Below are 57,671 nucleotides of genomic sequence, written 5' to 3'. Positions count from 1 at the left end.
CGATGGTCTCGAGCGACGCGTTCACGGCCTTCTCACGGCGGCGGCCGGAGGGTCCGTCAGGTTGTTGCATATTCGACATAATACGTTCGACTGTAGCCGCCGCCTGTTGCATGCCGTTCGCACTGCGCATACTTGCGGCGGATGCATCGGCCGCCCACGCCGTGCATCCGCCGCATGCGCGCGGCCTATTCGACCGACTTGAGCGAGCTGACCGGATCGATGCGGTCGAGGACGGGGTCGACGAACAGCTGCACGAGCAGCGTGAAGGCGATCGTCGCCACGACGGTGATGACGTAACTCCACCAGAAGATGTGCACCTCGAAATACAGCCCCGGCATGTTGAGCACGCTCGTGAGCAGGCCGGCGACCCATCGTCCGAGCGGCAATCCGATGATGACGCCGATGATTGTCAGCACCATCATCTCGCGGTTCACATAACGATGCACTTCCTTGTCGTAGAAGCCGAGCACCTTGAGCGTCGCCATCTCGCGCATGCGCTCCGACACGTTCGTATGCGCGAGCGTGAACAGCACGACGAGCGCGAGGCTGCCGGCGAGCGCGACGATCAGCGCGACGACGGCCCCCATCAGGTCGAACTTGAAATGCTCGGCCTGATAGGCGGTGGAGCTGGCGCTCAGCACGATCGCGTCGCCCTCGAGCCGCTGCACGTACTTGATCTGCGCGCCGTCGTCGCCCTTGAGCTTGGCGTAGACGGCGTTCCAGGTGATCGCCGGCTGCTCGTCCGCACCGTCCCCGGTCGTAGACGCCGGGAACATCCGGTGGTACAGGTCTTCCGAGATGAAGGTCTCGGCGCCGATGAGACTGCGCGTGACCGCACTCACCTTGACCCGGTGCGGCTGCGTGCCGTCCGCGCGCAGCATGATCTCGTCGCCGGCCTTCACGCCGAGCGACTGCGCGGCCGACTGCGCGACGATGACGCCGTCGTCGTTCAACGTGACCGGCCCGCCACGGCCGCCCCCGTGCAGCCATCCGAGGATCGATTCGCTGCGCGCCGGCTCGAGCCGGAACATCGTGTTGAGTTCGCCGATCTGGCGTTGCGGCACGATCGTCAGCTGCACCGCCGTGCTGCTGCCGCCGTCGTTCGTGATCTCGCCGTTTTCGACGCGCGTCTGCATGATGGCCGTCGTCTCGCCGTCCTGCACGAGCTTGTCGTGCAATGCCTGCCCCTCGCCGTCGTTGGCCATCGCGAACATGTCGTACTGGTCGACGCCGCGGTACTGGTTGGGGCCGAGCGCGGCGACCGTATCGTTGATGGCCAGCGCGCATACGATCAGCGCGGCGCATCCGGCCACGCCGCCGACCGTCATGATGAGCCGCGACTTGAAGCGGAAGATGTTGCGCGCCGTCACCTTGTTGAGGAAGCTCATGCGCCGCCACAACGGGCGGATATGCTCGAGCAGGATGCGAGACCCCGCCTTCGGCGCCTTCGGCCGCATCAATGTGGCCGGCATCTGGCGCATGTCGCGGATCGACGCGAACAACGCGGCGCCGAGCACGCCGACGACGAAAAGCAGGATGCCCATCGACCCGTACAGCCAGTCGTATTCGAGCCGCAGGTCGGGGATCGCATACAGGCCGTGAATGACGACGAGCAGGAAGGCCGGGATGCCGAGGAAGCCGACGAGCAGCCCCAATCCGCCGCCGAGCAGGCACGCCAGCAGCGCGAACAGCGCATAGCGGGCCGTGATCGTCACGCGGCCGTAGCCGAGCCCGAGGTAAGCGCCGATGAGCCCACGGTCCTCCTCGACGAGACGGCTCATCGTCGTCAGGCTCATCATGACGGCCACGACGAGGAACACGATCGGGAACGCGTTGCCGAGCGACCTGATCGAGCTGATGTCCGATTTGAGCGAACTGAAGCCGCTCAACGCGGTCCGCGACTGCACATACCAGCGCGGCGCGATGTCGTCGACCTGTTGCTGCTCGGCGGCGAAACGGTCGCCGGCGCCGTTGCGCTGCGTGTTGATCCGCTGCTGCGCCTCCTTGAGCTGTGCGTCGCCTTGCGCCCACCGCCGCTGCGCCTCGGCGAGCCGTGCCGGCATCGGCATGCCCACCGGCACCTGCGCGGCCTGCGCGTCAAGCAGCTTGAGCTGCCCGTCGAGCTGTGCGCGCTGCGCATCGAGCTGCGCCTGCGCATCGTTGATCTGCGCGTACGCCTGCTCCTTCGCCTTGTCGAGTTCGTTCTGGGCGTTTTGCTGCAGCGCCTTGCGCCGCGCCTCCTCGCGCTCGGACTGCACGGTGCGCTCTATCCGGGACATCGCCGAGGATACGAGCGCGTCGTAGTCGTCGGTGAACGCGTCCTTGTTCTCGGCGTCGGTCAGCCGCATGACGACGGCGCCATACACGTCGCCATCCGCCCCGAAGGTCTTCGCCAGCGCGCCCGGCGCCACATAGAAGGTGTAGTCGTTGGCGACCGCCGTGCGGAACGCGGACCCCGAATACCCGTCCGGGTTCGACAGATCCGACGGATCGGTGACGACGCCGACGATCCTCAGCTTATGCACGGCGTCGCCGCCGTCATCGGCGGCGGTCACCTCGATGACGTCGCCGAGCTTGCGGTGCGTGTCATGCGTGAACTGCCCGGTGACGGCCACCTCGTCGGCGGCCTTCGGCAATCGCCCCTCGCGCACATAGGGCGCATCGACCGTCGACCCGCCGACAGATGGCTCGCGCAGCGTCGCGTTGAGCCGGCGCCCGGCGTCGCCGTCGACGGTCACTCGTTCCATCCGCACGCCGGCGGCGCCGTCGACCCCGTCGACGCGCCGCAACGCGTCCACATCCTCGTCGGTCAGCCCCATCGTCGAGACGACCTGGACGTCATGCAGCCCCTGTTGCTCGTAGAAGCGGTTCGCCGCGATGAGCGTGTCGCGGCAACCTGCGTAGATGCCGGTGAGCACGGCCACGCCGAGCATCGAGATGATCAGGATCGAAAGGAACGGCTTCCATGCATGCAGCCACGAGCGCCATGCATCCAACAGGAAGGCCGAACCGAGCGGTTTCGCCCCGCCGCGGTCGCGTTTGCCACGTCCAGCCATCATCGTCACCTCACCATTCGATCTCGCTGATCGGCGTCGGATGGTCGTTGGTCTCCTGGCTGACGACCTTGCCGGAACGGAAGCGGATGACTTTGTGCGCCATCGGCGCAAGCGCCGAGTTGTGCGTGACGATGAGCACGGTCATGCGCTCATCACGGCAGATGTCCTGCAGCAGCTGCAGCACCTCCTTGCCGGTCTCGTAGTCGAGCGCGCCGGTCGGTTCGTCGCACAGCAGCAGCTTCGGTTTCTTCGCGACGGCGCGCGCGATCGAGACGCGCTGCTGCTCGCCCCCGGACAGCTGCGCCGGGAAGTTGTCGAGCCGGTCGCCCAGACCGACCTTTTCCAGCGTCCGCGCCGGGTCGAAATGGTCGGCGCAGATCTGCGAGGCCAATTCCACGTTCTCAAGCGCCGTGAGGTTGGGGATGAGGTTGTAGAACTGGAAGACGAAGCCGATGTCGTTGCGTCGGTAGGTGATCAGGTCGTGGTGGTTGAGGTCGGTGATGTCGCGGCCGCCGACGACGACCTTGCCCGACGAGGCCGTGTCCATGCCGCCGAGGATGTTGAGCGCCGTCGTCTTGCCGGCGCCGGACTGCCCGAGGATGACGCTCAGCTCGCCTTCATCGGCCGTGAAATTCGCATCGTCGAGCGCACGAATCGTGGAGTCGCCGGCCGGATACTCCTTGACCACGTCGTTGAATTCGATGTACGCCATCGCCTGCTCCTTCCGCCGCGGTGCCACCTTCGGCCTCATCTACCATCCCAACTTAGTATCGCCGACTTCGGGGGACGAAACGCCGTCCCCCCTCCCCCCCACACACACAGCACGCAATCGCGCGTCGCGCCGTCCCTAGTACAATCGTCGCAATCGTTGGAATTCCGCCATTGGACAGCGGTGTCCCGTGTCCGATCCGTGGTCATCTCCCGAGTTCTCGGGCTGCGTCCGGCGATTATGTGCGTGTTGCCGCAGACGCGGTGCCATGCTGATGCTCGAACGCACTCCACGACCGACGAAAGGAAAGGCACGATGAACCAGAAGCATATCGGGGCGTTCCTCAGGGAGCTTCGGCTCGGGCACGACTGGACGCAGCAGCAGCTCGCGGACCGGATCGGCGTCTCCAACCGGAGCGTGTCCCGCTGGGAGACCGGATCGACGATGCCCGACCTTTCGTTGCTCGTGATGCTTTCGGAACTCTATGACATCAGCGTCGACGAGATCCTCGACGGCGAAAGGAAAGGTGACGACATGATCGACAACACGACGATGGGCAAGGTGGCGGACTACAACGCGCAGATCAACGAGAGGAAGGACCGGCGCATGACGGTGCTGTTCTCGATCGCGTTCGTGATGTTCGTGGGATACTGCATCATCGAGGCGAACGGACTGGCGGACACGGCGCCGTGGTCGAATGTGGCGGAGGTGTGCCTCGGCTTCGTCGCGGGCATCCTCGCATGCGGCGTGCTGTACGCGTCGGGCTGCATGCAGCAGATCGCGAAGGCGAAGCTGCGCCTGCGCGGCTATCTGCTCGGCAAGAAGAACGACGACGAGCCGACGCGCTGACCGCGCTGACTTTTGCCGCTCACGCGCGCACAGCCGTAACGGCAGAGCCGTCCGCCGCATATCTCGAGATCGACGAGGAATTATCGAGATATGCGGCGGACGGCTCGACTGCTGCGTTCTTCGGTGTTCCCACCGATGATTCAATTGAGCGATTCCGATTGATTCCGGGCGAATACGTGCACATGGTCGGCCACGATGTGCACATCCGCGCGTTTCTTCGGGCATATCGCCCATCCCACCACCGCGCGCGGCGCACCACTCGGCAAAACTGCCGAAAACGCGAGTTATGCGGCACGAGACCGGACAATCACCGCCCCCTCCGGCTGCAACGCCGCCGGAGGGGGCGACTGTACGGCGAACACGGCCGCACACCGTCAGCGCTCCTTCGCCTCCCGACGCTTCCCGCCGGCCTTCGACGTGAGCGCGTAGGCGGCGAACAACACGGCGAGCCAGATCACGCCGGCGACCAACGCGATGCGATAGCTCGGCGAGAAGCACATCAGCACCGCCACCATCGCCAGGAACGCGATGATCAGATACGGCGTCCACTTCCATCCCGGCAGCTTGAATTGGATCCTGTCGAGCGCCTCGTCGCCATGCAGGCCCCGCAACTCCCCCGGACCATCGCCGGCGGCCACATGGCGGCGGAACAGCATCTCGGTGATCATGATCATCGTCCAGTTGATGATCGCGGCGATCGTCGCGATCGACATCAGATAGTTGAACGCGAACTGAGGCCACAGGAACACGACGACGACGGCGACGATGGTGACGGCGGCGCTTGTGAGCACGGCCGCCACCGGCACGCCGCGCCTGTTCACATGGCCGAGATACGCCGGCGCATTGCCTTGGCGCGCGAGCGAATACAGCATGCGCGAGTTCGAGTACAGCGCGGAGTTGTAGACGCTCATGACGGCCGTCAGGCACACGAAGTTGAGGATGCCGGCAGCCACCGGCACGCCGACGGAGTCGAAGATCTGCACGAAGGGGCTCATGCTGCCGTCGATGCGATCCCACGGCACAACGGCCATGATGACGCCGAGCGCGGCCACATAGAAGACGAGGATGCGCCAGATGATGCCGTTCGTCGCCCTCGGGATCGTCCTGCGCGGATCGGCGACCTCACCGGCCGTGACGCCGATGAGCTCGGTGCCGCCGAAGCTGAACATGACGACGACGAGCGCCATCAGCAGACCCGTCCAACGGCCGTCCGCGGCACGCGACATCACGCCGTTCGGAAGGAAGCCGCCATCGATCGTGAACCAGTTCGCGAACGACGCGCGCACACCGGAGTCGGTCGGCAGATTCATGACGATGACGGCGACGCCACCGATGATCATCGCGATGACGGCGACGATCTTGATCAGCGCGAACCAGAACTCGAACTCGCCGAATTCACTGACGCCGAACAGATTGAGGACCGTGATGAGCACGAGGAAGAACGCGGCCGACGCCCACTGCGGAATGTTCGGAAACCAGTAGTTGACGAAGGAGCCGACGACGGCGAGCTCGACCATCGAGACGAGCACGTAGTTGAACCAGTAGTTCCATCCGGAGATGAATCCGGCCCGCTTCGACCAGTACCGCGACGCATAGTAGCTGAACGCGCCCGCCTTCGGGTCCTCGACGCTCATCTCGCTCAGCGCGCGCACGATCATGAAGATCGCGGCGCCGCCGATGATGTAGGCGAGCAGGATGGATGGGCCTGCGAGCGAGATCGATTCGCTCGAGCCGTAGAACAGGCCGGTGCCGATCGCGCCGCCGAGCGCGATGAGCTGGATATGCCTGTTCTTCAACGATTTGCGCAGCTGCTGCGGCTGCTCACTCACTTCGGGTGTGGAGGCCATGGTCGTCCTTTGCATCGCGATGCCGCGGACGGCCGTCCGCGGCATGGGAAAAGGCCGCGCCACGCTCGTATGCGTGGACGGTTGACGTCCATTCTACGGACGCGTTGTTACGGCGAGGCACGCGAACATGGCAAAAAAGGTCGAGCATCGCCGCCGCGCATCGACTTACATGGGAACCGTCGAAAGGAGACGAACGACGATGGACGAACGAACGGCCGCGGTCCAGCGGATGCAGGACTACATCGCGCAGCATCTGCACGAACGCGTCACAATGGCCGATCTGGCCGGCGTGGCGCTGTTCTCGCCATGGTACGCCTACCGCCTGTTCCGCGAGATGACCGGACTCACGCCGGCCGCCTATATGCGGCGGCTGCGTCTGAGCCGTTCGGCGATGGCGCTCAAACGAGACGCCCGCTCGGTCACCGAGACGGCCTTCGCGTACGGCTTCGGCAGCGTCGACGGCTACGTACGCGCGTTCTGCCGCGAATTCGGGCGCACGCCGGGCGACTTCTCCCGTTCGCCGAGCCCGATCACGTTGTTCCACCCTTACGGCGTCCAGTACCGACAACCACGAAAGGACACGATCGATATGGATACGATGCAGTACCTGTATGTCACCCCGATCCACAAGCCGCGCCGCAAGGCGATCATCAAGCGCGGGACGTCCGCGGACGATTATTGGACCTATTGCGAGGAGGTGGGTTGCGACGTCTGGGGCAAGCTGCTGAGCATGGATTCGCTGTGCGGCGAGCCGGTCTGTCTGTGGCTGCCGGCCGCATACCGCGAACCCGGCACCTCGACCTATGTGCAGGGCGTCGAAGTGGGTGTCTACTACGACGGCCCGGTCCCCGACGGATTCGACGTCATCGAGCTGCCCGAAGCGGACTATCTGATGTTTCAGGGCCAGCCCTTCGCCGAAGCGGACTACGGCGAGGCGATCCAGTTCGTCGAACATGCGGCGGACCGCTACGATCCGTCCGTGCTCGGCTACCGTTGGAGCACGCGATCCCCGCGCATCCAGCTCGAGCCGAAGGGCGAACGCGGCTACATCGAGTTCCGTCCGGTGCAAGCGAAGTGAACGCCTGATCCCGCGCACTTGAGATAGCAGAAAAGCGCCACACAAGGCGGCGCTTTTCTGCTATGCACCCGGGGTCATGCGGCCCTTCAGTCGAGGCCCTCCTCGACGCCCTTCTTCGTCGCCGGGGCGATCGAGAGCGCCGGATCGCACAGCGGGATCATCATCGCCTGCGTCGCGTGGTACAGGTCGGACTTGCCCGGCCAGACCGTGTCGATGACCTCGTTCCTGCGGTTGAGCTGGTGGAACCACGAGCCGTGCCTGTGGTCCATCAGATAGGTGTCGATGTACTCGAGGAAGGTCGCGTACCAGTCGGCGTACTCCTGCTTGCCGGTGACGTGGTAGAGCGTCGCGGCCGTGTTGACGCCTTCGGCGAGCGTCCAGTGCATGCGGTCGTGCACGACCGGCTTGCCTTCCCAGTCGGTCGTGTAGACGATGCCCGGCGCGCCGTCGGCGTCCCAGGCGTCCTCGACGGCGCGGTTGAACAGATGCTCGGCCGCGTCGAGGTACTTGCGGCCGTCGCCGTTCAGCACGCCGTCCTTGCCATAGACGGACAGCGCGTACTGCGTGATCAGGCGCGCCCATTCGATGCCGTGGCCCGGCGTCGCACCGTAGGGCTTGAACTGATCGTCCGGCTTGTCCGCGTTGAACTCGAGCTGCGCCATCCAGTCGGAGGTGAAGTGCTCCGGGATGCGCCAGTCGTTCTCCTCGGCCCATGTGAGCACATGGCCGATGATGCGGCAGGCGCGTTCACGCCAGCTTTCGTCGCCGGTGACGTCGGCGACGGCGAGGCATGCCTCGACCGAGTGCATGTTCGCATTGAGACCGCGGTAGGTGTCGAGTTCGGTGAACTCGGTGTTCCAGGTGTCGACGCTCAGGCCGATCTCGTCGTCCCAGAACTTCGTCAGATAGACGTGTTCGGCCTGCTCGAGCAGTTCCTTCGCGCCCGGGCGGCCGGCGAGCAGCGCCGACGACGCCGCGAGCAGCACGAAGGCGTGCGCATAGGCCTGCTTCGTCGGCATATGACAGATGTCCGGCGTGATCTCGGCGTACCAACCGTCGTTCTCCTCGTCGTGCAGCACGCCGCGCAGGCCACGGATGCCGTCGTCGACGAGTTCGGCGGCGCCGTCGACGCCGAGCAGCGTCGCGAGCGAGTAGACATGCGTCATGCGGCATGTGATCCAGGTGGCGCGGTTGCGGTCCTTCCACGGCGTGCCGTCGTCGCCGAGCCAGTACGAGCTGCCGTCGACCGCCGGGAAATGGCGGCCGAACGCGATGAGGTTGTCGCGGGAGATGTCGAGGAACTTCTTGTTCTCCGGCGTGTCGATCTGATACTTCGCATTGGTGGTGGTCATCGTCTTCCTTCCGATTGTCGTCCGTCGTCTTCGTTGACCTGCCCGACCCTGATGGCCGGCGCTATCTTGCGCGTACGATGTCGAGCGTATCACTGAAGCGCTTAAGTGGCAAGTTTCACCGCACTTCCCGAATGTCGAGCACGATCGCCTGCATCGGCCACAGCGGCGGGATCTGCAGGCCGACGTTCTTCAGCAGCGCGCCGCTCACGGCGAAGCCGTCCTCACCGCGGGCGTCGCGCATCCATTCAGGCGTGTTCCAGCCCCACCGAGACTCGCCGATCTCCCCACGCATATGCACGCGATAGACGCGATCGTCGCGCACCCCGTCCAGACGCAGCCGTTCGGTGACGACGTCGCGCAGATTCGTGACGGTCGCGACGACCCAGATCGCGCGTGAACCATCGTCGCTGACGACGCCGCGCGCACGCAGCGCCGGATCGTGGAAGTCGGCATGGTGCACCGACCCGGAGTGCAGGACGCCGCGCAGCTCCTTGACGAGGGCGACGAACCCGGTGATCTGCTTGAGCTCCTCGGGCGTGCATTCGAGGATGTTCCACTCGAAACCGGAACATCCCTCGAGCGACATCGCCGCACGATAGGACAGGTCGGTCGCGCGCCATGTGGAGTGCGCCGGGCTCGGTCCGACATGCGCGCCGATCATCTCCGGAGGCACGATGAGTTCGGTGTAGCGCTGGATGTCCACACGGTCGCGCGGGTCGTTCGAATCGGAGGCCCAGATGCGGTCGGCGTGCTGCAGCATGCCGGCGTCGGTGCGGCCGCCGCCCGAAGCGCAGCTTTCGATCTCCAGCCCGGGGAACTCGCGCTTGAGCTCGTCGAACAGGCGGTAGCAGGCCTCGGTCTGCGCATGCAGCCCGTAATGGCCGGCGTGCACCGGCTCGGTCACGTCACGGTTGTGGTCCCACTTGATGTAGTCGATGCCGAGACCCCGGATGAGATCGGCCATCTGGTCGTGCACATGACGGTAGGCGTCGGGATTGGCCAGATCGAGCACATACTGCGTGCGGTACGAGACGTCGGCGCGGCACGGCACCGCCTCGGGCGCCGCGAGGATCCAGTCGGGGTGCTCGCGCGCGCAGTCGGAGTCGAGGTTGATCATCTCCGGCTCGAACCACAGGCCGAACTGCATACCGAGGCCATGCACATGCCTCGCGAGCGCGTCGAGCCCGTTCGGCCACACGGCCGGGTCGACGACCCAGTCGCCAAGCCCCTTCGTGTCGTCACGGCGCAGATGGAACCAACCGTCGTCGAGTACGAAGCGCTCGACGCCCACCTTCGCGGCAAGGTCGGCGAGCCGGATCAACGTCGCCTCATCATGGTCGAAGTAGACGGCCTCCCAGGTGTTGAGCGTCACCGGACGGTCGCCGCGCACATGCTGCGGCATCGCGCGCAGCCAACGGTGGAAGCGGCTCGCAGCGCCGTCGAGGCCGGAATCGGAGTAGGAGAAGCACACCTGCGGCGTCGTATAGGCCGCACCGGCGCCGAGGCGCATCTCCCCGGGCCCGAGCAGCTCGCCAGCGCCGAGCAGCGCCTCGTGCTGCGGCAGGTTGTCAATCCGGTAGGTCTGGTTGCCGCTCCATGCGAGATGGCACGTCCACACCTCGCCGGCGGAGAACTTCGGCGCGCCATCGGAGGCGATGAACATCCACGGGCTTTCATGGCTCGTCTTGCCGTGGCGGCAGTCGCGGGTGACGGAGCCGATCGGCAGCGCCGTCGTCGCCGGCTGCTTCTCGAGCGGCCAGCGGCCGGTGAACTGCGTCAGATGATCGGCGCGGCGCGGGATCGGCATTGTCAGGTCGAGCCAGTTGACGACGAGCGGCTCGGCGCCGTCGCCGGCGTTCCTCACCGTGGCCTTCGCGAGCAGCAGGCCGCCCTCGGCGAGCTCGAGGCGCATGTCGAGCGCGACGTCGTTGACGCCGTCCTCGGCGTGCACGTCGAGGACATCGACGGCGTCCACCGGCGCGCCGTCGTGGGCTCCGGCCGTCGTCGTCACCGACGTCCAGCGCACGAACACCGGCGCCTCACCGCGGTACGCCTCAAGTCCCGGACGCCCTGCGAAGGCCTCTGCACCCTGCGGCAGCAGCGACGGGCGCAGCGCCGCGTCCGGCTTCTCGTCCGGCGGCGTCACCTTGAGTGTCATCACGTCGAGCATCGCCAGCACGTCCTCGGCGTCAGGCATGCCGAAATCACGCCCCCAGTACTCGACCTGCGGCATCTCGCCGTCCGGCGTCTTGAGCACGACGCACACATCGTCGCGGCGCAGCACCACATGGTTTCCGTTGTCGAACATCATCGTCTCCTTCGCACGATCGCGGCGCGACCGCCACGCGTTCAGTCCCCGTAAGTTCCGCCGTCGGCACTACACCGGGGATTGACTTTTTCGTTCAAACAGTATAAATTAAGCGGTTAAGTAACGCAAACAGAACATGGCTGAGGTTCACTTCGACACGCCGATGTGCCGTCCGAGCGCCGCCTTCGCGCGGCCGGCGGACACGTCGCGATGGGCGCCGCGGCCGCCGGCGACGCCGCCGGAACGTATGACGAGAGGATGGGCGCCATGGCAGCAGACAGGCATCCGTCGGATGATCGCCTCACCGAATCCCAGCGCGCGGCCGTGGATTCGCTCACACAGGCGCCGCAGTACGCCGGCAAATCGAAGCTGTACGTGTTCGCAAAACTGCCGATGCGCCAGAAGGCCGCCTACTTCCGCGAGCATTTCCTGATCCCGTGCGCCGCCGCCGTCATCGTCATCGCGCTGTGCGCGTTCGTCATCGTCCGTTTCGTCTCGCCTCGCGAACGCCCGGCGTTGTATGCGGCCGTCGTCGACAGCACGCTCCCGCTCGGCGAATCCGCGAAGCTGCAGGAGCAGTACGCGGAGATGCTCGGGCAGGACGTCATCATCGACGACTACTTCGACACGAAGAAGGACGGACTCTCCAAGCTGCAGACGATGATCTCGAGCGAGCAGATCGACGTCGTCATCGCGCCGCCGTCCGTCTTCCGCGAACTCGCCGGCTACGGCTACTTCACGAATCTCAAGTCGACGCTGCCGGCCGACGAATACGGCGACCTGCACGCCTACGCCGAGGATTTCCACGGATTCGACGATTCCGCGCTCAGCGACGACGTCGACGATTCCGGCAGCGGCAAAGGCAAGGCGGAACCCTACGGACTCAAGCTCGACGACGCGAAGCGCTGGCACGAGTTCGCGACCGACGACGCCGCGCTCATCGGCGTCGTCGCGAACACAAGGCAGACCGGCAACGCGCAGCGGTTCATCGCATACCTGTACCGTTGAACGGGCCTGCATCCACACCCCTCGACCCGAACATCATCCGCAATCCGAAAAGAGGAGACACCGTCATGAGTTCCAGCCTGTTCCGTCAGGACAATCCGTTCAACGTCGTCATGGGCCGCATCGGCGACCTCGCGATGCTGTCCGTCGCATGGTTCGTCTGTTCGATCCCGATCGTGACGATAGGCCCGGCCACTTCCGCCGCCTGCGAGGTCGCGCGCGAGATCATCGAGGACACCGACGAAGGCGTCCTGCGCACGTTCTGGCGCGCGATCAAACGTCGTTTCGGCGTGAACATGCTGTTCTCGCTGCTGTTCATCATCCTCTTCGCGATCGGCGCCGTCGATCTGTGGTACATCTCCCGGCAGTCCGGCGACGCGGCGTCCGTCATCTACGGCGTCACGCTCGGCGCGCTCGTCATCATCGCGATGATGCTGTCCTTCGTGCTGCCGCTTTCCGGCCGCAGCAAGCTGTCCTGGTGGGAGCAGATCCGCCAGTCGGTCCGCCTGTCGCTGATGAAGCCGCTGCTGGCGCTTGGCAACGTCGCGCTCATCGCGCTGCCGTTCGCGCTGATGTGGTTCGTGCCCGGCGCGGTCGTCTGGGTGCCGATCCTGTGGTGCGTCCTCGGCGCCGGCGTCTCGATGTGGGCGGTCATGCGCTGGACCTGCAACGCCTTCCATCTCAAGCCGCGCGACACCCCTGCCGACCACGACGCCTGACGATCCGCCCATTCGGCGCCCGTCCCCTCCCTCGCCGCGCGAACGCGACCGCCGCACCCCGCACCCGAACCGTTCGCAACGTCCCCGCCACGCGAACGCGACCGCCGCAACTTGCACCCAAAGCGTTCGCTGACGGCTCCTCCCGCGACCTCCACCGCCGCAACTTGCACCCGCAGCGTTCGCCAACAGGCATCTTCGCGATCGCCACCGGTGCACATTGCGATCGTCCGGTTCATTTATGGATCCTATGGATACGGCAGCGGCTCCGCCTGCATGACTGTCAGGCGGGGCCGCTGCCGTCTTTCTTCTCCCATGCGGCGAGCATGCGCCGCAAATCTCAGCGTTCCGGGGCCGGCCCGGTCGAATCGCGCACACGCAACACGTAAGGCGGTTCCTCGACGACGTCCACCTCCTCGCCGTCGATGAGCTTGAGCATCAGCGACGCCGCGATGCGGCCCGATTCGACGATGTCGCGGTTGAGCGCCGTGATGCCGGGATGCGCGGCCTCGCACATGAACGAGTCGTCCCAGCTCATGATCGACAGATCCTGGGGCACGCGCACGCCGTTGACCGCCGCGACGCCTTCCGCGGCGAGCGCCATCACGTCGTTGTCGTAGATGATCGCCGTCGGCGCCGGATTGACGCTGAGCAGCCGTTTCGTCGCATCGGCGCCGGCGGCCGGCGTGTAGTCGGTGTGCAGGCAGCGGTAGCGCACGCCGAGTTCGGCCGTCACCTCTGAGAACGCGGCGTCGCGGATGTACGAGTGGCCGAGCTCCTCGGGACCGGCGACGCGCGCGATGTTGCGGTGGCCCAGATCATAGAGGTGGCGCACAGCGAGGCCGACCGCGGCGGCGTCGTCGCTCGCGAGCGTCGGCAGCCCCGCGGTGAGCGAGGCGTCGGCGACGGCAAGCACCGGCATCTGCGGGTTCTGCTTCATCATGTCGATGCGCGGATCGCCGATCTCCAGATTGAGCAACAGCATCGCGTCGACGTTGCTCGTCGCGACCCAGTCCTCGATGATCGAATCCTCGTCGTCGCTGTCCATCGACATGCGCACGAGCAGCGAGTAGTCCTTCTCCTCGAGCTCCGCGCCGAGGCCGGAGATGAGGCTCATCATGTACGGCTCGACGGCGAGCAGCTGCGGATCGTAGCCGAGGATCAGGCCGATGCGCCGCGTCTTGGACTGCGCGAGCGACTGCGCAGCGCCGTTCGGTTTCCATCCGAGCTCCCTGGCGACCTGCAGCACCTTCGCGCGCGTCGTGTCGGAAACCCCCGGTTTCCCGTTCAATGCGTAGGACACGGCGCTGCTCGACACCCCCGATGCCTTCGCCACGTCGAAGATCGTGACCTTCGTCTTCTGTGTCGCCATGTCGTTGTCTCCCATCCCGTCACGCTGCGCGCACGCCACTGTGCCGCTGCGTTCCGTGGCCTCCGTCCGTCGCCACGGACGGCATGCGTTGTGCTGTTGGTGCCCCGCGATCCCCGCCGCGCCCCGTGATGGAGTCGTCACTGAATCGCTTCAGAACCATTGTATATGGTAACGCCGGCCGACGCATCCCGCCGGCCGACTTTTCCCCCCCCCATGATTATGCCATTGCGTCCCTGCATCGTCCGAAACCATTCGAATGATCGGAACAATATTTAAGCGGCCATCAGTTGCCGTGGTACTGATGGCCGCTTAAATCATCACTTCGCTTCGCGCTTGAGGTCATTCGCGCTGCGCAGCACGTTCGGCGCCGTGAAGGCCTGCGGATCATCCGCGTCCGTCGTGATGTGGAACGTGACCGATTCGCCCGGCAGCAGCGAGACGAGGCCTTCCTTGACGGCGGCCTCCGCATCCACCTTGTCGACCATGACGAACAGGTCGCGCACGTAGTCCTTCGCCGTCACCGTAAGCTCGACGCCGCCGTCGACCTTCCTCGCATCGGCGGTGAAGGCCTCCGCGGGCGCGGCGAGCGACTGGTCGACGACTTCGGCCGGATTGTAGACGACGCGCGCGAAGGAGTTGTCGGACGGCGTCGCGACGATGAGCTCCGCGTTCGGATCGTCGTAGCCGACGATGGCGTCGTCGAACGTGTATCCCTTGTGCGAGGTCGCGTCGAGGTCGACGTCGATCGTCTGCGTCGCGAGCACGTCGCCGCCGAACGTCACGCGCTGCACCGTCCATGTGTCCTTGACGGGTTCGCGGGTGTCATTGAGGACGATGAGCTCGAAGTGGTCGGCGCCCACCTTGACGCCTTCCCAGCTGTGCGTCTGACGGTACTCCTCGGACGTGCGCGGCTGGATCGTCGCGAGACGCGGCGCGAAGAAGTCGCGCGACGCATACCACACCGGCTTGCGATGGCCGTTGAAGTCGACGGCCGCCCAGGACACGACCGGCCAATCGTCGTTGAGCTGCCAGATGAGCGCGCCTGCGTTGACCGGCGCGAGCGAACGCATATGTTCGACGCCGAACTTCATCGCATGCGCCTGCTGCAGCTGGCACGCCCAGTGCCAGTCCTGGATGTCGTCCCAGTCGTCGGTCGGGATGAGCCAGCTGTGCGCGCCGTCACTCGGCTTGCCGTTGACGACGCCGCCGAAGCTCACGTCGTCGAGGTGGCCGGGCGTCAGATGCGAACGCATGCCACGGGCGAGCTTGTAGTTGCCGCCCATCGCCTTCTGGTGCACGAGCATCTGCTTGCCGAAGGGCTCGAGCTTCTCGTCGTGCACGGCGCCGACGAGCGTGCTCCATGCCGGAGGCGCCTGATAGCCGAATTCGTCGGCGAAGCGCGGCGTGTACTCGGCGTAGATGCGGTAATCCTTGCGGTTCCATGCATCCCAGATATGCATCGTGCCGTCGGTGTCCCAGTTCGCGTTCGTGAACTTCGTGAAGCTCATCGGCGAGCTCGGAAGGTAGACGTGCGTCGGGTCGAGCTCGGCGAGCAGCTGCGGGAAGAGCTCCGAGTAGTAGTAGTCGCCCCAGCCCTTCTCGCCGTAGCCGTATTCGTTCGCCGGCAGGTCGTCGTCACGCACGGCCTGCTTGTAGCCGCCCCATTCCGCGTAGGCCACGTAGTTCTCGTTCGAGCCGTTCCAGACGATGAGGCTCGGATGGCTCGACAGACGGATGATGGCCTCGCGCGCCTCGGCCTCGACCTCCTCCTTCGTCTCCGGATCCTCGGGGTAGGCGGCGCAGGCGAGCATGAAGTCCTGCCAGACCATGACGCCGTATTCGTCGCACAGATCGTAGAATTCATCGGCCTCGTAGATGCCGCCTCCCCAGACGCGGACCATGTTCGAGTTCGATTCGACGAGGTCGCGGATGCCGCGCTCGTAGTCCTTCTTCGTCACGCGCGCGATGAACGCATCGTCGGGGATCCAGTTGTAGCCGTGCGCGTGCACCGGCACGTCGTTGACGTAGATCTGGAACGGGCGGCCGAGGTCGTCGGCGCGGGTGTCCACATGCGTCGTGCGGAAGCCGATACGGCCCTTCCATGCGGCCTGCAGGTCCGTGCCGGCCTTGACGTCGACGGCATAGAGCGGCTGGTCGCCGTAGCCGAGCGGCCACCACAGCTTCGCGTCCGGCACGGCGATCGTGATCGTCGTCTCGTCGCGGCCCTGATCGACCGATCCGTCGGCCTCGAGCATCGTGCCGTAACCCTCGAGCGTCACATGGACCGGGACCGGCGTCTGGAACTTGTGGGCGTCCATCGGGTTCATGATGCGGCCGTGGCCTTCGCGCTCGACCTTGACGTGCACGTTGAGGATGCCGGTGCCGTCGGAGGCCACGTCGACGAGCGGGCGCACCTCGGCCAGGCGCACGCCGCTCCACGAGTCGATGCCGATCTCGCGCCAGATGCCGGCGTTCGCCACGTCGACGCCCCAGTCCCATCCGAAGGAGTAGCTCGGCTTGCGAATCTGGTTGAAGGCGTGGTGCTCGGTGTGCGGATAGTAGCCGCGGCGCTGCTCCTCGGCGTCGGAGTAGCGCACCGGGGACATGAACGTGACGGTGAGCACGTTCTCGCCGTCCTTGAGCAGGTCGCGGATGTCCCAGCGGTAGGAGCGGTGGCAGTTCTCGGTCTGCGCGACCGGATCGCCGTTGAGCGCGACCGTCGCGACGGTGTCGAGGCCGTAGGCGACGAGGTCGTGCCGCGTGTTGCCGTCGTCATGCCAATCGAAAGTGCAGGTGAAGCGCCAGTCGACGTCGCCGGTCCACTGCAGCTTGTTCTCGTTGTCGCCGTCGAAGGGATCGGGGATGAGGCCGGCGTTGAGCAGGTCGAGCGTCGCCTCGCCCGGGACGGTCGCCGGGATGCCGGCGGTCAGCGTCTCGCGGAGGTCGGCGGGCACCGCCTCCGGGTTCATCGCGGTGACGGTCCAGCCGCTCGACAGCGGGGCGAAGGTGGAAGGGGTGTTGGTCATGGTATGTGCTCCTAGTGGTTGATGCCGGCGTGTGCCGCGCATGGAGGTGGAACGGTGGCGGGGAAGGCGATCGGGCGACCGCCGAAGAAGGAAAGGGAGCCGTGCCGCACGCAACTCGCTCGGCACGGCTCCCTGATGGTGAGGAAAGGGGAAGGGTAAGTCTGAGAGCGTCACTCCTTGACTGCGCCGGCTGCGACGCCGTTGTAGATCTGCTTCTGGAAGATCAGGAACAGGATCAGGGCGGGCAGCAGCGTCACGATGACGCCTGCGCAGATCAGGTTGTACTTCGGACCCTGCGGGCCGGTGAAGGCGTACAGCGAGATGGCCACGGTGCCGAGCTTCTGTTTGTCCTGGAGGTAGAGGTTGGCCGCGTAGTACTCGTTGTAGATGCCGACGCCCTTGAGGATGAGGGCCGTGACGATCGCCGGCTTGAGCAGCGGCAGCAGGATGCGGCCGTAGATCGTGAAGTAGCTCGCGCCGTCGATCATCGCAGCCTCGTCAAGCGAGATCGGCAGGTTTTCGAAGTACTGGATGAAGATGTAGATCGAGATGACATCGGTGCCCATCGACATGATGATGTAGCCCCACAGCGAGTTGATCATGCCGAGGCTGCCCATGATCTTGTAGACCGCGACCTGCATCGCGATGCCCGGCAGCAGCGCCGCGATCGTGAAGGCGCCGCGGATGAACGCGTTGCCCGGGAACTGGAAGCGGCTCAGGACGTAGGCGAGCTGGGTGCCGATGATCGTCGTCATGAAGCAGACGCACACGAGGACGATGAAGGAGTTGCGGAACGCGACGGCCATGTTCGACAGCTTGAATGCGTCCGCGTAGTTCTGGAAGTTGAACCAGTTGTGCGGCATCGCCATGACGTTGCCGGTCTTGTATTCGGCATCGGTCTTCGCCGCCGTCCACACGCAGGACGCGAGCGGCAGCAGGACGCAGAACGTGATGAAGACGAGGCTGAAGTACTTGAGGAAGGAGAGCACCCAGCGGCGCATGTGATACCAGACGCTCACCTTTTCGACGGAGGCTTCCATGGCCTTTCCTTTCTGCGAGTTCGTTTGCATATCCGGGGTGATCGTTTCGCTTGACATCGTGCTCACGCCTCGGCTTCCTTGTTGGCTCCGTTCCTGAAGAGCGGGGCGTTGCCGGCCTTGACCTTGTTGGCCTGGCGCAGCGCCTTCTTGCGCTGCTTCTCGACCTTCTGCGCATGCTTGCGGGCCTTGGCGGTGCCGTCGTCCGCGTCGCGGAACAGCCAGCCCATGACGATCTTCTGCAGCAGCGCGCAGATCATGATGATGATGAGCAGGACCACGGCCATCGCGGAGGCGAGACCCACCTTCTGATCGGAGTGCGCGATCTTGTCCATCTGGACGAAGAAGGTGCCGGTGCCGTTCGCGCCGGAAGTGATGACGTACGGCGCCTCGAAGGCGGAGAGCGAACCGGTGATCGACAGGATGATGTTCAGGACGAGGATCGTCTGGATGCCCGGCAGGATGATGTGCTTGAACTGCTGCCACTTGTTCGCGCCGTCGATCTCCGCGGCCTCGTAGAGGGATCCGTCAATCGACATGATCGCGCCGATGAACAGGATCATCGTCTGGCCCAGATACCTCCAGACCGAGGATGCGACGAGCGACCAGTTGTTGACCTTCTGGTCACGCAGCCAGTACGGCAGGTTGTTGAGGTCGAATCCGCACCACTGGAGCACCGAATCGAGCACGTAGCCGCGGGTGTAGAAGAACTTGAAGATGAAGCCGATCGCGATGCCGTTGATCAGGTAGGGGAAGAACAGCGCTCCCTTGAAGAACGCGCCGCCCTTGACCTTGAACGCGAGGACCGTGGCCAGATACAGCGCGAGGGCCACCTGGATGAGCGCACCGACCATGTAGTAGAGCGAAAGCTTGAGCGTGGCGAGCAGGTCGGGGCGGGTGAAGATGTCGACGTAGTTCTTCACACCGATGTACTTCGGCGTGCCGATGTACTTCATCTTGTAGAAGCTGTATCCGCACATCTGGAAGAACGGCAGATACGTGAAGACGACGAGGAGCGCGACCGGCAGGAAGCAGAAGAGGACGATGATGCCCGTCTTCTTCCAATCCCTGCGATGCTTGTTGAACGGGATGTCCGCGGCGGACCGCTCCGCGACCGCTACGTTCGGCTGTGTGGTAGTCATGATGGTCTCTGTTCCTTCCTTATCCTTCCGCCGGCGCCGGGGCGCCCGCGTTTCCTCCCGACTCAGCAATGAGCCTTTCGGAATACCCACCTCAGGCTTCTCTGCCTGCCTGTGATAAGTGATGACACTCAATATAACCGTGTGTTTCCAGTTTGTCAAGCGCTTAAGTTGCGTCGTGTCGCACGACGGAAGGCGCCTCTGTCCCCGCTCCGGCTCCCCCGCCTGCGACACAGCACGGCCGAGTACTACTTTCCCTTACCGTTCCAAGGGTTTACAGGCATGCCCGCCGACTGATCGCGTCGCTGCGGCAAGCACCAGCCCTGCGACGGCCGTCAGAACCCCCTCCGCCGATCTTCACTCAATAAGCTGTGCGATTCAGCGCATCTCTTCGACGGCAGCGCCGATGTGCCACAACCAACTTTCCTTGATTTTCCAACGATTGCAGCACCCAAACGCATCGACGGCCCACCCGCAACGTAGAACTTAAGCGCATAATCACACCATTCTCCCGATGGCGAATTTCCGCACATCCGCGACTCGCCCGATGTGGACCGAAGTGGCACGGCGCCCCCCCATGCGCCGGTCGGCGCCCATAGCGCGATTCCGGGGCACATCATGTGCCGGTCGCCTCCATCGGTCCGGGCCGCCCGCAGGATTCCCCGGGACGCGCGCACCGTTGCCCTATAACGACGATGAGGGCCGGAACGTTGCCGTTCCGGCCCTCATCGAGGAAAGAAAGGGAAAGGAGGTGTGGCGTGCACAAGGGTTCGGAGCGTCAGCGTCCGCTCAGGACGCCGACGCTCATCGGATCAGCTCTCGGATTCGACAGCCGCGCCCCACTTCTGATCCCACTCGCCCATGATCTGGTCGATCGTCTTCGTCTTGTTCGCGGCGTCGACGACGATGTCCTGGATCTTCTTGCCGTTGCCGTTGTTGATGCCGAGCTCGGAATCCGAGTTGATGTCGGCGAAGAGGTCCTCCTCGCCTTCCTTCGCCGGGTCGTCGACGATCAGCTCGACGTCCTTGAAGTGCTCGTAGGTGTCCGGGTAGGAGTCATCGTCCTTGACGATCGGGATGCCGCCCTCGTTCTTCGCGTAGCCCGACTTCTCGGTCATCCACTTGACGAAGATCATCGCGGCCTTCTGACGGTCGGCGTCGGAGTTCTTGTTGATGCCCATCGAGTAGTTGCCCGCGAGCGTCGCGTACTGCTTGCCGTCGATGGTGATCGGGAACGGCATGTACTGCACGTCGTCCGGATGGTCGCCGGCCTGCTTCATCTGCGGCACCGCCCAGGCGCCGAGCACCATCGTCGCGATCTCGCCGTTGTTGATCTTGCCCTTCGACGATTCCCAATCGGTCGTCGAGTAATCCTCTTCGGTGCAGCCGTTGGCGACCGCGTCGTACAGCGTCTTGTAGACGGCGTACGGATGGGTGTCGGGGGCCTTGTCGTCCTTCGCGAACGGGGTCTTGTCATGCGGCATGACCTGGTTCATGAACTTCGGATCGCCGGTCGCGTTGCCGCCGATGTAGGCGTCCCAGGCGCCCATCGCCCAGTCCTCGGCGAAGTTCGTGTACAGCGGGATCGCCTTCGTCTTCTCCTTGATGAGCTTGAGATCGGCCTGGAACTCCTCCGGGGTCTTCGGCAGCTCCTTGATGCCGGCCTCCTCGAAGACCCTGGCGTTGTAGACGATGCCCGAGGTCTGGCCGTCGGTCGCGATGCCGTAGGTCTGGCCGTCATAGGCCTTCTCGTTCGCGAGCTTGATCTCCTTGTCCATGTCCTCGGTCTTGCCGTAGGACACGAAGTAGTTCGAGAACTCGGAGCGATCGACCGCCGGGATCATCATGACGTCCCACGAGTCGTTGTTCGCCTGCAGGCGGGTGAGCGCGGAATCCGCGTAGTTCGAATCGGTCTGCACCTTGACCTTGATGTTCGGGTACATCGCGTTGAAGTCCTTCATATAGGACTCCCAGTTCTTGCCCGGATAATCCGCGAGGCCCATGTCGGTGCGCCCGTTGAAGAACGTGATCTCCGCCTTGAGGTCCTTGTCGGTTTCGCCGAGCTTGATCTCCGGATAGGTGATGCCGGCCTTGTTGTTGCTCTCCGCGGAGCCTCCGTTGTTGCCGCCGCACGCCGCGACGCTGACGAGGCACGCCGCCGCGATACCGGCCGCCGCGATCTTCTTGACGTTCATTCTTGTGTCCTTCCTGGTCTCTTGGGCGTCGTCGCCGACGTCCAGCTCAGCAATGAGCTTGGGCCACCTCTCGGCTTCTCTGCCTGCCTGAGGTGAACGATGAAATCAATATAACCGACTTTTTCCAGCTTGTCAAGCGCTTAAGTAACTCAGTCGCCACCATCGGCCGTCAGCATAATGACCGCCTCTTGCCAGCGTTGTCATAAAGCGTTCAGATTTTCCAATGTTTCCAATGTTTTACCGTTGCACAAACCTTCCATACGTCTCGATGTCATGCCGCCTCACAACGGCACCTGCAACGCTTTCAGCCATTAAGCGCTTCATAGCTCCGGCGTGTCTCCCCGCATGTTTCCGACACACAACACAACGGGAGGGCGCCGACCCATATGGGTCGGCGCCCTCCCGTGCCGTGATCGTCCGACGGCGCTCAGCGCGCGCTGTGCTCGGCGATGAAGTCGCGGTACCACATGAAGCTGTCCTTGCGGATGCGCTCCTGCGTCCCGTAGTCCACGTAGGTCAGGCCGAAGCGCTTGCTGTAACCGAAGGCCCACTCGAAGTTGTCCATCAGCGACCATGCGAAGTAGCCGCGCACATCGGTGCCCTCCTGGATCGCACGGTAGGCGGCGTCCAGATGGCGGCGCAGATAGTCGATGCGTTCGGCGTCATGCACCATCTTGACTCCGTCGGGGCCGACCTCGACCCGATCCGGGCATGCCATGCCGTTCTCGGTGACGACGAGCGGCATGCCGGGATAGTCGTCGTTGAGACGCACGAGCGTGTCGTACAGCGCATTCGGGTCGATGTTCCAGCCCATCTCGGTGTGCGGGCCGGCGGTGGGCAGCCAGTCGATGTCGCTCGCGCCCGGCGCCGTCGACGCCGCCGTGCTCTGCGGGAACTGCGGACGATCGCTCATCGTGACGAGGTTCGTCGAATAGTAGTTGAGGCCGAGCACGTCGATCGGCTGGTTGATGAGCTTGAGGTCGCCGTCGCGGATGAAGTCCCAGTCGCAGATGCCCTTCGTGATCGCGAAAAGCTCCTGCGGGTAGCGGCCGCGCAGCATCGGATCGAGGAACGCGCGGTTGGCGATGAGGTCGAGACGGTGCACAGCGTCGGCGTCGCCGCGGCAGACCTGCAGATTGCAGGTGACGGACAGCTCCGGCCTGCCGCCCGCCTCGGCGCGCACGGCCTGGCACATCAGTCCGTGCGCAAGGTTGATGTGATGCACGGTGCGGAACGCGAGCGGACCGGCGCCGAGCCCCGGCGCCTGTTCGGTGCCGCCGTAGCTCAGGTAGGTCGCGCACCACGGCTCGTTGAGCGTCGTGTAGGTGTGCACGCGGTCCCCGAGGCGCTTGGCGACGATGCCGGCGTAATCGGCGATCCTGTATGCGGTGTCACGTTCGAGCCAGCCGCCCTCGCGGCCGTCCTCGGAGGCCATGTACTGCGGCAGGTCCCAGTGGTAGAGCGTCACGATCGGCTTGATTCCGTATTCGAGCAGGCGGTCGACGATCTTCTCATAGAAGTCGAGCCCCTTCTCATTCGGCTTGCCATCCGGCGTCGGGATGACGCGCGGGATGCCGATCGAGAAACGGTAGGCGTTGACGCCGAGATCGCGCAGCAGCTTGAGGTCGTCCTCCCAGCGGTGGTAGAAATCGTCGGCGACGTCGCCGGTATCGCCGTTCAACGTGTGTCCGGTATGGGAGAAGGTGTCCCAGATCGACGGCGTGCGGCCGTCCTCGTCCGCCGCGCCTTCGATCTGGTACGCCGCCGTCGCCGTACCGAACAGGAATCCCTCCGGGAACCGCTCCGCCATATCTGCCGTCCTTTCGTTGGCATGCGGTCGATGCAGTCCGCGTCGACCGGCCCAATGGTGTGGACGTCGCCCGCTTCCTCCGGGGCGGCGCCCTGCGCTTTCGGCAAAACGCGAACGCCACCGTCGGCATTCCACGTTGCTGATAAGTGTATCAATATATAATCGGAGGCGCAGAGAAACTTGAGCGCTTCAGCATGTCGCGGTCGGCACCGCGATTATCATCGGAACACAGCGGACAACAAGACGTGACGCCGGCGCCACGCAGCGGCGGCGCCTCGTCGGGACTATGCATACGAAGGAGTGTCATGCACCTCATCGCACAGACGAATCAAGCGTTTCAGCACCAGGGTCGCATCGAAGAGACCGAGGATGGCCGGCTGTGGGTGTTCCCGTACACGCAGGCGCGATTCCGTTTCACCGGCACCACACTGAGCGTGCGGCTGCGCAATCACTGGAACTACGGCAACATCCGCCTCGGCGTCATCATCGACGACACACAGTACAGCGTGCGCGTGCCGTCGCCTGCGGAGCCGCAGCTGCCGCCCTACGCCGACGAGGACGAGGGCGTGCTGACGCTGCGCATCGCCGACCATCTGCCGGACATCGAGCATCGGGCGGTCGTCTTCAAACGTCAGGACGGCGGCATGCACTATATGGAGTTCGTCGGCGTCGGCATCGACGACGACGCGCAGATCATGGCGCCGCTCGACGCCCCGAGCGGACGGCGCATCGAGATCTACGGCGATTCGGTCAGCTGCGGGGAGCGCAACGAGGCCGTGCTCTACACCGGCAAAGCCGATCCGGACGTCGACTTGTCGTCGTACAGCAACGCATGGTATTCATACGGCGCCATCGCCGCGCGCGCTCTTGGCGCCGAGCTGCGCATCATCGCGCAAGGCGGCGCGCCGCTGCTCGACGGCATCGGGTGGTTCGACGCGCCGAACTACGAAGGCATGGAAAGCATCTGGGACCGCGTGCGCTACAACCCGGCGCTCGGCGCGACGAGCATGTGGGACTTCGATGACTACGATCCGCAGGTCGTCGTCATCGCGCTCGGGCAGAACGACTCCCATCCGGACGATTTCATGGCCGATGACTACGACGGCGCGACGGCCGCGCATTGGCGCGCACGCTACGCCGACTTCATCCGCGCATTGCGCGCGCGTTATCCCGAGGCGCGCATCGTCTGCACGACGACGGTGCTCGAACACAGCGCGCAGTGGGACCGCGCGATCCGCGAGGCCGTCGACGCGGTCGGCGACCCATGTGTCAGCTATTTCGGATATGCGCGTGCCGGCAGCGGCACGCCGGGGCATCCGCGCATCGCCGAGGACGAGGAGATGGCGCATGAACTGTGCGCATACCTCGAGTCGTTCGGCGCGGAACTGTGGGAGCGGTGACGCGCGCCGGCATGTCGGCATTATCGGGATCAGGGATCGGAGGAGCAACAGCATGGTCACAGTGACCGGAATCGCGCCGGGGGCCAGCGGAGTCACGAGCGGCGGGGCGCATGCGCCGGGCGCGACGGACCGCACGCGCAGCGGCTCGCTGCGCGTTGCCGCCGTCTTCGCCGACCATATGGTGCTGCAGCGCGGCATGCCGATCGCCGTGTTCGGCTCGGCGCCGCGCGATGTCGAAGTCGCCGTGCGACTGACGGCGGACGACGGCGTCATCGTCGCGCAGAGCGCGTCGCAGGCCCCGCGCGACGAGGAATCCTGGACGGCGCTGCTGCCGCCGCTGCCGGCCGGTGGCCCGTATACGCTCGACGTGCGTGCCGACGACGACATGCTCTGCTATACGGACGTCTTCATCGGCGAAGTCTGGCTCGCCGGCGGCCAAAGCAACATCGAACTCGAACTGCATACGAGCGAGCACGGCGTCGACGTCATCGCGGCCGCCGACGACCCGCTGCTGCACTTCTACAACACACCGAAGGTCGGCGCGGTCGACGAGACGGCGGAGGCCGACAGCGCATGGTGCACCGCCGTCGCGCCTGAAGTCGCGCATATGTCCGCCATCGGGTACCACTTCGGACGCCGGCTGCGCGAACGGCTCGGCGAGAACGTCGCCGTCGGCGTCATCGACTGCTATATCGGCGGCACGTCGATCTCCTGCTGGATGAGCAAGGCCACATTGAACGGTTCGGCGGCCGGACGCCCGTACGTCGAGCGCTACGAACGGGCGGTCGCCGGCAAGACCGACGGGCAGATGCGCGCCGAGGCCGATGCGTGGCAGCGCACATTCGACCGTTGGAACAACGACGTCGCCGCGATGAAGGACTCCCATCCGGGCATCACGCAGCCGCAGATCGACGCCGTGCTCGGCCCGTGCCCGTGGCCGCCGCCGGTCACGCCGTTCTCGGAACGACGCGTCGGCGCGCCGTTCGAGGGCATGGTCAGACGCGTCGCGCCGTACACGGTCCGCGGATTCCTGTGGTACCAAGGCGAGGAGGACGAGCAGCAGTGCGACTCCTACCGGGAGCTGCTCGGCCTGCTCATCGACGAATGGCGCACATTGTGGAATCTCGACGGCTACGACGAGCCGACGATCGGCTACCAGCCCAATGCGCGCACGTTGCCGTTCCTGATCGTGCAGCTGCCGCAATGGATCGACGGCCAGGTCGCGGCGCGCGGCGAGGACCCGCGCCGGTGGCCGGTCATCCGCGCCGCGCAGTATGACGCGAGCGAATCACTCGACGATGTGGAACTCGTCTGCACGATGGACTGCGGTGAATTCGACAACATCCACCCGCTCGACAAACGCACGGTCGGCGTGCGCATCGCGGATCTCGCGCTGCGCACCGTCTATGGGCACGACGATGTGGCCGCCGAGAGCCCGCGCGTCGTGCACACGTCCATCGCCGGCGAGGCGATCGACGTCATGTTCGACCATGCGCATGGACTGCATTGGCGCGGCACGACGCCGGACACGGTGCGCGACGCCGTCGACGAGACCGACGCGCGTGCGGCCGGGACCTCGGGCTTCGAGATCACCGGCAAGGACGGCGTCTATGTGGACGCGGACGCGCGGATCCTCGAGTGCAGCGGTATCGACGCGGCCGACGGCGAGCATATGAAGGTGCGCGTCTCGTCGCCGCAGGTGTCCGCGCCGACCGCCGTGCGCTACGCGTGGCGCAGCTGGGGTCCGGCACCGCTTTTCAACGACGGCGGTCTGCCGGCGTTCCCGTACGCGGAGTAGGACCGAGCGACATGCGACGGTCGGCGACGACGATCAATGGTCATGTGCGGCCATCGGGACAAGCGCGGTGCAGCCGCAGGCAAGCATCAGCGTCACCGGCAATACCGGATAGGTCCATGGCAGCGGTGTCGCACTGGCGGGAATGGCCAATGCGACGATGAGGATCACGGCGACGACGAACACGCTCCACGCCACGGCCGCCGCCACGATCGCCATGCGCCGCCTGCCGCCTGCCGTCCATCGCGCCGCACGCACCATCCGCATGACCCATCGCACAACGGCTCCGATGCCGATACCGAGCAGGGCCGGAACCGCGCCCATCGCGCATCCGTACAACGCCGATGCGCGGAGCGCCCACCACGCATGCGAATCGGGGTGCGACCAGTTCCAGTCGCCCACCGTCATGGCAATGCCTCCCAGCGCGCTGCCGACGATCGCAATGAGGGACAACAGTCCCGCAGCCCTCCATGAACGCAGCACGCCAAGCATGCCGAAGACGATGCTCGCGACAGGACCGGCGACGTACATCAGCAGCACCGTCGCCGTCAAGGCATTCTCGGAGGGAATCAATGGCAACACGCCGAACATCAACGATATGAGCGCAGCCCAGATGGCCAGCGCGGCATAGTAGAGATCCCGATTCGACCCAGTGGCGTCGCAGTCATCCGTCGCATGCGGCCCCAGAGGAACCCGCGCGACCACCGACCAGATTCCGCCGTCATCGCACAACATGAGGTCTCCTCCACGCAGCCGGAGCTCCCGTGCATAATGCGCCAACCCTGCACCGGGATCGGACCATCACCAGCTCGGCCGACCCGCCCGGGGCATCGCACAGCTCCACGCACAGCCGCGAACCGTCCATGCCGCAGGTGAACGAATAGCCTCGGGATGAATCGGCGTATTTCAGCACATTGCCGAACAGTTCGTTGATCAACCCAGTGACCACGGCCGCCACCTCGGCGTCCATCGCCAATGTCGCGCAATCGGCATTCACGAGCACGACGCCGCGGAATCCAAGTGCCTCAAGCTTGCGTTCATGCCCATGCACCAGCTTGGCGATATCGAGCCTGCGCAACGACGGTTCCGCCGTCGTGGCGGCCCTGCCCGCGCAAGCGCAGACCGAACCAAAGCATACCGCCAATGCCGCATGCCCAGCAGCAATGCCCAGACCATACCCAGCAGCACGATCGCCAGCAGCGGCCATGCCCCGATCACGGACCGAGCATGATCGTCCATCATCGGCAGCATGGGTGCGGCCACCCACAACGCCAAGGCGGCCGCCGAACCTATGACCGGCATGATCACATAGACCAGAGCCGCCAGCCATTCCGCCACGGCGACGACGATCAGCAGCGGCGTCTGTCCGGCACCCATCAGCATATCCATCGTCAATGCGGTCATCACCACGGCAACGGCCACACGAGCAGCCGGATATACGGGCGCCGCAGCATCCTGCGTCTTCCATATCCGCCGCAGCCAGTCCATGCTCGACCACCTCCTTAATTCCCTATTGGCCGCCATCTGTGGGCAATCACGGCAAGCGACTACAACAGGTCGTAGGCCTTGCCCTTGCGAAGAATCTCGACGCGCCCGCTGGCGCCCAGCTTCTGCCCGGCCCTGCGCAGATACGTGGAGACCGAGTCCGTCGAGACACCCAAACGCCGAGCGATCTCATCAGTGGAGAACCCACGGTCATACAGCCGAAGCACCGACAGCTTCTGCCTGTTCAGAACCGTCAGTGCGCCGGCGCGACCAATCGGCTTGTCTTCTACGATGCGATGCGCGCCTTCGGCGTCGTGCATCCATCGCCGGCGACGGCGCCGGACCGCCGATCCGCGAGCCGTTGCAGCAGTACCGGCAGATCCTGCTGCAGTCGTTCCTTGCCCACAAGTCCCTGTACGCCTGCCCCGATAAGGTCTTCCCGGTATTTCGCCACGTCATAGGCCGTCATGCCGATGAGCGCAATCGAATCGGATCGTTCCCGAATCCTGCGGCACACCTCGACGCCGCTCACGCCGCCCAATGCCATATCAACCAGCACGACATCAGGAGCGGTGGTCCCATACAATGCTCGATACAACCCTTCAGACGCCTTGACCGCACACCAATCAACGACGAATCCCGAAAGTCCGGCCACCCACGTCGCGATGGCACGGCAACTCCACACATCGTTGTCGATGACGCCGATGCGCGTCACACACGACTTCCCACGCCGCTCTCCGTCCATCGCCAGCTCCTTCGCCCACACCGACGGCGGCATCCCGATGATGCCGTTCGTATCATCGACGACAACGCACACGTATCGTCCCCCGCCATCACCTGTCACGAATCTCGTGACAGACCCACCGAATCCGCCGAGACCGTGGACGAATCACGCAGCCGTGGCGGACGACGCGGCGGCGCCCCTTGTCTCAATCACACGCTGTTATACTTTTTTATACTTGTTATACTTGTTATAACTTCATTGAAGGGATCCGAAGGCAGGAGGTGTCGCATGCCGAATCCGTTCAAGCCGACAGCGGGCAGTGAACCACCCGTTCTGGTGGGGCGCAAGCAGTACATCGAGGATTTCCAATTCGCCATCGACGACGGTTCGGGTGCCCCGGGTCGTCTCTCATTCATCACAGGTGCTCGCGGTGTCGGAAAGACCGTCATGCTGAATGCGCTGAGCGACATCGCCAGAAACCTGCAGTGGAAAGTAGTGAACGCCACAGCTGCAGGTGATTTCCTGCAGGAAATCATCAAGCTGCTGCATACCGGACAGAAAACGCATATCACCTCCTATACCCTGCCTTCGGTTGCGATTGAATCCTCGCTGCCCGGAATGAAGGCAAACATCGGACTCGGTGGCATGCAGTTCGAACATAGTCAGGGATCGACCGATCTCAGGCAGACCATCGGACATGTTTTGGACAGCATGGATGAGTCAAGACAGGGTGTACTGATCACTTTGGATGAGGTGGGCGAAGGCACGCCTTTACCGCAACTGCGGTCGTTCGCCACAGCAATCCAGCATCTGATCGAGGAGAAGCGCAACATCGCCGTGATCTTCGCCGGCGTCCCCCATATGGTGGATGACGTAGTGAACGACAGCGTGCTCACATTCCTCAGGAGGGCGGAACGATACCAGTTGCAGGACGTGCCCATCGAGGACGTTTGGGAGGCCTTCGAAAAGACGCTGTCCGCAGGCGGTAAAAACGCCAGCTATGATGTGCTGAACAAATTGGCTCGGGCCACACACGGTTATCCATTCATGATCCAACTGGTGGGATATTGGACCTGGCGCCAATCCGTGGTGAACGGTCATGACGATTTCATTTCGTTGGAGGACTGCGAATCCGGCATTGCCAAGGCAAAGGATAAACTCGGCAATCTCGTCAACGCTCCTGCAGTCGCCCACCTTTCCGCCATCGCCAGAGACTATCTGCTCGCCATGGCGATGGACGAAGGGCCATCCAATACCGGCGATATTGCAAAACGACTCGGGAAGTCGCCTCAGTACGCCAACGTGTACCGAAACCGACTCATTCGCGAGGATTACATCATCGCCACTGATTACGGCAAAGTCGATTTCAAAATGCCGTATCTGCGTGAATTCCTGCAATCCCATGCGGCGATGTACCAGATGTCGCGCAACATCGAGGACTCCGGCGGCTTTCTCGGCTAGAACGGTCTCCGGCTCGAAGTTCCCCGCCATCGTTTGTCATGAATCCTGCGACGGAGACGCCTTCCATCTTCTATCGACACGCAGCAGCCACACGCCGAACGGAATCGTCAGCACGCCGCCCACGATGAAGATCACGCGCACGTCGATGACGTCGGCGAGCGGGCCGAAGACGAGCATGCCAAGCGGCGTGCCGAATCCGGAGAACGTCGTGAGCAGCCCGAAGACACGGCCGCGCATGTCCGGCATGCTCTCCTGCTGCAGCAACGTGAACGTCGGCGACGAACCGAGCGACGTGCACAATCCCACAAGGAAATCGACGCACAGATACACCAGCAGCGTCGACGACAACCCAAGCCCCGCCGTGCACACGCCCATGCCGATGAACGCGCACGCCAGCAGCACCATGTTGTTGCGCAGGACGCGTGCGCCGACGGTCGCGAGCAGCGCGCCGCCGACGACCATGCCGATGCTCCACGCCATTTCGTTCGCCGCAAGCTTGTCCGCGGCCGTCGAGAGCACGGTGAAGCCGAGATCGAGCCGCTGCCCGTCGAATCCACGGTTCATCAAGATCAATGTGAGATTCATCGGCGCGATGTTGATGAAACAGACGAACGCATACGCGATGAGCACACTGCGGATGCGCGGGTAACGCCACGCATACCGCAGGCCGATGCGCATGTCGGCGAACACGGAGACGGCGGCTGTGGCGCCCGCTTCGTCCCCGCGCACACGCACCACGCGGATCAGCGCGACGAACGCGATGCCCACCACTGCCGTCATCACATCGACATACAGGATCGCCCACAGCGGCATCACATTGATGAGCACGGCGGCGACCGCCGGCGCCGCGATCAGGTTCACCGACTGGATCGTGCCGTTGATCGAGTTCACGCGCAGCAGCTTCTCCTCCGGCGTGATCTGCGGAATGAACGACTGCACGGCCGGCGTCTGCACGCCTGCGCCGGCCGAACGGATCGCGAGCACGACGAAGAACAGCGCAAGGTCCGCGGCGCCGCGCGCGATCGCGACGGACAATACGACGGTGACGGCGGCGATCAGCGCGTCGGGCAGTATGATGAGCGCCTTCTTGTTCCAACGGTCCGCCCATGCGCCGCCGAACAGCGAGACGATTGCCTGCGGTACGCATGCGCACAGCATCGCGACCGTCATCGTGACGCCGGAGTCGGTCTGCATGACGAGATACCAGAACACCGCGTATTGCACGATGCTCGAGCCGATCAGCGAGAGCGCCTGCCCAGTGAGCAGCAGCGCGACCGGCAGACGCCAGCTGGGTGGGGCGCCGATTGCGTCCGGATATGGCTTCGTATGATTGTGCATGATGTCTCCTTCGCTTGTTCGCGCAAGAAGGCATACGGCCGTTCGGCCCATATATGGCTTAACTATCCCACCCTGTTCCGGATGGTGGATGCGGGCATGCCGAACGACCGCCAATAGCGACCTTCCACGCGATGGTGGTATGAAATTCGATTGAATTCAAGAGGATCTGCGTTGACGCGCGGTCAGATATCCCACGCGATCATCGACATCATTGCAATTCCACACATACCACGTCAGCGTATCACCAACCGTCCCGATCCGTCGACCCGGGTCGACGAAGCCACCCGCCAACGCGCCTGTTCGCGTCCCGATCCGTCGACATGGCCGACGAAGCCACCCGCTGCGGTCCGATCCGTCGACTGAAGCCGATGTTTCCACCCGTGAACGCGCCCGCTTGCGTCCCGGTTCGTCGGCTTGGCCGACGAAGTCACCCGCAAAGGCACCCGTTCGCGCCCCGCTTCGTCGACCTAGCTGACGAGTCGGGACGCAGACGACAAAAACGGGGCGCAGTTCGTGATGGACTGCGCCCCGTCGTAGCGGTGCGATTCGGCCGGGCGTCACCGCGCCGGCCGATTCAATCACTCAGCGTCCTGAACCTGGGCGCGGGCGATCTTGCCGGTGAAGGAGTTGGCCTCGTCGGCGTCCTTCGCGGCCTCGTTGTTCCAGGAGAACATCGCGCGCAGCTTCGGGCCGACCTCTTCGATGCGGACGTTCGAGTACTCCTCCTGGAGCTGCTTGAACTTCGGGGCGCCGGCAGCCTGATCGTCCATGAACTCCTTCGCGAAGGAGCCGTCCTGGATGCGCTTGAGGTGGTACTCCATGCGCTCACGGGCATGCTCGTCGATGACGGTGTTGACGTAGTCGCCGTACTGGGCGGTGTCGGAGCAGGACCAACGATCCTTGTTCAGGCCGCCTTCGTTCATCAGGTCGACGATCATCTTGAGCTCGTGGCAGACCTCGAAGTAGGCGATCTCCGGCTGGTAGCCGGCGTCGGTGAGAACCTCGAAGCCCATCTCGACGAGCTTGTTGACGCCGCCGAGGAGCACGTTCTGCTCGCCGAAGAGATCGGTCTCGGTCTCCTCCTTGAAGGTCGTCTTGATGGCGCCGGCGCGCAGCGCGCCGAGTGCCTTGGCGTAGGCGAGGGCGAGATCCCAGCCGTCGCCGCGCGGATCCTGCTCGACGGCGGTCACTACCGGGACGCCGCGGCCGGCCGCGTACTCACGGCGGACGATGTGGCCCGGGCCCTTCGGCGCGACCATGAAGACCGGATGGTCCTCGGACGGCTTGATGTAGCCGTAGTTGATGTTGAAGCCGTGCGCGAAGGCCAGTGCGGCGCCTTCCTTGATGTTCGGCTCGATGTCGTTGTCCCAGATGGCCTTCTGATACTGGTCGGGAGCCAGGATCATGATGACGTCGGCCTCCGCGGCAGCCTCCGGAACGCTCTTGACCTCAAGGCCTTGGTCCTTCGCGAACTGTACGGACTTCGAGTTCGGGCGCAGGCCGACGACGACGTCCACACCGGAATCACGCAGGTTGAGCGCGTGAGCGTGGCCCTGCGAGCCGTAACCGATGATCGCGACCTTCTTGCCGTCGAGCACCGAGAGATCGCCGTCGTCTTCGTACCAGATCTGTGCTGCCATATTGGCACACTCCTTTGTTGTCTTTTGCTGCGCACCGCGGGCATTGTAGTGGTCCGCGACGCCTATGTTGTTCTTGTGCCTGATTCATGAACCGCGCGTCCCATGGTCCGGAACGGCCGATCCACGTAGGCAGGCTTCCCGCCGTGTCGGAGATTTTGTCTCCAAAACTGAGTCCTCATATTACCGAAATCCGCAAGCGTCTCCTTGCCAAGTCCATCTTTTGGATACCGTTGGCGTCTCGTTTTGGAATACGCGCGGTTTCTTCTGGAAAATAGCGCCAATCCACCATCGCTTGCCGGAAATCAGCAATATGTTTCGTCCATATAATGGACGTCTTGTTCTTCTGTGCGGCCTGCGGCGCCGCCAAGCCTCTCCTTACCTGACGCATCGCTCATTGACGGATCACCCGCGAGTCACCGCATGTAATCCACGTCCTTGGTCTCATGGCATGTCAGGATCGCCGCAAGGCAGCCCAACGCCATGACGCCCAGATACAGACCAACCGAGCCGACGCCCCAATGCGACGAGAGCCATGTGGCCACCGACGGCACGAACGCCGCGCCGACGATCGCCGCGAGATTGTAGCCGATACCGGATCCGGTGTAGCGCACATTGACGCTGAACAGCTCAGGCAGCAGCGCGCCGATCGGCCCGAACGCGATGCCCATCAACGCAAATCCAAGGCACAGGAACAGCATCGCGGCAGCCGTGTTGTGCACACCGACGACGGCTTTGTTCATCAGCAGTGGGAACACCGCCGCGAACACGACCAGCGCGACCGACGACCCGATGATCACACGGCGACGCCCCAGACGATCCGCGAACACGCATGAAAGCACGATGAACACGGCGAACACGCATACCGAGGCCATCAGCATCGTCATGTACTCCTGCGTGGAGAAACCAAGGCCGCCACCGCCCTGCGCTTCCGTTTTCGTGGCCCATGCAAGCGACCATGTGGCGAGTGTGTAGAACAGCGTGTAGGTGACGGCGACAAGGAAGGTCGCCTGCAGCACCTGCCGCCAGCTCGTACGGAACACCTCGACGGCCGGAGCCTTGACGACGCGCTGGCTTTGCTGCGCGGCGCGGAACGCCGGCGTCTCCTCCATATGGACACGCACGAGCAGTCCCACGACCACCAGCAGCGACGACAGCAGGAACGGCACGCGCCATCCCCATGCGAGCATCGCCGCGTCATCGTTGAACATCTCAAGCACCACGTAGGTGCCGTTGCACAGGAAGAAGCCGATCGGCGCGCCGAGTTCGGGGAACGAACCATAGAGCGCGCGCTTGTCGGCAGGTGCGTTCTCGGTGGCCACGAGCGCGGCGCCGGACCATTCGCCGCCGAGACCGATGCCCTGCACGAAGCGGCACACGCACAGCATGATCACCGCCCATACGCCCCACATGTCATATCCTGGCAGGCAGCCGATGAGGAACGTGGCCACGCCCATCGTCATCAGCGAGACGACGAGCGTCGCCTTGCGTCCGATCGAGTCGCCGAAATGCCCGAAGATCAACGAGCCGACCGGGCGCGCGAGGAACGCGACGGCGAACGTGACGAGCGAGAGCAGCAGCGCGACGGTCGGGTTCGTCCGGTCGGAGAAGAACACGCGCGGAAAGTAGTTCGCGGCGGCCGTGCCGTACGCGTAGAAATCGTAGAATTCAATCGTCGTGCCCACCATGGATGCGGCGATGATCGTGCCCACCGACGAGCGCGCTGCGCGCGACGCCGGACGGGCGAGAGTGGCTGCGGCGGATTCCGCCTCTGTTTCGGCTGCGGTCATGAAAACCTCCTGATAGTTTGCCTGCATTCATGCCTTGGGGCGCAAACGCAAAAACCCCGCGCATATGGCGGGGCCCGAGGTAGTTCACGATCCGTCCCCGCCACCATCGGCGGGGCTGGATTCAGATATACGAATCAGCTCGCCGATGGCGAGATAATAATTCGTACGATCTGCAGTCGTGCGACCATGGTCTCACTCATCGCGAGCCTCCTTTCCGCGTATCCGTTTGCACTGTTGTGCACGGCGCGCGCTTGCCGCGGTGCCGTGTTGGGCTAGAACCTACTCCCCGCCTTGCGACCAATCGGACACAGTGTCCATATAGTGAGATTTACGACTTTGGACAGCAGGCTAATATACGACTTTCCCGATCTCAGTGCACAAACATAACCAGCCGTATCGCCCAACGGTATCATCGACACTCACGACCGGGGCCGCACACGCACCATGGCTCCTTGTGTCGCCGTATTACTCGCAATCTGGTCCGCCATCACGCTTGGCCGAGCTTCATGAACACCCAGACGAGGATCATTGCCGTTCTTGCTCTCATTACCCATAGTTCCCTCAGCACTCGGCGTCACGCACGCATGCGCACGCCCTCTCCTTGCGCCGAATCGCAGGTTCTTCGCCATTCGTGCGTTGCCATACGCATCGCGGGGCACTTCGAAGCCCCTGGCAGGAAGGACAACCCCTATATAATCTCGCTGTACGCCGCGGGCGGCAACGTCGTATTCCGCATCACCGATACGCCCAAAAACACGGTGCCCGGGTCATCACACCAATATGGGCGCTCCTCCGGGCTCGCACGGCATCAACAACAGCTTGAGCGCATTGGCGGCACAGTCACCATCAGCGATGATCACAATCTGTTTTCCGCCACCTACACACTGCCGACGTGCGCCCCCAGTGACTTCAGCCGCGGCAAGCGCTGAGTCGGCCCATATTTCGACGCCGCTCCGTTCGCAGGAACATCAGCACCATGGCTCCAAACGATCGGCGGCGTTCACTATGCCTGCACAACGAACACAGCGAACGCCGCCTTACCTATCAATGCCTCACCTATCAGCGTTTGGACGAGTACGCGATCGCGGCGGCGCCGCACGCGCCGGCGCACGCGAACATGATCGCCGCCCACAGGAAGACGCTCGAGAAGGCGGTCGCATAGGCGAAGACGAACCCGCCGACGGCGGCGCCGAGCAGACGTCCCACCGTCGCGCTCGTGTTGAACACGGCGAGGTATCCGGCGGCGCGGTCGAGTTGCGGCACCGAAGCCACGGCGAGCGACCGCAGCGCGTCGTCGACCATATGGACGGCGAATCCGCCGATGCCGGCGAACACGTACAATCCGGCGGTCGTGTAGCTGACGAGCGGCACGACGGCGGCCACGATCGCCAATGCGACGCCGATCATCAGCACAAGCCGACCGTTGTCGAACGATGCGCGCAGCAGATCGGTGACGCCTTCGCTCAACAGCGCCATCGCGCATGCCAGCAGACCCATGAGCGCGACCATCGTCATCGTCGCACGCAGGTCGAGGCCGGCATCGACACCACGGCGGTACCGCACGACGAACCAGACATAGGCGACCGCGAGCATGACGCCGGCGGACGCGAACAGCCGCATCAGGCAGATCGTGCGCCATATGGCCGTCGGGTGGTCGACACGCAGCGTGACGAGCAGATCGGCGGTCTCCATCGGCTTCGCGCGCGAATAGACCGTCGAGGATTCGCGGGGGACGACGAGTAGCCCCAGAATGCCGGCGGCGAGCACGCCGACGGCGCACAGGTCCATGCCGACGCCCGGCTCGGACGCCATCAGCACGCCGAACCAGATGCCGAACACGAGGCCCGCGAGCACGCCCACCGTGCGCCACATGCCGACGGCGTCACGGAACTTGTCGGGCACGCGTTCGCCGATCGACGCGTGCAACGAGCACAGCATCGCCGCCAGACCGATCTGCAGCAGCGCCCAGACGATGCCGACCGCGACCGGCGTATGGCAGGCGCTCAGCGAGAACGCGAAGATGACGGCGACGAGAGTACCGCCGGCGAACCATGGAGCGCGCCTGCCAAGGGGCGTGCGCGTGTGGTCGGACAGCGGCAGGAAGAAGATCGTCGCGACGAGCGAGCACAGGATGCCCACGCCGAGCACCCAGGACAGCGCGACGGCGCCGCCAACCGGGCCGCCCAACACATCAAGCTCCTGCGGCACGAGCGTGATGTTGAGCGCGGCGAGCGCGAACGCGAGGAAGAACGCCGTGCACGCGAAGCCGATCTTCATGCGCAGCACCTCCGCCTTCGTCGGACGGTAGCCGTTCGCATCCACCATCGGGTCGCGCATGTCGAGGAACGCGGATTCTAGGTCTGGCACCGGCTCGTCGGCGCCGCCGACCGGAACATTGACGCCCATCGCGGCGGCCTGCACCTCCGGCTGGTCGGCGGCCGCCGGCGGCGTCTTCGGCTTCTGGCGCACGGCGAGTCGTGCGACGGCCGCCTTGTCCTCGTCGGTGAGCGCCTTGTCGAGATCCGGGCGGTCGTCGATGCCCGGACGCACATAATCGGAATTCGGGAACGGACGCGGCGCGGGACGCCCGGCGCCGTCCGCATCCTGCTGTGGAGACTGATCGTTCATAAGCACAACGATAACCGCAGCCGCGCGGCGCCCGACACGTTACCGCCGTGCGCGCAGACGAATTCACGCATCCGGAGCGCACAGGCTGCAGTATGTCGTTCGATACTATAGATAGTAGAATTATCTACAGTAGATAGATTGGTGCATATACCCAAGAAACGACCGAAAGGAGCGACGATGGCCACATCGACCGTCAGCGCAAGCGTGGACGCCACGACGAAGGCGATTGCGAACGCACGGATCCGCGAAGCCGGGACGACACCGAACCAAGTCATCCGCGACCTGTGGGCGCATATCGCCGACACCGGCGAGATTCCTGCGTACGATGCGTCGGAGTCGCGGCGCTCCCGCAAGCTGATCGCGCTGAAGAAACTGGAGTCGCTGCGCGCGCAGACGCCCTCCGGCACCGCATTGGCGGCGATGTCCGACGACGAGGTGCGCGAAACGTTGAGGAACCGTCATGCCTAATGCGCCGCGCCTGCTGCTCGACACCAACATCCTGCTCGATTACGTGGTGCCGGACCGTCCCCATTCCGAGGCCGCGGCGACGCTCGTGCAGCTGGCCGCGCACGGGCATGCCAGGATCTGCGTAACGCCGGGTTCGCTGAAGGATCTGTATTACATCGCCGGCAAATCCATCGGCGAGCTGCTCACCCGCCAGTACATCGAGGCCTTCCTCGACCTGTTCGTCGTGCTGACGGTGGATCAGGAGCTCTGTGCGCTGGCGATTCGCTCGGACGAGCCCGATTTCGAGGACGGACTCGTCCGGGCGGCCGCCGAAGTCCATCACATCGACTTCATCATCACCCGCGACCGCGCCGCATTCCAACGGTCCACCGTGCGCTCGATGAGCTCCGACGAATACGTGCGCCTTTTCGCGCGGTGAGCATGACGCACTCCATCGATGCGAACAAGGCCGGCGACGTGGACGTCGCCGGCCTTGGCGATGTGATGATGAAAGGAACGCGTCACTTGACGTTGCGGATGCGCATGATGAACGCGGCCGCGATGAGCACGATGACGATCGCGACGACGAACACCCACGCATAGGCGGCCGCCGGCGTGCCCGACGCATGCATCGCCGATTTCGCGATCGAGACGACGATCGACGTCATCATCGTGCCGATGACCGTCGAAAGCGTGTTCGCGAGGTTGAGGATGCCCAGATCCTTGCCAGCCTCCTTCGGATTCGGCAGCACGGCCACGTTGAGCGCCTGGTCGATCGCGTTGTAGACGCCGTAGCCGAGGCCGGCGATCGCGGCGAACAGATACATGCCCATCGGAGAGCGGAACAGCAGCGGCATCGCGGCGCCGACGGCGAACAGGCAGCTCGCGAGCGCGACCGGCAGCTTGCGCCTGCCGATGCGGTCGGTGATCGGCCCGGCGGCGACCGCGGCGATCAGCGAGACGACGAGCGTGATGACGCCCATCGTCGCGATGATCGCGGCGGCCTTGTCGATGGCGTGCGGGTCGCCGGCGTAGATGTAGTCCTGCGCGATGCACAGCTGGTAGGTCGTGATCATCCAGTAGCCGCCCATCATCAACGTGCGGCCGACGAGCGCGTAGTAGAAGTCGGGCGCGTGACGCGGCGGGCGGAAGTCGCGCAGGATCGCCTTCGCGCTCATCGCCTCGCCGTCCGCCTCGAATTTGCTCGATTTCTCGCACGGCCATACGACGACGAAGATGCCGACGAGCGAGAAGATGGCGAGGCCCATCATCCACGCCTGGAAGATGCCCGATGCGCCGTGCGTGAGGAACGCGGCGCCGACGACCGAGCCGAGCGTCTGGCCGACGGCGACGTACGGCGCGAGCATCATGTTGGCGCGAGCATCATGTTGTAGCCCATCTGCGCGAGGCACCACAGCGTCACGATGAGCGCCTCGGAACGCGTGAACGCGATCGCCCCGATGCTCAGGCCGGTGATGAGGCCGCCGAGCACGATCCACGGCGTGCGCTTGCCGAAGCGCGAACGCGTCTGGTCGGAGAGCGCGCCGAAGACGATGTTCGCGATGAGGGCGACGAACGCGCCGATCGAGTTGACGAGGCCGAGCATGAACACCTTGCTGCCGGCGTCGATCTGCTCGAACACGCGCGGCAGGATGACGGTGCTCAACGCGACCCACGGGATTGCGCAGGCGATCGCGGACACCGTGAAACCGACGCCGAGCCGCACGATCTCCGTCTTCGTCGGACGGTGGCCGTCGGCCGAGACCATCGGATCGCGCATGTCCATGAACGCGGAGTCCTCGTCCGGCACCGCCGTGTCGACGGCGGCGAGCGCGGCCATGCCGGAGCCGGGGACCTGCGAATCGGTGGCGAGCTTGACGCCCTGCGTCTGCTCATCGTCGACGCTGCGCTCGGCGGCGCGTCTCTTCGGCATCGGCGCGGTCAGACGCGCGATGTTCTCCTTGTCTTCGGGGCTCAGCGCCTTGTCCAGGTTGGGTCGGTCGTCGATGCCCGGACGGACGTAGCCGTTGCCGACCGGCTTGCCGCCGGCGCCCGGCTCGTCCACCATGATCTGCCTCTTTCCGTTTCGTTGTTCGTCCGCTGCGGACCGCTCAGCCCATGCGCGCAATCGGCGGGTTCGCGATCAGGTCGTCGCTGACGTGTTCGCCGGCGGCGTCCTTCCATGCGAGCGTCGCCACCGGCTGCATGTTGTCGACGCCGATGCCCTTCGACGGCGTGAAGCTCAGCGTCGCCGACGTCTCGCCATCGTTCCACGTGAAACTCATCGTCGCGCCGTCGTCGCTCGTCATATAGCTGAAGTCGCCGTCGAAGGCCGGCAGTTCGTTGCGGAAACGCGCGAGCGCGTTGAGCGCCTGCACGACCGGACGCTCGAGATTCTCGTCGATCTCGGCGGTCGTGTAGTAGTGGCGGTTGATGTCGCGGCCGACGTTCGTGCGCTTGAGCAACGCCATGTCGTTCCTGCCGGCGAGCGCGCCGACGTAGTACACCTGCGGCACGCCGGGCAGGAAGAACTGCACTGCGCGCGCGGCGATGTAGTGCTGGTCGTTGCAGCCGAGCGCCGAATAGTAGGTGGAGTTCACCTGATAGAGGTCGAGGTTCGACGCGGCGGCGCCGGTCGCCTCCTTCGACTCGCCGTGCGTGTTCCTCGCGATCGTCTCGACCATCGCGTCGACGTCCTCGTCGGGGACGAGCCCTTTGAGCGAGCGGTCGAGCTGGTCGGAGCCGATGTCGATGACGCCGATGCCGTCATGCGTGTCGAGGACGGTGACGGCGTTGTTCGGGCGGATCTCGGTCCAGCGTGCGAGCGCGTCGACGTCGCCGGTGAACAGCGAGTGCAGCAGCAGCGGCGGCAGCGCGAAGTCGTAGACGCGGTCCACCTTCGCGGCGATCTCCACCTGCTTCTTGTAGTACGAGTGGACTTCGATGAGGATCTCGAGGCCGCGCTTGGCGCCCTCCTCGCGCAGCCGGGAGATCAGACCGAAGGTCTTCGGCGTCATGAAGCAGCTCGTGCCGGCCTCCTTCGCGCCGTAGCCGACGGCGTCGAGGCGGATGTACTTGACATGCGACTTGCCCATCTGGTCGAAGATCGACATCAGGTATTCCCAGCCTTCGGCGGAATCGGTGTCGATGTCCACCTGCTGCGGCGTGAACGTGACCCAGACGAGTCGCGTCTTGCCGGCGAAGCTGTAGTGCGTGAACGGCAGGCCCGGGCGCGGGCGGTAGATGCCGGCGAGCTCCTCCTCGGTCGCGCCGTCCGGGAACACCGAGCTCATCGTCAGGAACATCGGATAGTACTCGGATTCCTCGCCGCGCTTGAGCACGTCCTGGAACTGGCGAGACTGCCAGCTCATATGGTTGACGATCGCGTCGACCATGATGTCGTGCGTCTTCGCGAGTTCGGCGATGTCGTCCCAGTCGCCGAGACGCGGGTCGACCTTCGTGTGGTCGATCGGGTCGAAGCCGGCGTCGGCGCCGTCGAACGGCGTGAAGAACGGCAGGATGTGCACGCCTTCGTAGACGCCGTCGAAGCGGGTGCGCAGGATGTCGGTCAGCGAGGCGAGGTTGCCGTCGCCGAGACGATTCGCGTAGGTGATGAGCTGGACCTTGTTCTTCACGGGTTCCTCCTCGTCGAGTCGGGTATGGTCGGTCAATCACACCGTTGGGATCAATCGGTCGGGCCGAAGCCCGGGACCGGATCGATGGTGTTGTATCGAACCGGTTCGATACCGATGATTATGGCACCGACGCGGCGACCGCGCAACACGGCCTCCCCTTCGGCGTGTCAAACCGGTTCGATAACCACCGGACGCCCCGGGGAACGCGGCCGCCGGGGCCATGCCGCGTTCGACGCCGACGCGCGCCACCTCTACAATGGAATCGTCAAACCGGTTCGACACATGCGGGCGCCCCCAGCGGATACATATCGGACCGGCGGCGGCAACACCATGGCACACCACGACAGGAGGCACGGATGGTCGGCATGCGCGACGTCGCGAAACGCGCGGGAGTCTCGGTGAGCAGCGTCTCACTCGTCATCAACGGCACCGGATACGTGTCGCAGGACATGCGCGCGAAGGTCGAGCAGGCGATGCGCGAACTCAACTACGTCCCCAACGAGCTCGCCCGCCACTTCTACCACGGCAGGACCGGCATCGTCGGCGTCATCGTCCCGACGATCCGCCATCCGTTCTTCGCGACGCTCACGTCGCAGCTGCAGCGCGAGCTCTCCGCACGCGGATTGCGCACGATGCTGTGCTCGACCGTCGACGCCGAAGGAGGCGAGGCGCAGTATGTCGACATGCTGCGCCAGCGCAGCCTCGACGCGCTCGTCGTCGCCGCGCATACGACGCACGACCCCGACTACTGGGCGTCGATCGGCCGACCGGTCGTCGCCTTCGACCGCGATCTCGGGGCCGGCATCGACCAGGTGGACTCGGACCACCGCCGCGGCGGCGCGCTCATCGCCGATCTGCTGACGCGCACCGGCGCCCGCGACGTCGCCATCGTCGGCGGTCCCCGCAGGCAGTTCACCGACCTCGACGACACCGGCACGACGTTCCCGACGGTGCGCTACGTGCAGACGTTGGAGGAACGGCTCGACGGCGCCGGCATCCGGCATCACTACATCGAGTCGGGCGATGTGTCCGACCTCGAGGGCGTGCGCCGCGCCGTGCACGACGCGTTCGACGCCCATCCACGGCTCGATGCGTTCGTCGGCGCCGACGTCGCCGCCGCATATGCGGTGCAGGAGGCGACGCTGCGCGGCATCGCCGTGCCGGGGCGCCTGCAGGTCGTCGCCTATGACGGGACGACGGTCGCCGATTGCGCGGGGCTGCCGCTGACCGTGGTCCGTCAGGACTTCGCCGCGATCGCGCGCGCGATCGCCGACGACGTCGAGGAGCAGATCGACGAGTCCCCACGCGGGGCGCGTGCGACGATCGTTCCGGTCGCGCTGCACGAGCGTTCCACGACGCGCTGAGCGTGCGCAGGCCCGCACACGGCGCCGGGACGAAACAGCGGGCCACCCGCTATGGGTGGCCCACTGCCGAGAGTCGCTCGGATGAGCGGTGGGTCCGTCCCGTGCCGGACCCACGTATGGTGTGTCACTCGCTCGGCACGTCGCCGCTCTGCATCGCCTGGAACACGTTGACGTTCTTGTCGTCGTATTCGTAGATGCCGATGTTCGCGGAGCTCGGATCGTTGTTCTTGTTGAATGCGCCGATGCCGGTCTTACCCGAGTACTGGATCTTCTTCTTGTCCTTGATGAGCGCCTTGCAGGCCTTGAAGCTGTCGCACTTCTCGCCGCCGTCCGCGCCGGAGACCGACGCGAGGTTCTTCTGGATCGTCTCCCCGCTTGCGCTGCCGCCCTGTTCCGCGGCGAGCGCCGAGAGGATCACCGCGTCGTACGTCTCCGCCGCGTACGTCGTGTCGGAGACCTCGGTGCCGGTGCCCTTGAGCGCCGCGAGGAACGCGTCGTCGACGTGGGCGCCGGGGATCGTGCCCTTCGACCCCTTGAGCAGCCCGGCGTCGTAGGTCTTCGAATAGTCGACGGTGTTGCCGTCGACGAGGTAGAGCCTGTGCGTGTCCACGCCGGCCGAGGCGAGCGATTTGATGAGCGGCGTCGCCTGGTCGTACGAGATGATGAGCGTCGCGTCGGCGCCGGAGGCCTTGATCGCCGATGCGATGGATGAGTAGTTCGTCTCCGCGGGATCGAACGCGTCCTGTTCGCCGTAGACGACGTCGACGCCGGCGAGTTTGAGCTTTCCGAGGATGATGTCGCGCATGCCGGTGCCGTATTCGTCGTTGAAGCATGCGATCGCGAGCTTCTTGACGCCATCACCTGCGATGAGGTCGCCCATGACGGCGCCCTGCACCGCGTCCGGCGCGACGGTGCGGAAGAAGTACGGATCCATGCCGGAGAGCGTCATCGACGTGGACGCCATCGAGATGACCGGGATCTTCTCGGCGACGATGCTCTTGTAGACGTTCTTGACGACGCCCGACGCGGCCGGCCCGATGACGACCGACGGATGCTTCGCGAGCACCGATTGCGCGGCCGACGTGTTCTGGTCGGCGTGCTCGCCGTCCGACGTGTCCGCCTCGACCTCGGTCACATCCTTGCCGAGGACGCCGCCGGCCGCGTTGATGTCGTTCACGGCGAGTTTGATCGCGGCCACCTCCGGGGGCGCCAGATAGGCGAGCGTTCCGGTGAGCGGCAGCAGCGCGCCGACGACCATGCCGTTCCCGTCGGCCGCCGCGCTCGCGTCGGAGGCGCCCGACGAGCCGCCGCATCCGGACAATGCGAGCGTCGCCGCCGCGACGAACGCCGTCATCACCATTGCCTGCTTGCGTATGTTGTGCAGTCGCATACGAATCACTTCTCTTCCTCTTGTCTTCCTCTTGCCGGACGGACGGCAGCCGCCGTCATCGTCGTTGCATGTGTTGCATCATTGTTCTTATCATCGGATGTTCAATTATTTCTCTTATATTATATTTAATTATAAGCACTCGTTGACGGTTGTGTTACTTGCATATTTCGCAGACAATTTCAACAATTGGTTGACGATGCTTCAATTATTATCTTTGCAACCGTTCCATCGAAGGATGCTCATTGCCCCGCCTTTTCGACCTCCTCCTCGAGGTTGCCGAGATACAGGTTGATGACCTTCGGGTCGTTCATCAGGTCGCGCCCGCGACCCGAGTACGCATTGCGCCCCTGATCGAGCACGTAGCCGCGGTCGCAGATCTGCAGGCAGCGACGCGCGTTCTGCTCGACGATGACGACCGAAACGCCGGCCTTGTTGACCTGGCGCACGCGGATGAACGTCTCGTCCTGCATCATCGGCGACAGACCCGCGCTCGGCTCGTCGAGCAGCAGCACCGACGGCTGCATCATCAGCGCGCGGCCCATCGCGACCATCTGCCGTTCGCCGCCGGAGAGCTGCCCGGCGAGCTGGTTGCGCCGCTCGCCGAGCTTCGGGAAGATCGAGCAGACGTACTCGAAGCGTTCATCGAACTTCTTCGGCGCCTGGTACGCACCCATACGCATGTTCTCGGCGATCGTCAGGCTCGGGAACACGTTCTCGGTCTGCGGCACGAAGCCGACGCCCTTCGCGACGAGCTTGTCGGCGCGCAGGTTCGTGATGTCGCGCCCACGCAACATGAGCCTGCCCGCATGGATGCGCACGAGCCCGAACAGTGATTTGAGGAGCGTCGACTTGCCCGCGCCGTTCGGCCCGATGATGCCGACTATCTCGCCGTCATGCAGCGTGAGCGACGCGCCGTCGAGGATGTTGACGCCGGGAAGGTACCCGGCGACGAGGTTGTCCGCGTCGAGCAGCGGCTCGCCCTCCGGCTCGCCGACGTGGACCTCGGCGCGGCTCATCGGCCGCGGCGCGTCGGCGGTGCCGTCGAGCCCGTAGATATCCGTTCCGCCCTCTGTTTCACGTGCAACCTTCCTGCCGTGACGCTTGCCGGCCTTCCTGTCCGGTGACGTTACCGCGTTCATGAGCGTTCCTCCAAACCTTCGAGTACCGAATCGCCGCCGAGGTCGACGTCGGCGTGCGCGCCGAGATAGGCGTCGACGACGGCCGGATCGTCCATGACGGTCTTCGGCTGGCCTTCCGCGACGATCCTGCCTTCAGCCATGACGGTCACCCAATCGGCGATGTGCCGCACCATGTTGATGTCATGCTCGACGAACAGCACCGTCGTGCCGTCCTCGCGCAGGCTGATGATGTGGTCGAGCAGCGACTGCTTGAGCGCCGGATTGACACCGGCCATCGGCTCGTCGAGCATGACGAGCTTCGGGTCGCACATCAGCGCGCGCGCCATCTCGAGGAGCTTGCGCTGCCCGCCGGAGAGCGAGCCGGCGAAGTCGTCCTTCTTCTTGATGAGCAGGAAGCGCTCGAGGAGCGCCTCGGCCTTTTCGCGGTTCTCCCGCTCCTTCCTTCTCCACATGCCCGGGAAGAGCGAACGGAACATGCCCTCGCCGGGCTGGTCGGGCGCGCCGAGCAGCATGTTGTCGAGCACCGTCAGCCGGCTCATGACCTTCGTCAGCTGGAACGTGCGCACCATGCCGCCGCGGGCCACCTGCTCGGGGTGGACGTGCTGCATGTCCTTGCCGTCGAAATGCCAGCTTCCGGTGTTCGGCACATCGAATCCGGTCATCAGATTGAAGAACGTCGTCTTGCCGGCACCGTTCGGGCCGATGAGCGCCGTGATGCCGTGGCGCTCGATCTCGAAATGGTCGACGTCCACCGCCGTCATGCCGCCGAAACGGCGCACGACGCCGTCCGCGACGAGGATCGGGTCGGGCTTGTGCACGCCCGGCTTGTTCTCGACGAACGCGAGGTCGCGTGTGACCTTGTCGCCGTAAGCGGTCGAGATGAGATCCTCACCTTCCGGCGGTTTCGTGCCCCATCTGGCGATGTCGTAGAACGGTTCCCTGACGGACGCGGCCGGCGCCGCGCCCACGTCATGCCTTTGCGCCGCATCGACGGGCGCCTTGTTGTTCTCAGCCATTGAACGCCAACTCCTTCTTGTTGCCGAGGATGCCCTGCGGTCTGAAGATCACCAGCAGCATGAGCGCGACGCCCACGATGATCCAGCCGAGCGCCTCGATCTGGTTTGACGAGATGACGGTCGACGGGATCGTGACGCGCATCGTCTCCTTGACGGCCGTCAGCAGCACCCACAGCACGCATGAGCCGAGGATCGGGCCCATGATCGTCGCGGCGCCGCCGAGCAGCAGGATCGTCCACGTATAGAACGTGACGGTGCGGCCGAGCGAATCGGGGTTGAGCGATCGCGGCAGGACGAAGACGACGCCGGCGAGCGCGCCGAAGAGGCCGCCGACGATGAGCGCCTGCATCTTGTACTTCGTGACCGACTTGCCCAGCGAGCGGATCGCGTTCTCGTCCTCGCGGATGCCTTTGAGCACACGGCCCCACGGCGAGCGGAACCAACGCCAGCACAGGAACGCGCACAGGGCGACGAGCACCCAGGCGACGATGCGCAGCCACCACGAGTTCGCGATGTTGTTGTTGTACGTCCAGATGAGGAACGTCGACGTGCCGTCCGGCAACGGGGAGAGGTCCTCGAACCGCGTCGTGAAGTCCTGGGGCGCGATGCCGGCGGAACCGCCGGTGATGTTCGTCATCGACGTCGACCTGCCGACGATGCGCACGATCTCCGCGGCCGCAAGCGTGACCATCGCCAGATAATCAGGGCCGAGCTTGAGCGTCGGGATGCCGAGCAGCAGCGCGTAGACGGCCGCGAGCAGCAGCGCGAACAGCACCGACGAGAAGAGGTTCGCGCCGTGCATCTGCGTGATCGCGAAACCGTAGGCGCCGAGCAGCATGAAACCCGCCTGGCCCATGTTCATCAGGCCCGTCATGCCGAAATGGATGTTGAGCCCGATCGCCGCGAGCGCATAGGCCGCCGTCGTGGGGGCGAACAATTCGCCAAGGATGTTCGCAACAATGGTCATCGTGTCCATGAATAATCACCCAATCCTATTGCGCTTGCCGAAGATGCCCTGCGGTCGCACGAGCAGGACGAGGATGAGGATCGCGAGCGCGCTCGCATATCGCATGTCGCTCGGGATGACGAGCGTGCTCAGATCGGCGACGACGCCGATGACGAGCGCGCCGACGAGCGCGCCGTTCGCCGTGCCGAGGCCGCCGAGCGTGACCGCGGCGAACATCAGCATCAGCAACGTGACGCCGGTGTTCCACGCGATGCCGTTGAGGTAGATGCCGAGCAGCACGCCGGAGAGGGCGGCGAGCGCGCACGAAAGTGTCCAGACGATGCGTACGACGGAGTCGACGTTGATGCCGGACGCCGCCGCGAGCGCCGCGTTATCGGAGACGGCGCGCGTGGCGCGGCCGAGCCTGGTGCAGTAGAGGAAGACGGTCACGCCGACGATCGTCGCCAATGCGATGCCCGCGCAGATGAGCGCGGGGGCGTTCGTCGTGATCGGCCCGATCTGGATGCCTTCGGGCACCGATTTGACGATGCCCTTGATGTCGCCGCCGAAGAAGAACTGATAGAGGTACTGCAGCGCCATCGACAGGCCGATCGTGACGATCATCTGCTGCATCGTGCCGACGCGCCTGCGGCGCAACGGCCCCCAGATGAGCTGGTCCTGCACGAGGCCGGTGAGGGCGCCGACGGCGACGGCGCACACCGCGGAGAGGACGACCGGCATATGCAGCATCTGCGTGCCGACGTACGCCATCAGGCCGCCGAGCGTCACCTGCTCGCCATGCGAGAAGGAGCTCAGGCCGGTCGTGCCGTAGACGAGGTTCATGCCGACCGACATGAGGCCGAGCAGCAGACCGAAGACGATGCCCGAATACAGCTGCTGGCAGAAGCGCGTCCATGTCGCCGACGACGCCGACGGCTTGCCGGACGTGTCGGCCGCGTCCGTGGTCGCCGGCCGCTTCATGCCCGATGCCGCGGCGCTCGGCTTGGACGCCGCGTCCGACGTGGACGTCTTGTCGAAACGCACGACGCCGCGCTGCTTCGAGAACGATGTCTTGACGATCTCGACATCCGCGCTGGCGGATGCGAATCCGTACCGTTTCGCGACGTCCTGCGGGATCGTGACCGTGTATTTGCCGTCATCGGCGACTTTGAACGCCCAGGTGCCGTCGTCGCCGGTCGTCGTCTCGCCGGTCTCGGCGCCGCCGAGCGTCACCGTGACGCCGGCGATCGGCTTCTGGTCGGATCCCTGCAGGATGCCGTTGACGCAGCCGAATTCAGCCGTCGGGACGCATTTGTCGGTCGCCTCGGCTTCGTCGGCCTGCGCCGTCGGCGCGGACAGGCCGCACCAGAGGCAGACGACTGCGATGACCGCCATGGCGCATAGGGCATGCCGCCATCCGGCCCCTCGGCGTCTGCGCGCGGCGGTGAATCGATATGTGGATGCCATGAGCACCCCCTCTCTCGTGATGCCCATGAACGTAACGCCGCGGGCGACGCAGGCACATTACCGAGGTATTTCTGGTCGGTAACCATGGAAGGGGGATGATTCACATGAGGGAAACAAGCCGTGGTATCACGCGCGCGATCGCGATGCCCGCGGGGACGGACCGCGGCCTTGGCGATCGCGAACGGGCATCGCCGCGAACGGTATGGATACGATGCGCCCCCGTCGCGTTCGCGGACAGCCGGGTCCGCGAACGCGACGGGGGCGCACGGCGGCGACGGCGGTCGCCAAGGCCGGGACGGCCGTCAATGACCCATCGCGCCGACCCACCAGCCGAGGACGACCATCAGGAACGGGATGATGACGGTGACGGCGAAGTAGCCCGACGCCATCAGGATGCGCTTGCCCTTCGCGAGCGAGACCATCTCGTTGATCGCCGTCGAGAACGTCGAGAAGCCACCGAGGAAGCCTGCGACGAACAGCAGGTAGGTGAAGTATCCGACGGTCTGGTAGTAGTAGGCGGCCGCGGCGATGCCGGCGAAGAAGGCCGCAGTGATGTTGATGACGAAGGTGGACAGCGGGAAGACGCGGTTCCACCAACGCTGGATCGACGTGTTGAGCACGAAACGGGCGACGGCGCCGAGGCCTCCGCACATGCAGACGAGCAGGAGCTCCCCCATCACTTCACCTCCCCGGTCAGCGGATCGGCGTGGACGACCGGGATCTCGTCGGTCTGCGGATTGGCGTCGTCGTACGGCATCACATCGGCGGGGGCGGCAGCGGTCGGTACGCGCACGCCGATCGCCGGCTTCGGCTGCTCCTGGTTGCGCAACGCGTCGGCCACGGCGAGGCTGGCCGAGCGCACCGCCGTGAGCCTGAGCCCGAGCCACGAACCGAACCAGGCGACGATGATGCCCGCGATGAAGCTCAGCACCGTGTAGACGATGAAGCTCAGATAGCCGCTGTTGTGCAGCGCCGTGATGTCCTCGATCATCATCGCGGACAACGTCGAGAAACCGCCGCACATGCCCATGCCGACGCCGCGGCTCGCGAGCTGCCTCACCCGTTTGCGCAGCCAGATCGCCTGCGACATGTAGGACGTGAGCAGCGCGAAGATGAAGCAGGCGATCATGTTCGCGAGGAAGGTGGCGGGATGGAACGCCATCCACAGCGGGGAGTCGGAGCCCGGGTACGGCAATGCGAGCCACAGCCCGTAGCGCAGCCCGGTGCCGACGCAGCCGCCGAGGAACACGACGAGGTAGATCATGCCGTCGGCGAGCGGATTGAACCGCGCCTGCATGCGCTTCATCGGCGCCAACGGGACGCTCGGCGGTTTGCGCGCGGCGGCCGCTCCGGTCGGATGGGGCTGCATCAGCTCCTTGCGCAGGTCGCCGGTGTCCTCGGCCGTCATCGGCGTCCCGGCCGCCGATGACGGCCCGGGGGCTTCGGACGACCCGGGCTGCGCCGGCCGTTCGGACTCGTGGTGTGGTGTGTGCATACGAAAATCACTGCCTCAATACAGCTCTGGGTTTCGGCGTGTGCTGACATGATAACCCGTGGAACATGGAAGGGCGCCGGACGGTCCTTGTTATGGACGGCCCGGCGCCCGTTGAGCAATAGCGTGCAATGGATGGATACGGATGGATTCAGTCGATGAGCGAATGGATCTGGATGATGTGGTCGCGCTGCGGGCCGGTGCCGATGACCGAGATCCGGCAGCCGGACAGCTCCTCAAGCCGCTTCACATAGGCCTGGCAGTTCGCCGGGAGGTCCTCGAAGTGATGCACCTGCGAGATGTCCTCGGTCCAGCCCGGCATCGTCTCGTAGATCGGTTTGGCGGAGGCGAACGCGACCTGATCGGTCGGCATGTCGTCGTACCGCACGCCGTCCACGTCGTAGGCGACGCAGATCGGGATCTCCTCAAGACCGGTGAGCACATCGAGCTTCGTGAGCACGATGTCGGTCAGTCCGTTCACCTGCGTCGCATAGCGGTTGACGACGGCGTCGAACCAGCCGCAGCGGCGCGGACGGCCGGTCGTCACGCCGTATTCGTGGCCCTGCGCACGCAGCCAGTCGCCCCACTCGTCGAACAGCTCGGTCGGGAACGGCCCTTCGCCGACGCGCGTCACATACGCCTTCGAGACGCCGATGACGCGGTCGATCTTCGTCGGACCGACGCCGGTGCCGGTGCATGCGCCGCCCGCCGTCGGATTCGACGACGTGACGAAGGGGTAGGTGCCGTGGTCGATGTCGAGCATCGTCGCCTGACCGCCCTCGAACAGCACGGTCTTGCCGTCGTCAAGCGCCTGGTTGAGCACGAGCGACGTGTTCGCCACATACGGCTTGAGCCGTGCTCCGAGCTCGAGCAGCTCCTTGACGGTCGCGTCGACGTCCACCGGCCGGCGGTTGTACAGCTTGACGAGCATCTGGTTCTTCTGGCGCAGCGCGTTCTCGACCTTGTCGCGCAGGTGCTCCTCGTTGAAGAGGTCGGCCACGCGGATGCCGATGCGGTTGATCTTGTCCGCATACGCCGGACCGATGCCGCGGCCGGTCGTGCCGATCTTCTTCTTGCCGGCGAAGCGTTCGGTGACCTTGTCGATCATGCGGTGGTACGGGGCGATGACGTTCGCCGACTCGCTCACGAGCAGGCGCGAGCAGTCGATGCCGCGGCTTTCCAGGCCGTCGATCTCCTCGAAGAGCACCTCCGGATCGACGACGACGCCGTTGCCGATGACCGGGGTCGCGTTCGGGCTGATGATGCCGGACGGCAGCAGATGCAGCGCATACGATTCGTCGCCGACGACGACGGTGTGCCCGGCGTTGTTGCCGCCGTTGAAACGCGCTACGTAATCGACCTTCGTTCCGATCAGATCGGTCGCCTTGCCTTTACCTTCGTCGCCCCACTGGGCGCCGATCAAGACGATTCCTGGCATGCTCCACCTCCGCTGGTTCTCCGGATCCGCCGAAGACAGATTACCGTAGCCCCTCTACGCGGGCCGTGCAGGCCGCGTGGAGGGGGCTCCCCCAACACGGGTTCCCCGACGCCCGCGCGGGCGTCGCGCTACTTGAGCGCGCGCCCGGCCGAACCGAGCTGCCGGCACGCCTCGACGACGCGCGCCGCCATCGACGCCTCAGCCTCCTTGCCCCACGAACGCGGATCGTACATCTTCTTGTCGCCGACCTCGCCATCCACTTTGAGCACCCCGTCGTAGTGCCGGAACATGTGGTCGGCGACCGCGCGCGTGAACGCGTACTGCGTATCGGTGTCGATGTTCATCTTGACGACGCCGTACGAGACGGCTTCGGCGATCTCCTGCGGCGTCGAGCCGGAACCGCCGTGGAACACGAGCTCGAAGGGCTTGCCGTCGGGCACGTTCGCGTCGAGCGCCACGCCGATCTCGCCGGAGGACGCGCGGTCCCACACGCCGCGCTGGATCTGCTGCAGCAGCTGCGGACGCAGCTTGACGACCCCTGGTTTGTACGCGCCGTGCACGTTGCCGAAGGTGAAAGCGGCCATATAGCGGCCGCGATCGCCGAGCCCGAGCGCCCGCGCGACGGCGACGCCGTCCTCGACGCTCGAATACAGCTTCTCGTTGATTTCGGCGCTGTGACCGTCCTCCTCGCCGCCGACGGCGCCGATCTCGATCTCGAGCACCGTGTGCGCGCGCACCGACTTGTCGAGCAGTTCCCGCGCGATCTCGAGGTTCTCGGCGAGCGGCACCGTCGAACCGTCCCACATATGCGACTGGAACATCGGCTCGCGGCCGTGCGCGACCTCGTCGATCTCGATGTCGAGCAGCGGACGCACCCATTCGTCGAGATACTGCTTGGCGCAGTGGTCGGTGTGCAGCGCGACAGTGATGTTCGGATACTTCCTCGCGACTTCGTGCGCGAAGGCGGCGAAGGCGAGCGAACCGGTCACGCGGTCGAGCACACGCTGTCCCGAGAAGTAGGCGGCGCCGCCCACCGACACCTGGATGATGCCGTCCGATTCCGCTTCGGCGAGCCCCTGCAGCGCCGCGTTGAGCGTCTGCGAGCTGGTGACATTGATCGCAGGGTACGCGTAGCCACCCTGCCGCGCGGCGTTGAGCATCTGCGCGTAACGTTCCGGAGTTGCGATAGTCATGCCCCCATCTTATGGCGTGCGTGCGCGCACCGCCCACAGCCGACCGCGAAATGCGCGATGCTAAGCTGGACCGCAGCACAAGGCGGCCTCCACGGCCGCGACCGGCAACGTACGGGGAGGGCGGTTCACGGTGTCGCACAACAGGGACGGGCATACCGACGGGGACGAGTACGACGAGGATCTGCAATCGCTGGACATCGACGGCGACGACGGGGAGGACGTCGCCGCCGTCGAGGAGATCGATTTCCAAGGCAGCGCGAAGCCGCCGAAACGGCCGCGCAGGACGATGGGCGCGGCGGCGACCGCCGTCGTCACCGTGCTCGTCGCGCTCGTCGTCGTCGCGCTCGGCGCGGGCGCATGGTGGATGTGGCGTTTCCATTGGCGATCCGTGGACGTGAACGTCGACGGCGAGATGGTGGCGACGCGCGCGGACACGACGATCGCCCGCTTCCTCGACGACCACGACGACTTCGGCCGCGCGCGGGGCCGTCTGCTGTCGCTCAAAGGGAAGGTGCTCGACAAGGACGGCGGCGAACCGGTCGCCGTCAGCGTCAACGGCGCGGCGGTCCCGGCAGCCGATTACGGAACGACGACGATCGCCGACGCCGAGACGATGACGGTCACGCCCGGCAAGGACATCACCGAGGCGCATACGAGCGAGACGCGCACGAAACGCTACGGCACCGACATCAATCTCAACAACGGCCCGATCCAGGTCGTCACGCAGCAGGGCGAGGACGGACAGGAGGAGGTCTGGATCGGCAAGCGCTCGAAGGAGGAGGTCGTCCACAAGGAGATCAAGCCGGCGAAGAAGCTCACCGTGCAGTCGTTCGCGCCGCAGCCGGCCGGGAAGAAAGTCATCGCGCTCACCTTCGACGACGGCCCGAGCCAGTACACCGGGCCGATCCTCGACATCCTCAGGCAGAAGAAGGTGAAGGCCACGTTCTTCGACCTCGGCGAGGAGGCGCTCGCCTACCCGGAGCTCGAACGGAGGATGGTCGAGGAGGGCCATCAGGTGGCGTCGCACAGCGTCAGCCATCCGTACATGCCGGACATGTCGCGCGACGATCTGCGCAAGGAGATCCTCACCGGCTTCGCCGACCTCGAGCAGGCGAGCGGAACGAAGACGCGCGTGCTGCGCGCGCCGTACGGCGCGTTCGTCGTGCAGCAGTGGAAGGACGCGGCCGACATCGTCGACATGAACGTGCTGTGGAGCATCGACACGCTCGACTGGAAGCGCCCCGGCACGAAGGCGATCCACGACGAGGTGCTCAAGAACGCGTACAACGGCGCGATCGCGCTGATGCATGACGGCGGCGGCGACCGCACGCAGGACATCGAGGCGTTGCCGGGCATCATCGACGATCTGCGGAAGCAGGGCTACTCCTTCGTCACGATCGACGAGCTGTGCGCGATGGGCGGCGTGCCGAAGCCGGCGCAGGGCGCCGAATAGACGATCCGCCCGCGGCGGACGCAACCGTCACAGCACGATCGCGCGCAGCTGCTGCAGGAAGGCCTGCGAGGCGTGCGACAGCTCGCGGTCCTTGCGCCAGACGATGCTCACATGGATGCGCAGCTCCGGTTCGAGCGGCTTCCAGACGAGTTCGGCGCCCTCCCCCTCCTCGATGAGGTGGTCGAGCGTCAGGATGTAGCCGAAGCCCTCGCGCACGAAGCACGACGCGTTGAACGGCAGGTTCATCGTGCCGACGATGTTGAGCGGCGTCGGCAACGCGTACCATCCGGACAGGTCGCGCCGTTCGTCGCCGCGACCACCGCCGCGTAGGATGGAACGCGCATGACGGACGAGCACGGCACGGGAACGGAGACGACGGATGACGAACAGCGAACGGCATGACGACGGACGCACCGGCACGGCGGCGGGCGCACGGCCACGGGCGGCGCTCGCGGCCGTCTGCGCGCTCATCGTCCTCGGATACGCCCTCGTCGCACCGGTGCTGCTGTCGTCCTTCGACGGCGCGCCGAACGATGCGATCGGCGCATGGCTCGACCGTTCGACGGCGAACGTGTGGCTGCTCGTCGCGGCCACGGTCGCCGGACTCGGCTGCTGGATCGGCGCCGCCGTCATCGAGAAGCGCTGCCGCCCGCAGGGTCGGATGGGCGGCTGGAAGTCGCTCATCCGACCGGCCGTGACGGTCGTGACCGGCCTGTGCGGCTTCTGCGTGTGCTTCTCGCTGCCGATGCTGTGCCTGCTGCATCTGGGCTGACGTCCGCCGTTCCCCGACGCGGTTGTACCGGAACGGCATCCGCGCCTACACTCGAAGAGGACCCCCGTGTAACGCCGCACGGGCAGGATGAGGAGAGGAACCACGATGACCGACAACATGCATCCGCAGATCCCGATGCCGGCGCTGCCGCCGCGGCCGGACGACACCGGAGCGGCGACGCCGCAGCCCGCATCACCGCAACCCACGCCGACCTATCCGGACACGGCGAACGTCACGCCACAGCCGGAGTATCCGGGCCTATCGGCGGCGACGCCCCAAGCGCAGCAGCCGTATCCGGGCTATCCAACCTATCCCGAGCAGCCGGCGCAGCCGTATGGGCAGCCGCCATCCTCGGCGTACACGTCACCTGCGGCCAGCGGGACATCCACGCCGCCTCCCTACGGCGGAGTGGATGTCCCGCCGTCGACGCCGGCGGGCGGCACGCCGCCGCCGAACGGATACGGCCCGCAACCGATCCCGGTGACCGTCGTGCAGCAGGCGCCCGCATACAAGCTCAAAACGAACCGCGGGCTGCTCAAATACATCCTGCTCGGCCTCATCACGTTCGGCATCTACGACATCGTCGTCATGTACGACGTGACCGAGTCGACGAACATGGTCGCCACCCCGCATGACGGCCGCAAATCGACGAACTACCTGCTCATGTTCTTCCTGTTCGGATGGCTGTCGCTCGGCATCGCATGGCTCGTCTGGTACAGCAACCTGTCGGACCGCATCGGCAACGAACTGCAGCGCCGCGGCATGCCGCGCGAAGTGAGCATGGCCGATTTCTGGCTGTGGGGCATCCTCGGGTCGCTGATCATCGTCGGCCCGTTCATCTATCTGCACAAGCTGCTCAAAGCCACGAACCTGATGTGCGAGGACTACAACGCGCGCGGCTGATCCGCGGGAGCGTCGTTCGGCTGCGCGGGCGACGTCCCGCGCAGCTGGCGCACGAACCGTTCGGCGATCGGGCTGAGGGGGCGGTTGCGCCGCCACACCAGATGCAATTTCGCGTCGAGTTCCGGCCGCAGCCGGCGGAACACCAGCCCCGAGTCCGCACTGGTGTCGACGATGCGGTCGAAGGTCGCCTCGAGCCGCAGATCGGGCATGCGCGACCCGGCCCAACGCGAGATCTCATGTTTCCAGCCCTGCTGCGAGCAGAACAGCGGTTCGCCGACGAGATCGTCGATGCCGATGCTCCTGTGGGACGCCAGACGATGGCCGGCGGGCACGATGACGCCCCACCGATCGACGTCGGGGAACGTCAGCGCCTCGTATTTCGTCAGGTCGGGGTCCTGCGCGAGCACGGCGAAATCGAGCGTGCCCTGATCGAGATGCTCGAGCACCTGCGCGGAGACACCGCTTTCGACGTGGTAGCGCAGATCGGCGCACTGTTCGCGCAGACGTTTGATCTGCTGCGCGAGATAACGGATCTGATACGACTCCGCAAGGCCGAAATACAGCGTGCCGCCGGCGACGCCGCCGAGCGACGCGAATTCGTCCTCGATGCGGTCCGCCATGGCGACGAGGTCGCGGGCGCGCTCGCGCAACACGCGCCCCTGAGCAATCCCCCATCCGGCGGCTCGCACCTCCAACGCAAGCCGCCTTTCCCTTTGACTCCATCCGCATATCGCGTTCGACCCCCAAGAAAGCGGCCATCATGACGCATACCCTGATCAACCCCGACCACAATCCGAACAACGAGCTCATCCGCACCGACCCGCATTTCGTCGACCGCCTGCCGCACTTCGCCGACGAGGAGGTGGCGCAGGATCCGGACACGAAGCTCGATCCGGAAGCGCGCTACCTTGCGATCCTCGCGACATTGCTCGGCTGCCAGGGCGTCGACGAATTCCGCATCCAGCTGACGCGCGCGCTCGACGCCGGCCTTTCACCGATCGAGGTGAAGGAGGTCGTCTATCAGGCCGTCGACTATCTCGGCCTGGGGCGCGTGCGCCCGTTCCTCGGCATCACGAACGACGTGCTTGAGGCGCGCGGCGTGAGCCTGCCGCTGCCCGACCAGACCACGACGACGATGGACGACCGCCTCGAAGCCGGCAACGCGGAGCAGGTGGAGTTGTTCGGCGCCGGAATGGACAAAGCTACGAGCGCAGCAAGGTCAACTACTGGCTCGCCGACAACTGCTTCGGCGACTACTA

The 57,671-nt window shown here is 65.0% G+C and carries 47 protein-coding genes and 2 pseudogenes (2 of these 49 running past the window's edge); 15 read left to right on the top strand and 34 right to left on the bottom strand.

All coding sequences use genetic code 11. The features are described 5' to 3' along the window. The 3 genes from B1400_RS02440 to B1400_RS02430 form a co-directional block, all read right to left on the bottom strand. Positions 1-70: the start of an amino acid permease gene (locus tag B1400_RS02440; protein WP_095612918.1), read on the bottom strand. The gene continues 1,487 nt to the left of window position 1, outside the view; 70 of the gene's 1,557 nt are visible here — the first part of the coding sequence; the start codon lies at positions 68-70; its stop codon lies off the left edge, out of view. A 115-nt stretch (positions 71-185) separates the two neighbouring features. Further along, positions 186-3,059, bottom strand: a complete 2,874-nt coding sequence (locus tag B1400_RS02435; protein WP_095612917.1) for an ABC transporter permease — start codon at positions 3,057-3,059, stop codon at positions 186-188. 7 nt (positions 3,060-3,066) lie between these two features. Then, positions 3,067-3,768, bottom strand: coding sequence for an ABC transporter ATP-binding protein (locus B1400_RS02430; RefSeq protein ID WP_095612865.1), 702 nt, complete (start codon positions 3,766-3,768; stop codon positions 3,067-3,069). Positions 3,769-4,080: 312 nt separating this feature from the next. Here B1400_RS02430 and B1400_RS02425 point away from each other — a divergent pair, with 312 nt between their 5' ends. Then, complete coding sequence (locus tag B1400_RS02425; RefSeq protein WP_157909619.1) at positions 4,081-4,614, top strand: helix-turn-helix domain-containing protein; 534 nt, start codon at positions 4,081-4,083, stop codon at positions 4,612-4,614. A 374-nt stretch (positions 4,615-4,988) separates the two neighbouring features. On the opposite strand, the gene B1400_RS02420 is transcribed toward B1400_RS02425, so the two are convergent. Further along, positions 4,989-6,461, bottom strand: a complete 1,473-nt coding sequence (locus B1400_RS02420; protein ID WP_095612916.1) for an amino acid permease — start codon at positions 6,459-6,461, stop codon at positions 4,989-4,991. Between the two features lie 199 nt (positions 6,462-6,660). Between B1400_RS02420 and B1400_RS02415 the strand changes: the two genes are divergently transcribed. Next, entirely contained in the window at positions 6,661-7,539 is an 879-nt protein-coding gene (locus B1400_RS02415) for a helix-turn-helix domain-containing protein (RefSeq protein ID WP_095612863.1), read from the top strand. A gap of 86 nt (positions 7,540-7,625) precedes the next feature. Here the strand turns inward: B1400_RS02415 and B1400_RS02410 are convergent, their stop codons facing one another. Both B1400_RS02410 and B1400_RS02405 read right to left on the bottom strand, forming a co-directional pair. After that, entirely contained in the window at positions 7,626-8,891 is a 1,266-nt protein-coding gene (locus tag B1400_RS02410; RefSeq protein WP_095612862.1) for an AGE family epimerase/isomerase, read from the bottom strand. Between the two features lie 115 nt (positions 8,892-9,006). Beyond that, on the bottom strand, positions 9,007-11,202 hold the full coding sequence (locus B1400_RS02405; RefSeq protein ID WP_235607273.1) for an alpha-galactosidase: 2,196 nt from the start codon (positions 11,200-11,202) through the stop codon (positions 9,007-9,009). 264 nt (positions 11,203-11,466) lie between these two features. Between B1400_RS02405 and B1400_RS02400 the strand changes: the two genes are divergently transcribed. Together B1400_RS02400 and B1400_RS02395 are read left to right on the top strand one after the other, a co-directional pair. Beyond that, positions 11,467-12,207: a hypothetical protein gene (locus tag B1400_RS02400; RefSeq protein WP_095612861.1), complete on the top strand. Its 741-nt coding sequence runs from the start codon at positions 11,467-11,469 to the stop codon at positions 12,205-12,207. A 65-nt stretch (positions 12,208-12,272) separates the two neighbouring features. Then, on the top strand, positions 12,273-12,923 hold the full coding sequence (locus B1400_RS02395) for a YesL family protein (protein WP_095612860.1): 651 nt from the start codon (positions 12,273-12,275) through the stop codon (positions 12,921-12,923). A gap of 337 nt (positions 12,924-13,260) precedes the next feature. Here the strand turns inward: B1400_RS02395 and B1400_RS02390 are convergent, their stop codons facing one another. The 6 genes from B1400_RS02390 to B1400_RS02365 form a co-directional block, all read right to left on the bottom strand. Further along, positions 13,261-14,292 (bottom strand): LacI family DNA-binding transcriptional regulator, encoded by a 1,032-nt coding sequence (locus B1400_RS02390; RefSeq protein ID WP_095612914.1) that lies wholly within the window; start codon positions 14,290-14,292, stop codon positions 13,261-13,263. 317 nt (positions 14,293-14,609) lie between these two features. Further along, positions 14,610-17,318: a glycoside hydrolase family 2 protein gene (locus tag B1400_RS02385; RefSeq protein ID WP_095612859.1), complete on the bottom strand. Its 2,709-nt coding sequence runs from the start codon at positions 17,316-17,318 to the stop codon at positions 14,610-14,612. 170 nt (positions 17,319-17,488) lie between these two features. Then, positions 17,489-18,358, bottom strand: coding sequence for a carbohydrate ABC transporter permease (locus tag B1400_RS02380; RefSeq protein ID WP_095612858.1), 870 nt, complete (start codon positions 18,356-18,358; stop codon positions 17,489-17,491). 62 nt (positions 18,359-18,420) lie between these two features. Beyond that, positions 18,421-19,497, bottom strand: a complete 1,077-nt coding sequence (locus tag B1400_RS02375) for a carbohydrate ABC transporter permease (protein ID WP_095612857.1) — start codon at positions 19,495-19,497, stop codon at positions 18,421-18,423. A gap of 809 nt (positions 19,498-20,306) precedes the next feature. Further along, positions 20,307-21,689 carry an ABC transporter substrate-binding protein gene (locus B1400_RS02370; protein ID WP_095612856.1) on the bottom strand — a complete coding sequence of 461 codons (1,383 nt, stop codon included), beginning with the start codon at positions 21,687-21,689 and terminating at the stop codon, positions 20,307-20,309. Between the two features lie 427 nt (positions 21,690-22,116). Beyond that, the gene (locus tag B1400_RS02365; protein ID WP_095612855.1) at positions 22,117-23,499 is read right to left on the bottom strand and encodes a GH1 family beta-glucosidase; all 1,383 of its coding nucleotides are present in this window, start codon (positions 23,497-23,499) and stop codon (positions 22,117-22,119) included. A gap of 305 nt (positions 23,500-23,804) precedes the next feature. Between B1400_RS02365 and B1400_RS02360 the strand changes: the two genes are divergently transcribed. Continuing rightward, entirely contained in the window at positions 23,805-24,899 is a 1,095-nt protein-coding gene (locus B1400_RS02360; RefSeq protein ID WP_095612854.1) for a GDSL-type esterase/lipase family protein, read from the top strand. Between the two features lie 52 nt (positions 24,900-24,951). Continuing rightward, the gene (locus B1400_RS02355; protein WP_095612853.1) at positions 24,952-26,697 is read left to right on the top strand and encodes a sialate O-acetylesterase family protein; all 1,746 of its coding nucleotides are present in this window, start codon (positions 24,952-24,954) and stop codon (positions 26,695-26,697) included. Between the two features lie 33 nt (positions 26,698-26,730). Here the strand turns inward: B1400_RS02355 and B1400_RS02350 are convergent, their stop codons facing one another. The 4 genes from B1400_RS02350 to B1400_RS02335 form a co-directional block, all read right to left on the bottom strand. After that, complete coding sequence (locus B1400_RS02350; RefSeq protein WP_095612852.1) at positions 26,731-27,429, bottom strand: hypothetical protein; 699 nt, start codon at positions 27,427-27,429, stop codon at positions 26,731-26,733. A 258-nt stretch (positions 27,430-27,687) separates the two neighbouring features. After that, positions 27,688-28,182, bottom strand: a complete 495-nt coding sequence (locus B1400_RS02345) for a hypothetical protein (protein ID WP_095612851.1) — start codon at positions 28,180-28,182, stop codon at positions 27,688-27,690. 59 nt (positions 28,183-28,241) lie between these two features. Beyond that, positions 28,242-28,499 (bottom strand): helix-turn-helix domain-containing protein, encoded by a 258-nt coding sequence (locus tag B1400_RS02340; protein WP_095612850.1) that lies wholly within the window; start codon positions 28,497-28,499, stop codon positions 28,242-28,244. Next, a complete protein-coding gene (locus B1400_RS02335; RefSeq protein WP_157909618.1) occupies positions 28,466-28,924 on the bottom strand; it encodes a response regulator in 459 nt (152 codons plus the stop codon). Before B1400_RS02335 ends, B1400_RS02340 begins: the two co-directional genes overlap by 34 nt. 267 nt (positions 28,925-29,191) lie before the next feature. On the opposite strand from B1400_RS02335, the gene B1400_RS02330 reads away from it, so the two are divergent. Continuing rightward, positions 29,192-30,364 carry an AAA family ATPase gene (locus tag B1400_RS02330; RefSeq protein WP_095612848.1) on the top strand — a complete coding sequence of 391 codons (1,173 nt, stop codon included), beginning with the start codon at positions 29,192-29,194 and terminating at the stop codon, positions 30,362-30,364. 36 nt (positions 30,365-30,400) lie between these two features. Here B1400_RS02330 and B1400_RS02325 read toward each other — a convergent pair whose 3' ends face one another. From B1400_RS02325 to B1400_RS02315, 4 genes are all read right to left on the bottom strand, one after another. Next, positions 30,401-31,702, bottom strand: coding sequence for an MFS transporter (locus B1400_RS02325; RefSeq protein WP_095612847.1), 1,302 nt, complete (start codon positions 31,700-31,702; stop codon positions 30,401-30,403). A 578-nt stretch (positions 31,703-32,280) separates the two neighbouring features. After that, positions 32,281-33,342 (bottom strand): ketol-acid reductoisomerase, encoded by a 1,062-nt coding sequence (gene ilvC / locus B1400_RS02320; protein ID WP_026644820.1) that lies wholly within the window; start codon positions 33,340-33,342, stop codon positions 32,281-32,283. Positions 33,343-33,517: 175 nt separating this feature from the next. Then, positions 33,518-33,709, bottom strand: coding sequence for a hypothetical protein (locus B1400_RS09460; protein ID WP_101671378.1), 192 nt, complete (start codon positions 33,707-33,709; stop codon positions 33,518-33,520). 46 nt (positions 33,710-33,755) lie between these two features. Further along, positions 33,756-35,129 (bottom strand): MFS transporter, encoded by a 1,374-nt coding sequence (locus tag B1400_RS02315; protein ID WP_235607272.1) that lies wholly within the window; start codon positions 35,127-35,129, stop codon positions 33,756-33,758. 506 nt (positions 35,130-35,635) lie between these two features. On the opposite strand from B1400_RS02315, the gene B1400_RS09455 reads away from it, so the two are divergent. Beyond that, positions 35,636-36,058, top strand: a complete 423-nt coding sequence (locus B1400_RS09455; protein ID WP_133064587.1) for a hypothetical protein — start codon at positions 35,636-35,638, stop codon at positions 36,056-36,058. A 130-nt stretch (positions 36,059-36,188) separates the two neighbouring features. Here B1400_RS09455 and B1400_RS02310 read toward each other — a convergent pair whose 3' ends face one another. Continuing rightward, the gene (locus B1400_RS02310) at positions 36,189-37,757 is read right to left on the bottom strand and encodes an MFS transporter (RefSeq protein ID WP_095612846.1); all 1,569 of its coding nucleotides are present in this window, start codon (positions 37,755-37,757) and stop codon (positions 36,189-36,191) included. A gap of 177 nt (positions 37,758-37,934) precedes the next feature. On the opposite strand from B1400_RS02310, the gene B1400_RS02305 reads away from it, so the two are divergent. Then, positions 37,935-38,225, top strand: coding sequence for a type II toxin-antitoxin system RelB/DinJ family antitoxin (locus tag B1400_RS02305; protein ID WP_095612845.1), 291 nt, complete (start codon positions 37,935-37,937; stop codon positions 38,223-38,225). After that, a complete protein-coding gene (locus B1400_RS02300; RefSeq protein ID WP_095612844.1) occupies positions 38,218-38,643 on the top strand; it encodes a PIN domain-containing protein in 426 nt (141 codons plus the stop codon). The genes B1400_RS02305 and B1400_RS02300 overlap by 8 nt, the downstream gene beginning before the upstream one ends. Before the next feature lie 82 nt (positions 38,644-38,725). On the opposite strand, the pseudogene B1400_RS10085 reads toward B1400_RS02300, so the two are convergent. Both B1400_RS10085 and gtfA read right to left on the bottom strand, forming a co-directional pair. Continuing rightward, positions 38,726-40,272: pseudogene (locus B1400_RS10085) on the bottom strand (MFS transporter). A gap of 43 nt (positions 40,273-40,315) precedes the next feature. After that, positions 40,316-41,839, bottom strand: coding sequence for a sucrose phosphorylase (gtfA, locus tag B1400_RS02290; RefSeq protein WP_095612843.1), 1,524 nt, complete (start codon positions 41,837-41,839; stop codon positions 40,316-40,318). 356 nt (positions 41,840-42,195) lie between these two features. Here gtfA and B1400_RS02285 point away from each other — a divergent pair, with 356 nt between their 5' ends. Next, entirely contained in the window at positions 42,196-43,203 is a 1,008-nt protein-coding gene (locus tag B1400_RS02285; RefSeq protein ID WP_095612842.1) for a LacI family DNA-binding transcriptional regulator, read from the top strand. Positions 43,204-43,327: 124 nt separating this feature from the next. Here the strand turns inward: B1400_RS02285 and B1400_RS02280 are convergent, their stop codons facing one another. The 9 genes from B1400_RS02280 to fbaA all read right to left on the bottom strand — a co-directional run bounded on the left by B1400_RS02280 (position 43,328) and on the right by fbaA (position 53,284). Then, on the bottom strand, positions 43,328-44,593 hold the full coding sequence (locus tag B1400_RS02280; protein WP_095612841.1) for an ABC transporter substrate-binding protein: 1,266 nt from the start codon (positions 44,591-44,593) through the stop codon (positions 43,328-43,330). 239 nt (positions 44,594-44,832) lie between these two features. Next, positions 44,833-45,609: an ABC transporter ATP-binding protein gene (locus B1400_RS02275; protein ID WP_095612912.1), complete on the bottom strand. Its 777-nt coding sequence runs from the start codon at positions 45,607-45,609 to the stop codon at positions 44,833-44,835. Positions 45,610-45,728: 119 nt separating this feature from the next. Continuing rightward, the gene (locus B1400_RS02270; protein ID WP_095612840.1) at positions 45,729-46,748 is read right to left on the bottom strand and encodes an ABC transporter ATP-binding protein; all 1,020 of its coding nucleotides are present in this window, start codon (positions 46,746-46,748) and stop codon (positions 45,729-45,731) included. Next, positions 46,741-47,724 (bottom strand): branched-chain amino acid ABC transporter permease, encoded by a 984-nt coding sequence (locus tag B1400_RS02265; protein ID WP_095612839.1) that lies wholly within the window; start codon positions 47,722-47,724, stop codon positions 46,741-46,743. The genes B1400_RS02270 and B1400_RS02265 overlap by 8 nt, the downstream gene beginning before the upstream one ends. 6 nt (positions 47,725-47,730) lie before the next feature. Further along, positions 47,731-49,161, bottom strand: coding sequence for a branched-chain amino acid ABC transporter permease (locus B1400_RS02260; protein WP_095612911.1), 1,431 nt, complete (start codon positions 49,159-49,161; stop codon positions 47,731-47,733). 302 nt (positions 49,162-49,463) lie between these two features. Next, the gene (locus B1400_RS02255) at positions 49,464-49,838 is read right to left on the bottom strand and encodes a fluoride efflux transporter FluC (RefSeq protein ID WP_095612838.1); all 375 of its coding nucleotides are present in this window, start codon (positions 49,836-49,838) and stop codon (positions 49,464-49,466) included. Then, entirely contained in the window at positions 49,838-50,656 is an 819-nt protein-coding gene (locus B1400_RS02250) for a fluoride efflux transporter FluC (RefSeq protein ID WP_095612837.1), read from the bottom strand. The genes B1400_RS02255 and B1400_RS02250 overlap by 1 nt, the downstream gene beginning before the upstream one ends. A 148-nt stretch (positions 50,657-50,804) precedes the next feature. Continuing rightward, complete coding sequence (locus tag B1400_RS02245; protein WP_095612836.1) at positions 50,805-52,091, bottom strand: adenylosuccinate synthase; 1,287 nt, start codon at positions 52,089-52,091, stop codon at positions 50,805-50,807. A 128-nt stretch (positions 52,092-52,219) separates the two neighbouring features. After that, entirely contained in the window at positions 52,220-53,284 is a 1,065-nt protein-coding gene (fbaA, locus tag B1400_RS02240; RefSeq protein WP_095612835.1) for a class II fructose-bisphosphate aldolase, read from the bottom strand. Positions 53,285-53,414: 130 nt separating this feature from the next. Between fbaA and B1400_RS02235 the strand changes: the two genes are divergently transcribed. Next, a complete protein-coding gene (locus B1400_RS02235; RefSeq protein ID WP_235607268.1) occupies positions 53,415-54,737 on the top strand; it encodes a polysaccharide deacetylase family protein in 1,323 nt (440 codons plus the stop codon). A gap of 27 nt (positions 54,738-54,764) precedes the next feature. On the opposite strand, the gene B1400_RS09600 is transcribed toward B1400_RS02235, so the two are convergent. After that, positions 54,765-55,094, bottom strand: a complete 330-nt coding sequence (locus B1400_RS09600) for a LysR substrate-binding domain-containing protein (protein ID WP_157909617.1) — start codon at positions 55,092-55,094, stop codon at positions 54,765-54,767. Positions 55,095-55,116: 22 nt separating this feature from the next. Between B1400_RS09600 and B1400_RS09595 the strand changes: the two genes are divergently transcribed. Both B1400_RS09595 and B1400_RS02225 read left to right on the top strand, forming a co-directional pair. Beyond that, a complete protein-coding gene (locus tag B1400_RS09595; protein ID WP_157909616.1) occupies positions 55,117-55,509 on the top strand; it encodes a hypothetical protein in 393 nt (130 codons plus the stop codon). A gap of 105 nt (positions 55,510-55,614) precedes the next feature. Beyond that, complete coding sequence (locus tag B1400_RS02225; RefSeq protein ID WP_235607267.1) at positions 55,615-56,412, top strand: DUF4234 domain-containing protein; 798 nt, start codon at positions 55,615-55,617, stop codon at positions 56,410-56,412. Here B1400_RS02225 and B1400_RS02220 read toward each other — a convergent pair. Further along, positions 56,394-57,101: a LysR family transcriptional regulator gene (locus B1400_RS02220; RefSeq protein WP_235607281.1), complete on the bottom strand. Its 708-nt coding sequence runs from the start codon at positions 57,099-57,101 to the stop codon at positions 56,394-56,396. The genes B1400_RS02225 and B1400_RS02220 overlap by 19 nt on opposite strands. Positions 57,102-57,172: 71 nt before the next feature. Between B1400_RS02220 and B1400_RS02215 the strand changes: the two are divergent. Beyond that, positions 57,173-57,671, top strand: a pseudogene (locus B1400_RS02215) (carboxymuconolactone decarboxylase family protein); it runs 227 nt beyond the window's last position.

It is taken from the genome of Bifidobacterium italicum, from assembly GCF_002286915.1.
GTDB classification, from domain to species: Bacteria; Actinomycetota; Actinomycetes; order Actinomycetales; family Bifidobacteriaceae; genus Bifidobacterium; species Bifidobacterium italicum.
The sequence above is the reverse complement of the archived record's forward strand: the minus strand, read 5'-3'. Positions and strand labels throughout refer to the sequence as shown.

Bases quoted from the DNA above. Each gene is read 5' to 3' on its own strand.
- B1400_RS02315 (WP_235607272.1), bottom strand. From the start codon at position 35,129: ATGACCGCAGCCGAAACAGAGGCGGAATCCGCCGCAGCCACTCTCGCC.
- B1400_RS02420 (WP_095612916.1), bottom strand. From the start codon at position 6,461: ATGGCCTCCACACCCGAAGTGAGTGAGCAGCCGCAGCAGCTGCGCAAA.
- B1400_RS02275 (WP_095612912.1), bottom strand. From the start codon at position 45,609: ATGAGCCGCGCCGAGGTCCACGTCGGCGAGCCGGAGGGCGAGCCGCTG.
- B1400_RS02330 (WP_095612848.1), top strand. From the start codon at position 29,192: ATGCCGAATCCGTTCAAGCCGACAGCGGGCAGTGAACCACCCGTTCTG.
- B1400_RS02250 (WP_095612837.1), bottom strand. From the start codon at position 50,656: ATGCACACACCACACCACGAGTCCGAACGGCCGGCGCAGCCCGGGTCG.
- B1400_RS02265 (WP_095612839.1), bottom strand. From the start codon at position 47,724: ATGGACACGATGACCATTGTTGCGAACATCCTTGGCGAATTGTTCGCC.
- B1400_RS02390 (WP_095612914.1), bottom strand. From the start codon at position 14,292: ATGGCGACACAGAAGACGAAGGTCACGATCTTCGACGTGGCGAAGGCA.
- B1400_RS02435 (WP_095612917.1), bottom strand. From the start codon at position 3,059: ATGATGGCTGGACGTGGCAAACGCGACCGCGGCGGGGCGAAACCGCTC.
- B1400_RS09595 (WP_157909616.1), top strand. From the start codon at position 55,117: ATGACGAACAGCGAACGGCATGACGACGGACGCACCGGCACGGCGGCG.
- B1400_RS02270 (WP_095612840.1), bottom strand. From the start codon at position 46,748: ATGGCTGAGAACAACAAGGCGCCCGTCGATGCGGCGCAAAGGCATGAC.
- B1400_RS02385 (WP_095612859.1), bottom strand. From the start codon at position 17,318: ATGACCAACACCCCTTCCACCTTCGCCCCGCTGTCGAGCGGCTGGACC.
- B1400_RS02280 (WP_095612841.1), bottom strand. From the start codon at position 44,593: ATGCGACTGCACAACATACGCAAGCAGGCAATGGTGATGACGGCGTTC.
- B1400_RS02360 (WP_095612854.1), top strand. From the start codon at position 23,805: ATGCACCTCATCGCACAGACGAATCAAGCGTTTCAGCACCAGGGTCGC.
- B1400_RS02370 (WP_095612856.1), bottom strand. From the start codon at position 21,689: ATGAACGTCAAGAAGATCGCGGCGGCCGGTATCGCGGCGGCGTGCCTC.
- B1400_RS02380 (WP_095612858.1), bottom strand. From the start codon at position 18,358: ATGGAAGCCTCCGTCGAAAAGGTGAGCGTCTGGTATCACATGCGCCGC.
- B1400_RS02225 (WP_235607267.1), top strand. From the start codon at position 55,615: ATGACCGACAACATGCATCCGCAGATCCCGATGCCGGCGCTGCCGCCG.
- B1400_RS02405 (WP_235607273.1), bottom strand. From the start codon at position 11,202: ATGATGTTCGACAACGGAAACCATGTGGTGCTGCGCCGCGACGATGTG.
- B1400_RS02325 (WP_095612847.1), bottom strand. From the start codon at position 31,702: ATGCACAATCATACGAAGCCATATCCGGACGCAATCGGCGCCCCACCC.
- B1400_RS02425 (WP_157909619.1), top strand. From the start codon at position 4,081: ATGAACCAGAAGCATATCGGGGCGTTCCTCAGGGAGCTTCGGCTCGGG.
- ilvC (WP_026644820.1), bottom strand. From the start codon at position 33,342: ATGGCAGCACAGATCTGGTACGAAGACGACGGCGATCTCTCGGTGCTC.
- B1400_RS02285 (WP_095612842.1), top strand. From the start codon at position 42,196: ATGGTCGGCATGCGCGACGTCGCGAAACGCGCGGGAGTCTCGGTGAGC.
- B1400_RS02305 (WP_095612845.1), top strand. From the start codon at position 37,935: ATGGCCACATCGACCGTCAGCGCAAGCGTGGACGCCACGACGAAGGCG.
- B1400_RS02300 (WP_095612844.1), top strand. From the start codon at position 38,218: ATGCCTAATGCGCCGCGCCTGCTGCTCGACACCAACATCCTGCTCGAT.
- B1400_RS02255 (WP_095612838.1), bottom strand. From the start codon at position 49,838: ATGGGGGAGCTCCTGCTCGTCTGCATGTGCGGAGGCCTCGGCGCCGTC.
- B1400_RS02335 (WP_157909618.1), bottom strand. From the start codon at position 28,924: ATGGACGGAGAGCGGCGTGGGAAGTCGTGTGTGACGCGCATCGGCGTC.
- B1400_RS02430 (WP_095612865.1), bottom strand. From the start codon at position 3,768: ATGGCGTACATCGAATTCAACGACGTGGTCAAGGAGTATCCGGCCGGC.
- B1400_RS02245 (WP_095612836.1), bottom strand. From the start codon at position 52,091: ATGCCAGGAATCGTCTTGATCGGCGCCCAGTGGGGCGACGAAGGTAAA.
- B1400_RS02375 (WP_095612857.1), bottom strand. From the start codon at position 19,497: ATGACTACCACACAGCCGAACGTAGCGGTCGCGGAGCGGTCCGCCGCG.
- B1400_RS02355 (WP_095612853.1), top strand. From the start codon at position 24,952: ATGGTCACAGTGACCGGAATCGCGCCGGGGGCCAGCGGAGTCACGAGC.
- fbaA (WP_095612835.1), bottom strand. From the start codon at position 53,284: ATGACTATCGCAACTCCGGAACGTTACGCGCAGATGCTCAACGCCGCG.
- B1400_RS02310 (WP_095612846.1), bottom strand. From the start codon at position 37,757: ATGAACGATCAGTCTCCACAGCAGGATGCGGACGGCGCCGGGCGTCCC.
- B1400_RS02415 (WP_095612863.1), top strand. From the start codon at position 6,661: ATGGACGAACGAACGGCCGCGGTCCAGCGGATGCAGGACTACATCGCG.
- B1400_RS02260 (WP_095612911.1), bottom strand. From the start codon at position 49,161: ATGGCATCCACATATCGATTCACCGCCGCGCGCAGACGCCGAGGGGCC.
- B1400_RS02350 (WP_095612852.1), bottom strand. From the start codon at position 27,429: ATGTTGTGCGATGACGGCGGAATCTGGTCGGTGGTCGCGCGGGTTCCT.
- B1400_RS02340 (WP_095612850.1), bottom strand. From the start codon at position 28,499: ATGCACGACGCCGAAGGCGCGCATCGCATCGTAGAAGACAAGCCGATT.
- B1400_RS02345 (WP_095612851.1), bottom strand. From the start codon at position 28,182: ATGGACTGGCTGCGGCGGATATGGAAGACGCAGGATGCTGCGGCGCCC.
- B1400_RS09455 (WP_133064587.1), top strand. From the start codon at position 35,636: ATGAACACCCAGACGAGGATCATTGCCGTTCTTGCTCTCATTACCCAT.
- B1400_RS02410 (WP_095612862.1), bottom strand. From the start codon at position 8,891: ATGACCACCACCAATGCGAAGTATCAGATCGACACGCCGGAGAACAAG.
- B1400_RS02400 (WP_095612861.1), top strand. From the start codon at position 11,467: ATGGCAGCAGACAGGCATCCGTCGGATGATCGCCTCACCGAATCCCAG.
- B1400_RS02365 (WP_095612855.1), bottom strand. From the start codon at position 23,499: ATGGCGGAGCGGTTCCCGGAGGGATTCCTGTTCGGTACGGCGACGGCG.
- B1400_RS02395 (WP_095612860.1), top strand. From the start codon at position 12,273: ATGAGTTCCAGCCTGTTCCGTCAGGACAATCCGTTCAACGTCGTCATG.